Consider the following 51,239-nt stretch of genomic DNA (forward strand, 5'->3'; position numbering starts at 1 on the left):
AGACGATCCCGAAGCGCTTCTCGTAGCCCCAGGCCCACTCGAAGTTGTCGAGCAGTGACCAGACGAAGTAGCCCCGCACGTCGACCCCTTCTCCGATGGCATCGGCCACGGCACCGAGGTGCGCGTCGATGTAGTGCCAACGGTCGACGTCGTCGACCCTGCCGTCGACGAGCTCGTCGTCGAACGCGGCCCCGTTCTCGGTGATGTAGAGCGGCGGCAGGTCGGGGTACTGCGCGGTGATTCGGAGCAGCAACGTCCGCAACCCGTCGGGGTTGATCTCCCACCCCATCCCGGTTCGGGGAGCCCCGGGACGGGAGGAGACGAACTCGGAACCGACGAACCAGGAACGGTTCCGCTTGGGCGTCGGCACGAGGGCGGGGGATCGGTGGTGGGCGCCGGGTGAGCGCTGAAGCAGTCGTCGTGGTAGTGGTTGACGCCCAGGAAGTCGATCGGCTGGTGGATGAGGGCCAGGTCACCCTCCCGGACCACCTCGTCGAAGCCGAGGCCGGCGATGTCAACCAGGACGTCGTCGGGGTAGCTGCCGAGCAGCACCGGGTCGAGGTACATCCTGTTCCACAGGCCGTCGAGACGGCGGGCGGCGTCGAGGTCATCCGCGTCGGTGGGATCGTGCGGCACGGCGTTGGTGAGGTTCAACGTGATGCCGATGTCGAGGCGCTCGCCGCCCAGCTCCCGGAGCCTCCGGGTGGCCATGCCATGGGCGAGGTGCTGGTGGTGCAGGGCCGCGAGCCCGCACGCGGGTCGTTCAGGCCGGGAGCGTGCTCGCCGCCCGTGTAACCGATGAGCGACGAGCACAGCGGCTCGTTGAAGGTTGTCCAGTGCGTGACCCGGTCACCGAGCGCGCCGAACACGGCCTCGGCGTAGGTGACGAAGCGGTGCGCCGTGTCCCGGTCGGCCCACCCTCCGCGCTCCTGCAGCGCCTGCGGCAGGTCCCAGTGGTACAGGGTCAGCCAGGGAAGGATGCCTGCGCCGAGCAGCTCGTCGACCAGCCGGTCGTAGAAGTCGAGGCCCTTGGCGTTGGTGTGGCGGTCGCCGGGACGCACCCGCGCCCAGCTCGTCGAGAACCGGTAGGACTGGAGCCCCAGCCGCTTCATCAGGGCGACATCCGCGGGCATCCGGTGGTAGTGGTCCGCGGCCACCTCCGGGGTGTCACCGTTGGCGACCGCGAGCGGCTGCCTGGCGAAGGCATCCCAGATGGAGTCCTCCCTGCCGTCGAGATGTGCCGCGCCCTCCACCTGGGCGGCCGCCGTGGCGGCGCCCCAGAGGAAGCCTTCGGGAATTGCCTGGTCATCAGCCCTTCACCGCCCTGCCATGATTCCTTGAACGAGTTGCTTGCCCGCGATGATGAAGAGGACCAGCAGCGGCAGGGTCGCGAGCACCGCGCCGTTGAGGACGACCGAGTAGTCGACGTACTTGGCCGACTGCAGCTGGCTGAGCGCAACCTGCAGCGTCGGGTTCTGCGGCACCACGAGCAGCGGCCACAGGTAGTCGGTCCATGCCGTCATGAAGGTGAACATCGCGAGGATGCCCATCGCGGGACGGGCCGCGGGAGGCCGACGTTGAAGAACGTGCCGATCATGCTGGCGCCGTCCACGCGGGCGGCCTCGATCAGCTCATCGGGGATGACGTCGACCAGGTACTGGCGCATGAAGAACACGCCGAACGCGGTGACGAGGGTCGGCACTATGACGGCGCCGAGCGACCCGGTCCAGCCGAACTGCTTCATCAGCATGAACAGGGGATGATGCCGAGCTGCGTCGGCACCGCCATGGTTGCGATGACGGCGACCAGCAGGCCCTCGCGGCCGCGGAACCGCAGCTTGGCGAACGCGTAGCCGGCCAGCGTGGAGAAGAACACCACGGAGATGGTGATGACGCCCGCCACGATCACGGAGTTGAGCAGCGCCTTCCAGAAGTCGATGGTGTCGAACACCTGGGCGGCGTTGACCCAGAACTGGCCGCCGGGCAGCAGCGGGGGAAGGTCGACGTCAGGGCGCTCTTGTCGCTGGAGCCGACGACGAACGACCAGTAGAGGGGGTAGGCGCCGCCGAGCACGAATGCGAGCAGGATGCCGTAGACCCACCAGCGGGGTTGGCGTTGATGCCCATGCCGCGGCCACGATTGCGGTTCATCGGTTGTCCTCACCGGTCGCGGCGGAGGCGCGTCGCCTGCGCCGTGCCTTGTCGACCTTGGTCTCGGTGCCGGAGATCATCCGGGAGAGCAGGAAGTTCACGATGCCGATCGCGACGATCAGCAGGAACAGGAGCCAGGCGACCGCGGCGGCGCGGCCGAACTGTTGCCGGTTGAAGGCCAGGTCCCAGAGGTACAGCACCGTCGTCTGGTACTGGCGTTGCGGGCCGCCGGGCACCGAGCTCGCGGCGTTGAACAGCTTCGGCTCGGTGAAGATCTGGAGGCCACCGATGGTGGCGGTGATGATGACGAAGATGATCGCCGGCCGGATGCTGGGACGGTGATCGAGAAGAAGCGCCGCACGGGGCTCGCGCCGTCGATGGCGGCCGACTCGTAGATGTCGCGCGGCACGGCCTGCATGGCTGCGAGCAGGATCAGGGCGTTGTAGCCCGTCCAGCGCCAGTTGACCATCGTGGCGAGCGCGATGTGGCTCGGGAGGGTCTCGGTCTTCCACATGATCGGATCGAGGTTGATCGCCGTCAGCACGTTGTTGATGAGGCCGTACTTCTCGCCGAAGATGTTGGAGAAGATCAGGGAGACGGCCACCGGCGTGACGACGTAGGGGAGCAGCACCGAGAGGCGCCAGAACGTCTTCGCCCGCAGGTTCTGGTCGAGCACCGCCGCGATGGCGATCGCGGTGATGACCTGCGGCACCGAGGAGAGAAGGAAGATGCTGAAGGTGTTGAACAGCGAGTTCCAGAACAGGGGGTCGGTCAGTTCGCGGGCGTAGTTGGCCAGCCCCACCCATTCACCGGGCCGGTGAGGAGGTTCCAGTTGTTGAGAGACACGACGAACGTGTAGACCAGCGGGAACAGGCCGACGAGGCCGAACAGCAGGAAGAACGGGCCACGTATCCGTAGGGGAGTATTTGAAGTCCCAGGTGTTGAGCCTGGACTTCCAGGGGAGGCGACCGCGGGTCGTCGCCTCCTTGGTGCTGTGTGGAGCGTGCATGGTGGTTTCCTCGTCGGTGACGCGCGGCGGCGGGGCCCGGGCTTCCAGGGCCCCGCCTTCGCTTGTTGAGGGATGGTGAGGGTCAGCTCGCCACGACGGTGTCGAGGAGCGACATGGCGTTGTCCCATGCGGTGGCGCCGTCGGCCTTGCCGGAGTCGATCTCCTGGATGGAGGGGCCGAACACCTGCTCCTGGATGACGGAGTCGTCCGGGCCCTTGAACTGGGCCTTGACGCCGTCCGCGCGCTTGGCGAGGATCTCGCCGACAGGGGCGTCGTTGAAGAACTTCGTCAGGTCGCTCGGGCCGGTCACGCCGGCATCCTTCTGGGCCTCGAGCACGCTCGGGAAGGCGCCCGCCGCCTGGAACGAGGCGACCTGCTGCTGGGTGTCGGTCAGCCAGGCTGCGAGTTCCGCCGCCTCCTCGGGGTGCTTCGAGGTGGTCGGGACGGTGAGGAACGTGCCGCCCAGTTGGCAGCGCCGCCGGGGTAGACGTCGGCGAAGTCCCAGCCGCTGGTGGCGTCGCCGCCGCCGGCCTCAACCTGGCCCTTCACGACGCCGAGCATCCAGCCGGGGCAGACGAACGTCGCGAACGAGCCGTCGACGAAGGCCTTGCCGCCGCCCCAGTCCCACTGGGTCTGGCCGCTGGAGAGGCCGGCGGCCGCCGCGTCGGACAGCAACGTCCAGCGGGCCTTGAGCTCGGCGTTGTCCTTGACGTTGAGCTTGCCGTCCGAGGTGTAGTAACCCTCATCGAGCTGGTTGACCATCGAGTTCCAGACGAAGCCGGACTGGTCGTACCAAGCCTTGCCGGTCTTGGCCTTGTACTCCTTGCCCACCTCGAAGAACTTCTCCCACGACGCGTCGGCGCCGCCAGGAGCTGGGCGAATCCCTCACGGTCGCCGGGCATCCCCGCCGCCTCGAGGAGGGTGCCGTTGAAGCAGATGCCCTGCGGGCCGATGTCGGTGCCGTAGCCGATGATCCGGCCCTGCTGATCGGTGGCCTGGGCGACCTTCCAGTCGACCCAGCGCGACGAGATGTCGTCGGCGCCGTACTCGCGCAGGTCGGTGAACGAGTCGGACACCGACATCACCTTGCTGAGCCAGCCCTCCTCCACCGACTGGACGTCGGGGAGGCCGGCGCCTGCCGCCTGCTTCGTCTGCCAGTCGACGAGCGCGTTACCGCCGGTGTCGATGTTTGTGGCCTTGATCTTGATGGTGGGGTGGTCGGCCTCGTACTGCGCGTAGAGGCCGTCGAGGCCCATCGTGCCGAACGTGGTGACCGTCAGCTCGATCTGCTCGGCCGCCGGGGTCTCGCCCGGTGCGGAGGTCTTGGTGGGGTCGGCGGTGGGGTCGGCGGTTGTGTTGGCGCAAGCGGTGGTCAGTAGGGCCATCGAGACGATGGCCGCACCGACAACGCGGCGGCGGGTTGTTTTCACGTTCACTCCTTTGTGTGGGGCCCCACCCTCGGAGAGAGCGCTCTCTGAGGGTGGAACGCCTGCGTTCCTCAGGCTTGATGGAATCATCCACGGGGGAGGGGTGTCTGTCAAGAGAGCGCTCTCTCATTGTTATCAAACCGAGATGATCGCCGGTGGATAGGCTTGTCGGCATGGGTTCGAGGATGTTCGCGGCGGTCCTCCCGCCGGAGGGTGTCGTGGCGGAGCTGGACGGTCTCCTTGAGCCACGCAGGGCCGCAGATCCTGCCGTCCGCTGGACGCGGCCCTCCGGGTGGCACCTGACCGCCTCCTTCATGGCCGACGTCGACCCGGCGCCGTGGAAGGGCTGGGCGAGTTGCTGGCCGGAGTGGCCGCGAAGGTGGCGCCGTTCCGCGTCCGCGTCGCGGGCGGGCTCGCGTTCCCCGACGTGTCCCGCGCGAGGATCCTCGCGCTCGGCGTTCCGGAGGGTGCCGAGGAGTTGGGTCGCATCTCCGCGTGCGCGCGGCGAGCGGCGTCCCGCTGCGGGGTCCGGGTGGACGGTTCGAGGTTCGTCCCGCATCTCACCCTCGCGCGGGCGAAGAGGCTCAATGCCGCCCGCTGGATGGAGATCCTCGGGTCGTTCCCGGGGTGGGGTGGGACGTCGAGGAGTTCTGTCTGGTCGAGTCGCACGAGATGGGCCGTCGCTACGAGGTCGTCGAGAGGTTCCCGCTCGGGCGAACAACGGCGGAATCAAGCGCGTCAACGCCCTGATCGAGCTTCCCGCCGGTATCGCCGAGGGCTCCGCGGCCTGCCCCGCGCTCAGGTACGAAGGGCAGTCAACCGCAGGAAAAGGACCGGCCCGCATCCGTCTATCGCGGATTCGGGCCGACTCCGAGGTCGTGCGACATCACGGGTCGCGAAGAAGGGGTTTGGTCCCTCATGTCCGTGGGCACACGAATCTGCATTCTGTGCGTCTGTCAATCCGTCGCGCCGAAGCCGGACGTAGAGCGTAACCCAGGGCGGTTCCGCCTGAACCGCAGCCACTGCTGCAGCCATTGGCACGCACCGGTCAAGGCGCGCTCTTCAAGGGTCCTGGTGAAGCTTCCGCCTGAATTGCGGCATCGTGTGATCAGTTCTTGGTCACAGTCCAACCCAGCGAGCCGATGAGGAACGCCGGGCCGGTGTTGAGCGTCCACACCGCCTGATATCCCCACAGTTGAGTCCGCCAGTTTCCGGCCCGATGTCCTTCACTGCAACCGGGTGGCAGTGAGTCCCACTCAGGCAGCCGGGCAGGCTGTCTCCCGGTTGTCGCCGGAGGTGGTCCATGCTCCAAGGGTGAGATAGGCCGCTGACAAATTCAGGTGACGATGCCCGGCTGTTCTCCACGCATCCCAGTCGCGCGGCTCCTTGTCTCACGAGGGGAAAAGGATTTGAAGCGGCCTGCCCGCACCTTGGTCATTTCTCCATCTGCGTGCAGCACCACGCCCGCTACAATCGCCGACATGTTCTACCCGATCATTCATGGACTTAACGGCGAGTATGACTATCTGGCCGAGAGTGACAATTGGACGTGGGTGCAGCTCTGGCTCGAACCGGATCCCTTTGCGGACAACTTTGACACGTTGGGACTTCTGCTCAGGGCCAGTGACAGATATAGCAATGGCAGGTTTGACCCGGCTGTCTCCGATGGGCTGGAGATTAGGCCTGCAAGGGTTCATCTCGGCTTGGGTGCGATCTACATGTATCGATCCATCGGCTCTGCGTTCGCCGAGTTTCTTCTTGCCGAGAAGTGGTTGATGCGGGGAATCAACAAGCCCTTCTTGCGTCCCGACATCGAGAGGATGTTCCTGAGGGGCTCCTCGCAACCTGGCACAACATGGCAGTGGTGGCAAAGGTCCTCGGATACCACAAGGCGGACATAGACTCCGTCATCCAGAAGGCCTGGAAGGAATCGTCCGGGCTGTCGGGGCCATCGCGGTACTGGAAGGAAGACGATGAATTTCTGCTCCGGGCTGTGAGGTCGCTGGAATACCTCCATGAGGCCAAGTTCGGCTACCGTCCACAACCCATGGAACATCGCTGATGCGTCATGTGAGTCCGATCCACGTCCCGTGCCTCGTGCGACGGATCCTCACCGTTGACCCATCCGGTGACCACCCGGCCGTCCTCGACGCGCACCACCCGACCCTGCCGCTGATCTGACCCCTGCCCGGCTTCCGTCCTTGCCGGGGAGCTGTCGACCGCGACGGATCCCGGTATGCCCGAGCAGACGCATCGCCTTGTCGGCAAGGTGAATGGTGACCTCGAGGCCATCAGGCAAACGCAGGAGAAGGACCGGCTCGAACCCGCGTATCGCGCGTTCAGGCCGGTTCCGATGTCGTGCGACATCACGGGTGCCGAAGAAGGGACTTGAACCCTCACGCCCGAAGGCACAGGAACCTAAATCCTGCGTGTCTACCAATTCCACCACTTCGGCATGCCCCGATCGGGCGTGGGTCAGTCTAGGGCAGATCGGGCGGTCGCCTCGCCGCGGTCCGCGCTCCCGTGGTGTCGCCCGGAACGTGTTCAACCGAATGGTTGACAAAGGCGGGCGGAGGGCGCAGGCTTGTTGTCAACCAGTTGGTTGAACAGGAGATTGATATGACCGATGACCTCTCCGGGGTGTTCGCGGCACTCGCCGATCCGACCCGACGCGACATCGTCGCGCGGCTCGCCGTCGGGACGCGACCGTGGGGGAGCTTGCGGCCCCGTACGACGTCAGCATGCAGGCCGTCTCCAAGCACCTGAAGGTGCTCGAGGGGCAGGGCTCGTCACCCGCGGACGCGATGCGCAGCGTCGCCCGGTGCACCTTGAGGCCAACGTGTTCGACCTCTTGACCGGGTGGATCGAGCGTTACCGCAGGCAGGCCGAGGCCCGCTATGCCCGACTTGACGACGTCCTCGACGAACTGAACCACAACCCTCAGACGGGGAGCTCCAGGAAGGAGCGGTGTCATGAGCACCACAACCACAACCCGCTACCGGCAGGCCGCCATTGAGGCGGTGGAGGACCGGCCCATCATCCGGATCACCCGCGACTTCCGCGCGACGCCGGCCCAGCTGCTGAAGGCCCACATCGACCCGCAGATCTTCGCCAGGTGGAACGGCCCGGACGATCTCACCAACGAGATCATCGAGTGGGACGCGCGTGACGGCGGGAGCTGGCGCTACACCCACCGCCGTGGCGACGACGCCTACTCGTTCCGCGGCTGCTTCCACACCGTGCGCGAGGACCGGATCGTCCAGACCTTCACCTGGGAGGGCATGCCCGACGAGGTCTCCCTCGAGACGATCCGCTTCGAGGACCTCGGCGGAGGCATCACCCGGCTGATCGGGGAGTCCCTCTGCGACACCTTCGAGGGCCGCGACGCCTGGCTGGCCTCCGGGATGGAGACCGGCGTGCAGCAGGGCTACGACAAGCTCGAGGCGCTGTTGCCCGAGGTCGACGCGTAGTCGGTCCACCGCTCGTCGACGGGGACGGCCTCCAGGCTCCCCGCCGACAGCGTCGCCAGCGCCACCGTCAGCTCGTCGACCGCGGTGGACGGAACGGCCACCCGGATGTGGGCCCGGTCGGTCCAGTCGACGCCGTCGACGACCACCGGCACCCCGGACGGTAGCGTGAGCCCCCGCAACTGGTCCTCCATCGAACCCGCCGATGCGAAGTCGACGTCGATCCTGAGGATCCGGCTGAGCACCACCCGGCGGGTGCCCGCAGCCTCCATCGCCTGGGCGACGGCGTCGGTGTAGGCCCGCACCAGGCCGCCCGCCCGAGCTTGATGCCGCCGAAGTAGCGGGTGACGACGGCGACGACGTCGCTCAGCCCGACGCGCTGCAGCGCGGTCAGCATGGGAATACCTGCGGTGCCCGCCGGTTCGCCGTCGTCCGAGCTGCGGGCGGTTCGCCCGTCGGGGCCGAGGATGAAGGCGGAACAGTGGTGCCGGGCATCGAAGTGCTCCGAGCGGCGCCCTCGATGACGGAGCGGGCCTGCTCCTCTGTGGTGACGCGGCGGATCCTGGTGAGGAACCGCGAGCGCCTGATCTCCAACTCGACGTCCGCCCCTCACCGGGGCGGCGTCAATGGTGAGGAACGATTCAGACACCGAGCTCGCGGCGGAGCTTCGCCACGTGGCCCGTCGCCTTGACGTTGTACTGCGCCACCCGGACGACGCCCTTGCCGTCGGCGTCGACGTCGATCACGAAGGTGGAGCGGAGCACGCCGACGATCTCCTTGCCGTACAGCTTGCGGGGCCGTAGGCGCCGTAAGCGTTGAGGACGTTCTTGTCGGGGTCCGCGAGCAGTGTGAAGCCGATGTTGGACTGCGAGGTGAAGCGGGCCAGCTTCTCGACCGTGTCAGGCGAGCAGCCCAGCACCGTGTAGCCGCCACCGGTGAAGGAATCCAGCGCCGCGGAGAAGTCGACCGCCTGCGTGGTGCAGCCGGGTGTCATGGCGGCGGGGTAGAAGTACAGGACGACGGTGCGGCCGGCGAAGTCGGATAGTGATACGTCCGTGCCGTTCTGGTCCGGCAGGGTGAAGTCGGGCGCGGGCGTGCCGGTCGTCAGTCGTGCAGTCATGGGGGCCAGTGTAACGGGGGCCGTGGAGGCCATCGCGCGGGGTTTTGTGGCGTGAAATGGTGGGGTGAATAGGGTGGGGCACAAGCGCTGTTAGGAGATTGACATGGGCAACCGTTCCGTCGAACAGATTCGGGCCGATCTGGCGGCCAACCGTGGGCAGTTCGTGGAGATCACCGCCGACACCGTCGAGTCGCTCAAGCCGCAGAACATCGCGCGCGCGAGCGCCGAGCAGGTGAAGCAGTTCGCCCGGGCGGAGTTCGAGTCCGTGTCCGCGCCGCTGCGCGACGAGCGTGGCGGATGGAAGCTCGACAAGCTGCTGATCGCGGGCGGTGCGGTGCTCGGCGTGATCGTCTTCGCCGTCACTCTCAACTCGGTGGCCCAGCGACGGGTGCTCGCCACGGCCCAGCGTCGGGCGATCGAGAAGTGAGCGACGCCGCAGGCCTTCCCATCCGCATGCTGCACGACCGGGTGCTCGTCGACGTCGACGCGGCGGCCGGGGAACGACGCAGCACCAGCGGCATCCTCATTCCCGCAACGGTCCAGATGGGCCGACGGCTCACCTGGGCGAAGGTGGTCGCGGTCGGACCGAGCGTGCGCTCCGTCGAGACCGGCGACCGGGTGCTGTTCGATCCCGAGGAACGCGCCGAGGTCGAGCTCCAGGCCAAGACATACGTGCTCCTGAGGGAGCGAGACATCCACGCCGCCGCATCCGACAATGTCGCGGACACCGGCACCGGTCTGTACCTGTAGGAGGAACAAGTGGGCGACGTCGTCGTCGTAGGGTCCCTGAACGTCGATCTGCACCTGTTGCTGCAGCGGCACATCCGCCCGGGGAGACGCTCCTCGCGGGCGGAGGCACGTTCTCGCCCGGTGGGAAGGGCGCCAACCAGGCGTGCGCCGCCGCGCTGGCCGGTGCCGGAACCGTGATGCTCGGCGCGCTGGGCGACGACGCCGCGAGCGCGGTGGCGACCAGCCGGCTCGAGGAGGCGGGTGTCGACCTGTCGGGTGTCCGGCGGATCCCCGGGCCTTCCGGGCTGGCCGTGGTGAGCGTCGACGCGCAGGGCGAGAACACCGTCGTGGTGGTGCCCGGCGCAAATGCGGGCGTCACCCCGGAGATGGTCAACGAGTGGAGCGGGCGGATCGCCGCGGCAGGGGTGGTCGTGCTGCAGGGGGAGATCTCCGCAGAGAGCAGCCTCGCCGCCGCGCGCGCGGTGCGGGGAGGCTGGTGGTCAACCTGGCACCCGTCATCGAGGTCGCTCCCGAGCTGCTGCTCGCGGCCGACCCGCTCGTCGTCAACGAGCACGAGGGGGCTGCCGCGCTCACCCAGCTTGGCGGGCCCGAACTCGAGGACCCCGGGGCGATCGTGCGCGGCCTGCGCGCGGCTGGTGTCGCGACGGTTGTGATGACGGTCGGGTCTGCCGGGTCCCTGGTGGCCGACGGCGACGGGGTCGTTGCCGTGTCGTCCCCGAAGGTGAGGGCGGTCGACACCGTCGGCGCCGGAGACGCGTTCTGTGGCGCGCTCGCTGCGCGGCTGGCAGACGGGGCGACGCTGCTCGATGCCGCCGCGTACGCGAGCCGGTTCGCGGCCTACACCGTCCAGTTCGAGGGCGCGCAGGCGTCCTACCCGGCCCCGGGCGGTGCTGCCCGAGGCCTGAGCGTCGTGCGGCATCGTCGCGTCGTCGCCGCACCGGAGGCAGGTCGCGAGCACCGCGATCAGGGCAACGCCCCACAGGGTCTGGGCGTTGCCCAGGATGTGCTGCCACCACGTCCAGCGCCGCTCGGCACCGCCCTCGGCCGGCATGCTCCAGATGAGACGGCTGGCGAAGATGACGAGGCCGGCGACGGCCGTGACAAGGAACCGGGTCGCTCCGGTTGCCCGCCACCGCTCGACGAGCACCACGAGGGCCGGGGCAGCCCACACCCAGTGGTGCGACCAGGACACGGGCGAGGCGAGCAGTACATAGGTGGCCATCGTGATCAGCGCAGACGTCACCAGGCCCGCGCGCAGCTGCAGGTGGATGAGGAACAGACAGGTCAGGCCAGCGGCGGCGCACAGCAGGAACCAGAGGAGTCCTCCGCCGTCGCCGTCGGTCAGGCGCACTAGCGCGCCGTTGAATGACTGGTTCGACACGTAGGCCAGGCCGCCGATGCGGGAGGGATCAAACAGGACGCTCGTCCAGTAGTTGACGGAGTCCCGCGGAGCCGCCGCGAGGCCGATACCGGTCCAGACCACGGCCGAGACGACTGCCTGACCCAGCGCCCGCCAGTCGCGGCGCACCAGGAAGTAGGCGAGGAACACGGCGGGCGTGAGCTTGATCGCCATGGCGAGGCCCACGAGCCAGCCGCGCCACGGCCGGCCCCTGCCCGCGAGCACGTCGACGGCGATGAGCGCCATCAGTAGGGCGTTGACCTGGCCGAATGACACCGTCTCCCGCAGGGGGCCGAGTGTGAGGGCCAGCACGAAGGCGGGCAGCACCAGGGCCGTCGGCCACCCGGACCCGCGCACCACGAGACGCTGGACGAGCCAGGTCGAGGCGAGGGTGGCGGTCGTCAGCAGCAGGTTCGCCGCCCACATGGGCAGCAGCGCGAGCGGGACGAACAGGATCGCCGCGAACGGTGGGTACGTGAAGGGCAGGCCGAGCCCTGCCTGGGTCTCCGGAAGCGGCCCGTAGAGGTCGCCGCCCGCAGCAGCACCTCGGCGCCCAGCCGGTAGACGTCGAGGTCGATCCGGTAGGGGAGGAAGCCGCCGCCCGGTACGCCGAACAGGAGCAGCCAGCAGCCCACCACCGCCGCGACCGTGAGGAGGCGGCGTGCCCATGGGCTCTGGAGCCGGGCAGAGGCCTTCTCCCAGGTGGCCTGGGCCTGAGCCGTGCGGGCTCGACTGATCATGATCTCCCTACTCCGCCGACGTGCGCCTGCATGCAGCCCGCGTCCAGAGGGTCTCATCCGGTGGCTCCCGCCCGGGTGGGCGCAGCTGACTGCCGGATCAGGGTATCAGCGTCGGCTCCGGAGGTCGTGAGCCCATCAGCGCTCCGTCGCGTCGGGGGCGCCGCCGTGACGCCCGGGGCCCGGCCATCCCGACCAGGTTCGAGGAGGTGGGGCAGCCGGAGCGTCCACGGCTCAACCACTACCCTCGGACGAGATGTCCTGGCTCCAGAGGATCGTGCCGTCGGGGTTGTGGTACGTGTAGCGGAGCCGCTGGGTGGGTACCACCCCGTAGAGCTCCATCGTGGGGAAGATCTGTCCATGGGCCACCGACTCCAGGTCGTCGAGCAGCGCGTCGAACGCGGCGGCGGCCGCCACCGGGTCGCGTGGTTCGGTGAAGGTGTAGGTGAACCGGATCAGATCCGGGTGCTCGCCGGTGATCTGGATGTCGGAGTACAGGTCGTCGAACTGCTCGAGGAGCTTGGGGATCTGGGATGCCTCGAGTGCCACGTAGTCATCGAGTGCCGCGCTCTGCGCCTCGACCTCGACCGCGCCGGCCGGCTCCTCCCCGGGCTCCTGGCCGGGCTCCTGGCTCGGCTCCGGCACCACGGCGGAGACCGGTGTCTCGACGGTGACGCGGTCGGGGTCGGTGGGGTCGCTGCTGATGCTGACGGCGCACCCGGAGAGGATCGCCGCGAGCGCGGCGAGGATCGCGATGGTGAAGGTCCTGCCCAGGCTCACGGTCGTGGCCCTTCCGGTTCGGGTGCGTTTACCGCCAGAGCATAGGCGAGGGTGGGGCCGACCGTCCGGTGCCCGCGACGGTGGCTCCCGCGCGAAAGTGGCGGGCCACGCCGTCTAGGGTGGGATGAGTGGCGCCGCTGCCGCGACCGCGGGCGCCGTCGCCTGAATCAAGGAGGGAACCAAGTGAAGAGCATCACCATGAAGGGCGCGGGCATCGAGGCCCGGCCATCGTCACCGGCGTCATGCGCATCCAGGAGAAGTCCGACGCGGAGGTGCGTGCCCTGTTCGACGCCTCGCTCGAGGCCGGCATCGACTTCTTCGATCACGCAGACATCTACGGCGACGGCCCGGCCCACGGCTGTGAGGCGCGCTTCGCGGAGGCGTTGAAGCTGACCCCGGCCGATCGCGCAGACATCACGCTCCAGACAAAGGCCGGCATCGTCAAGGACGGCCCGTACTTCGACTTCTCCTACGGCCACATCATCGAGGCGGTGGAGGGATCGCTGCGGGCGCTGCGCACCGACTACATCGACATCCTGCTGCTGCACCGTCCGGACGCGCTGGTTGAGCCCGAGGAGGTCGCCCGCGCGTTCGACGAGCTCGAGGCCGCAGGGAAGGTGCGGGCGTTCGGCGTCTCGAACCACACCCCCATGCAGATCGAACTGCTGAAGCGTCACGTCAAGCAGCCGCTGGTGGCCAACCAGGTGCAGCTGTCGATCACGCACGCGCCGATCATCGCGCAGGGCCTTGCCATGAACATGGCGGGCCAGACGCAGTCGGTCAGCCGCGATCTGGGCATCGTCGACTACTGCCGCCTGCACGACATCACCCTCCAGGCGTGGTCGCCGTTCCAGGCGGCGTTCTTCAACGGGGTGTTCCTCGGCAACCCCGACTACCCCGAGCTGAACGCCGTGATCGACCGGCTCGCCGTCGAGTACTCCGTGCCCGCGGAGGCGATCGCGACGGCGTGGATCGTGCGCCATCCGGCGAACATCCAGGTCGTTCTCGGCACGACGTCGCCCGACCGGGTCCGTGCCGCGGCGCTGGGCGCGGACATCGAGCTGACGCGGCCGCAGTGGTACGAGCTGTACCGGGCCGCGGGGTACCTCGTCCCCTGAGGGCCTCGGACGAGGGGTGGCCCGGCTGATCTGTCGGGCCACCGGCCCACGAACCGAGGGCGTAGCGGGCCTACCCGGTCGCTTCCCGGCTGCGACCCGGCCCGCGGAGCCGCGTGAGGATGCGGCGCAGCTTCCTGCGCACCCGGACCGTCGGCTTCCGGGCGATGCGCTGCTTCTCCCAACGCTTCTCTGCGGCGGCCACAGCGCGGTTCACCGCTGCGGTGATCTCCTTCTTCTGCTGCCGCCTGGCGGCGGCCTGCGCCTCATCCTCGAGCGCGTTCCTCTCCTCGACGCTCCGCAGCCTCTCGGCCTCGCGCTCACGTTGGTCGGCGAGTGCGCGCGCCAACTGCCCGGGATCGAGCGGCTCGGGTCGCTCCACCGGCGCATGGCTGGGCAGGCTCGACTCGTCCGTGGTGGCCCAGTTCTGTTCGCTCTTCTCCCCTGGGGCGGGAAGCACGTCGCCCTGCGCGCGATTGAGCATCATCGGGCGTTCCCAGGCGATGTCGCGGCGCACGACGCGGGCCGGTGCGCCGACCGCGATCGCGTTGTTCGCCACATCGGAGGTCACGATGCTGCGGTAGCCGATGACCGATCCGGAACCGATGCGGACGCCGCCCATGATGGCCACGTGTTTTGCAATCCACACGTGGTTGCCGATGACGATGGACTGGGCCATGTTGACGCGCTCACCGGTCTTCACGCTGTAGATCGGGTGGGCGTCATCGGAGCGGATCTCGATGCCCGTGGCCAGCATGCAGTCATCGCCGATCGTCACGTCGGCGCCCTCGATCGCTGTGATCATCGTCCGGCCCTGGCTGCCGACGTTCTCACCGATACGGACGCCCGAGTCGCGGCCCAGCCTCATCCCGAAACGCAGGCCCGTGCGGGGCTGGGTCGTGGGAAGGATCTCGACGACGGAATCATCCCCGCCGAACTCGACCCGAGCTCGACGACCTTGGCATTCGGGCGACGCTCAGCACGTTGTTGCGTCCACGGAACTTGATGTCGATGCGCTGGGTGATGGGTTCACCCTCGTAGAGGATCCGGTTTCCGTCTTCGTCAACGTATGGTTCAAGGACCTTGACGATTCTCATTCTGCTTCCCTCGTCGTCGCTGTGCCATCGGCCGGGAGGCGGTGGATGGCAACTCTGCCCGTGTCATGGCGAAGGCCCAGCCATCGGCTGGGGCCTTCTGTCGTACACCACCAGGGACTCGAACCCTGAACCCATTGATTAAGAGTCAATTGCTCTGCCAGTTGAGCTAGTGGTGCTCGGCGAGAGATAACTCTAGAGTGCGCGCATCGCAGTTGTCCAATCGGCGCCTCCCGGCTCTCCGGATGCCGCGTATCCAGGGCCCTCAGGTGGCCCTCGACCGCCGACGCCGTGAGGTGGGCCGGCAATCCGCAACACTTGGGCCATGAGCCAGGGCGATGATGACTTCGAACTCCTCAACTCGAGACCCTTCTTCGGGTGGGAGGAGGCCAAGCGGGACGAGGTGATGGGCCGGGCCGTCTACCAGCAGGCCGCGAACCTCCGGGCCATCAAGGCCACCCAGGCAGCCGACGCGGCGAGGATGCGCGCCGAGTTGTCGCAGCTCAGCGGCTCCGTCGAGAACCGGCTCGCCGCCCTGACCCGCTCGTTCGGCGCTTTCGTCGAGCTGGACGCCGCGCGGCAGCAGTTGGCCGCCTTCCCTGAACACGTCAGGGCCCGCCGGCTGGCCCTCAACGACCTGATGGCCCTACGCGCCGGTCAGGCCCCGCCGGAGAGGCCCGACATCGAGGGCTACTGGCTGCCGCCGGCCGTGGCGGCGCTCCAACCGGGCGGGGGATCGACCAGGCCAAGGCGGCGGTCGCCCTCCAGCGGGACCCGCGGCAGCACTCTTCCTGCTTGTCGCGCGGGCAGTGCTCGGCGCAGGCCCGCAGGTTGCCGCCGATGTGGTGCGCCTTCTTGCGTCGACGGCCGGTGAGTGGGACGAGACGCAGCAGCGGCTGTGGCGGGTCGTGGTCGCCGGCGGCTTCGGCCCCACGCGCTCGGCTCCCTGATGTCCGGCCTGCAGGCGACGATCGGAGCCGAACAGGGCTGGGACGAGTGGCTCGGGAGCCTCGCGCGGCCCGGCGGCCGGAGCCTTGAGCAGGTGAATGTCCAACTCGGGAAGGTCCTGGGGTGGAGCCCCACCCGGGACGGTGGGCCCGGAACTCACCGCCACGGAGGAGGCGGCGGGGCGGCGCCACCGCAGCGGGACGTCGACGTCGCGGCAGACCGGGCCGGGGCGCAACCGCGTCCGGGCGCCGAGATACCGCTCCTCGAGTTGGCCACGCAACTGATCGAGGAGGGCGACGGCGGGGAACGCGCCCTGCTCGAGCGCGTCGAACTGCTCCGCCTGCAGATCGCCAACCCGGGGGAGGACATCGCGGACCTGTCCGTGGAAACACCGCCGCGGCGCGTCGTCGACCTCGTCCGTGAGCTCGCCGTCGATGAGGCGGCCGACGGGGCCGCCCGGCGGCAGGCCTGGCGGGCGCTGCTCGAACCCATCGATCGGTGGGTCGCCGGGGCCGGTGAGCCGAGCCCGCCTCCCGGCCGGAGGTGAAGGTCATCGGCCAGAGCTTCATGGCCCGCCCGGACGGTGTCGACCCGGGTGAGCTGAGGCGCGCCGAGAGGGCGATCGCCAAGGAGGGCGAGCCGTCGGTGTGGAACCGGCGTGCCCCCTGCTCCTCTGGGGAGGCGTGAGCGTGGCGGTGTTGGGCGTGGTCCTGATCGCCCTCACCGGTCAGTGGGGGTTCTTCCTGCTCGTCGTGCTCGGCGGGATCGGGGTCGGGCTGGGGTTCCGGTTGGGCCAGGACGGCACGGAACGTGTCGAGCGCGCGGAGGGCCTCCGGCGGTCGCTGGCCCGGGAGGTGGAGGGCGCGACGAGGCGGGCCGCTTCCGAGTATGACGCCGCGCAGGCCGGGTATGCCGCCCGGGTGGAGGATCTGGAGAGCTACCGCGCGCTGCGCCGTCAGGTCGGGTGATCCGGAAAACGCGTCGGGCGACGACAGGGGCGTGCCTGCGTCGGCGTTCGGTGCCCGGCGGGTCGGTTCGGGGAACCGGTGGCGGACGCCCCGGGGTCGGGCAGCATGAGCCCCATGGCCACGCACTACTACACCGCCTCCAGCCTCGACGGGTTCATCGCCACCCTGAGAACTCGCTCGACTGGCTGCTCAGCCAGAAGATCGACCAGGACGGCCCGATGGCCTACAAGGCGTTCGAGCGGACCATCGGGGCACTCGCCATGGGGCCACCACCTACGAGTGGGTGCTGCGCAACGATCCGGGACCCTGGGGCTACGGGCAGCCCACCTGGGTATTCACGCACCGGCAACTCCCCATCCCCGAGGGGGCCGACATCCGCCTCACCAGCGCCGACGTGCGGGAGGTCCACGCCGAGATGGTCGTGGCCGCAGAGGGTCGGGACCTCTGGGTGGTCGGAGGCGGTGACCTCGCGGGGCAGTTCGCCGACGCCGGGCTGCTGGACGAGGTGTGGGTGCAGTTCGCGCCGGTGACGCTGGGGGCCGGTGCGCCGCTGCTGCCGCGGGTACTCGACCTGGAACTCCTCGAGATGGCCCGCAACGAGAACTTCCTGTGCGGGCGCTACCGCGTCGCACGGCCCGCGGGGACGCGGACTCTTCCACGGGAAGGTGACCCACGCACGATGCGGAGGCGGCTGACCCGCGCACGATGCGCAGGCGGCTGACCCGCTCACGATGCGCGGTCGGGTCGGTGCTCAGCTGCGTGGCGCAGGGGTGGGGAGCTACCAGTCGGCGTCGAGGATGCGCGCCAACTCCCCGGAGGCATCCGGGCTCCCAGCGTCGGCGAGCCGCTGCAACTCCACCAGGTCCCGTCGGGCGACCGCGCGGCGTGTCAGCAGCAGGCCGGCGTGCTCACAGCCCTCGTCAAGCAGTTCCGAGAGGCCCTCCAGGTCGCCACGCGCGTCGAGCAGATCAGCGAGCCGGTCCTGTGCAGCCTCGTTGCCCTCGTCTGCGAGCGCCCGGAGGATGTCCTCGTCGAACTCGTGGGCGTCATAGCTCCTCATGCACCCAGGATGCACCCGGCCGAGGCGACGTCGGGATGTGCCTGCCCTGACGGGCGAGCAGCCCGCGTGTCGGGGGTGACCAGAGCGCGTGCCCGGGGCGCCCCACCCGGCCAGCAGGCAGTTGGCCGCGTCCCACCCGGTGGTGGCGGCCCGTTCCATCAGCGCGACCGGGAGGTCAGAGCGCACCAGGTCGCCGGCGAGGACGATGCGGGGATCGGTGGTGGCCACCGTCGGTCTGTCCGCCCACGGCGAGGTGTCGACGAGCGGGCAGTCGCGCTCGACCAGCCACTCCTCCGCCACGACCGGGGCGTCGATGAGGGAGGGATGCACGCGCTCGGCCTCGGCCCACAGCCGCGGCCTGATGCCCACCGGGGAGGGGAGCGCATACCCGTGCACCTCGATCACCGCCCGCGGTGGCGCCTCGCCCACGCGGCAGCGCCGTCCTCGAACGCGTCGAGGCGTGAGACGTTGTCGAGCGGGCCGTACCCACTGGTGCCGAGGAAGGCGGGCAGATCGGGCTGCGGCCGGGCGAGCCAGCGACGCCCCACCGCGAACGCCGGAGCGACCCGGAGCCGCGAGATCCCAGCGCGCCACCCGGGTGAGCCGATCCGGTCGGAGGCGCCCACAACCGACTGCAGCGCGGAGGTGTCGAGCGCGAGCACGACGGCATCGGCACATTGGTCGCCGTCGCCGGTCACGACGCGCACCCCGTCGCCGTCCGGCTCGAGGGCCTGTGCCCTCACCCCGCACCGGATCTCGACGCCCAACCCCGTCAGGTACCGGCCGAGCGGCGCCCAGAGCGTGGTGTCGTAGTCGTCGCGTGGGACGTCGAACAGGAGCCCTCCGCGCTGCCGAGGAAGTACGTGTGGAACATGGCGAGCAACTCGCCCCGGAGAACTCCCGCGGGTCGGCGAAGAAGCTCCGCGCGAACACCTCCAACGCCAGGTGGCGCGCCTGGTGGGGGAACCGGAGCCGATCGAGCACGTCGGCCGCGCTCACGCCGTCCAACTCCCGGAAGGTGCCGGGGAAGTCGACGCGCAGCAGATCGAGCGCACCCTTCACGTCCACGGCTGCGAGGTCGCGGAGGCGGAACGTGGGGCTCAGGGCGACGAAACCGAGCACGCTCCACGGTGGGGTGCGGGGCACCCGGGCGAAGGAGTCGGTGGGCCCTCCCGCCAATGTCAACGGGTAGTCGGACACGGCCCTGAGGCCCGCGAGCCCGGGGTCGGCCCGCCGCAGCAGGGCACGCAGGTTGTAGTACTGCCGGAAGAACGCGTGGAAGCCGCGGCTCATCGTCCGGCCGGCGCCGAGCGGCCATGCGCGGACCCGACCACCGAGCTGGGTTGCGCCTCCACCACGGTGACGGCCACACCGCGTTCGGCGAGGCCGGTGGCCGCAGCGAGGCCGGCGATGCCACCGCCACCACCGTGACGCGTGGCCGCTCAGGCCCCGTCCCGAGGGCGTCGGAGGAGCGACCCGGACGGCGCGCGGGTCGCGGCCCGGCCGCCACCGCCTCACGACTCGCGCCTCCGGCCGCGGCGGCCGAGGGCCTCCCAGGCGATCAGGCAGGCTGTGATCAGCGCGAACCCGAACCCGAAATCCTCGATCGGGATGTCCCACGGGAACCTGATCCCGGAGAACTGCCCGGGTGGTAGCTGACGATCGGCGCGGAGAGCTTCGTGAGCCACCCGTCCACCAACACCTGGAAGGCGAACATGATGGCCAGCGCCAGCCAGTACTGCGCCGTCCGGAAGATGCCCGTTCGCGCCAGCAACAGTTCGACGAGCACCACGACTGCCATCGCGAGCAGCGTCGCGGCTGTGTACTCAGGCATCGGGCCGCTCCGACCTGGCGCGCCATGGTCTCAACACGGTGCCGACGGCCTCGTAGGTGAGCAGCGCGCAGATGGGAATGACGACGAAGAACGCGATCTCCTCCAATGGAATCCCTCCGGGCAGGACGATGCCGGTGGTGTAGTCGGGGGAGAACCTCCAGTGCTCCCGCCGGATGGCAAGGAGATCCCAGACGACGAACAACGCCGCCACCGGCACCACCGCGAGCAGCATCCGGCCCGGACGGCGGTAGACGCGCGCCGCGAGCAGGAACTCGAGCGGCAGCGTCAGGATCAGGCAGGCCGCCATCAGGGCCAGGTAGTGGAACCGTTCCATGTCAGAGTCCCGCCCGCAGCGCGGTGGCCGCCTTGGTGAGGAGCGGGACGCGGGCCCGCCCCGTGAACACGTCGAAGTCGCGCTCCTCGATGCGGCGGAGGATCGCCGAGTAGAGCTGCAGTGCCGTGCCGACGCAGCGCGCGGAGGCCGGCGGCAGCAGGGGGACTCCGGCCTCCGCCTCCCGGTACAGCCGCCTGGCCCGTTCGATCTCGAAGCTCATCAGCGACCGCCACGCGTCGTCGACGGTGCGGGCGGCCGGATCGGCGCCGAAGCGACGGAGGTCGGCCTGCGGGAGGTAGACCCGGCCCGCCCGAGGTCCTCGCCGACGTCGCGCAGGAAATTGGTCAGTTGGAACGCCAGGCCGAGCGCCCGCGCCGGGCCGATCGCGGCGGGGAGAGCGGCTCGAGCACCGGCAGCATCATCTCGCCGATCACAGCCGCCGATCCCTCCATGTAGCCGCAGAGGTCGTCGAAGGTCTCGTAGCGTGTCACATCGAGATCCATGGCCATGGCGTCGAAGAACCGGTCGAAGCAGTCGTGGGCGATGCCGCAGGTGCTGACGGTGTGGGCGACCGCGGCGAGCACATCGTCACCCGGCAGGGGGTCCCGGCGAGGACGGCTTCGAACCTGGCCCGGAAGTCGGTGAGCGCGGCCCGCGTCGCGGCGGTGTCGCCGAGGGTGGCGCCCGGGGCGTCGACGATATCGTCGGCCAGTCGGCACAGGGCGTAGACGGCGTGGACGTGGCGCCGTCGGGGACGGGGGAGCAGCACGGCGCCCCAGAAGTAGGTCGTGCCGTGGGCGCGGGTGAGCCTCGCGCACTGCGCGTAGCCGCGCTCGAGCGCGGTGCTCACCGGGTCGCTCCCAGATAGTGGCGCACGCGTCGCGCGGCCAGCTCGCCGCTGATCAGCACCATCGGGATGCCGACTCCGGGTGTTGTGCCCGTGCCCGCCAGGAACACCCTGGGCGTCGCCGCTCCACGTTGGAGGGTCGGAACGGGCCCGTCTGGCCGAAGGTGTGCGCCAGGCTGAACGGCGTCCCTGCGGCCATGCCCTGCGCGGCCCAGTCCGCTGGCGTGACGAGGGTCTCGGCGACGATGTCGGTGGGGTAGCCGTGGTGCCGCAGGAATTCCAGCAGCCGCTCCCGCAGCCTCGGCCCTCGGCGGCCCAGTCCTGGCCACCCTCCAGGTTCGGCACCGGTTCGAGCACGTACAAGACGCTGTGGCCCGGGGCGCCATCGTGGGGGCATCCACGGTCGGGACGGTGACCATCCGCGATGGGTCGCTCATCAGCTCGCGACGCCCGATCAGCTCTGAGAACGCGCTGTGCCAGGCACGCCCGAAGTGGATGTTGTGGTGCGCCGTCACCTCCGGAGGTGTGCCCCGCACCCCGAGGTGCCACACGGCGGCCGACGGTGAGTAGCGGCCTCCGCGTGCCGCGCGGGGTGGCCGCAGGTCGGGAAGCAGCGTCCGGTAGGCCGTCGGCAGGTCCGCGGTGACGACGACTGCATCGGCCATCAGGGCCTCGCTTCCGGCGCTCACCCCGCCACCTTGCCGAGGGAGTCGGTGAGGATCGCGTCGACCGTGGTGTCGTAGAGGATCGTGGCCCCGGCCGAGGTGAGCGAGTCGGCCAGGAGCCGTGGGACGGCGTGCATGCCGTCAGCTGGGAAGAAGACGCCGCCGATCGAGTCCATGTAGGTGATCACCGCATAGAGCGCGAGGGCATCGTCGGGGGCCAGCCCCGCGTACATGGCCTGGAAGGTGAACAGCCTCACCAGCCGCTCGTCGCGGAACCGGCGCCGGATGGCCGGCCCGAGGCGGGCGAACCCGCCCAGACGGATGAGCCGAGCCGCCGCGCGTGGGCGGCTGAGCAGGTCGAGCGGGGAGTCGAAGTTCCGGGCGATGAAGTTGGGCACCTCGACGTCGTGGAGGTCCTCGAGCCAGGTGACGAACTCGCCGAAGGCGTCCGCGTCGGCAGCGGAGCAGCGCTCGGCGATCTCCCGCGTCATGGCGGGCACCGAGTCGCGCACGTCGAGGATGGATCCATCGGCGAAGTGCCCGCGGTAGCCGGGGTCGAGACGTTTCAGCCGCAGGCTGTCGAGGCTCGCGCCGATCCGCTCGAGGGGAGCGGCGAGGAGCCCGGGCATGGTGAGCACCGTCGGGCCGGTGTCGAAGGTGAAGCCCTCGGTACGCAGCACGCCGTTGCGCCCGCCGGGTGTCGACTCCCGCTCGAAGACCGTCACCTCATGGCCGTCGGCGACCAGGTGGCAGGCGGCGCTCAGCCCCGAGAGGCCGGCGCCGACCACGACAACGCGGCTCATGCAGTCCTCCAGGCCAGGCGACGCGCGAGGCCGCGGAGCCCCTCCGCTGCGACGGGGTCGATCGGGGCGTCGGTGAGGGTGCGCTCGGCGGCCCGCACGGACGCGTCGATCATGCGCTCGACCTCGTCGATCACGCCGGAGCGCACCAGCGCCGCGCACAGCTCCTCCACCTCCCCTGGCTGACGGCCTCGCGGCCGATCCGACGCAGCCGCCCGCGCCAGTAGGTGTCGAACCGCTGCTCGGCGAGCGCGAGGAGCACCGTCGGCTTGCCCGAGAGGAGGTCGTCGCCGACCGGCTTGCCCGTGCGGGCCGGGTCGCCGAGCACACCCAGGATGTCGTCGCGAAGGGCGAATGCCTGCCCCGCGTGCAGCCCGTACCCCGCGAGCGCCTCGAGCAGTTCGGGGAGCCGCCTGCCGCCAGCGCCCCAGCTGGAGGGGGCGTCCAACGGTGTACGCGCCGGACTTGGTGCGGGCGACCTCCTGAGCGTGCTGCAGGTCGCGACGCCCGTTCGCGGCCCCGACCAGGTCACGTCCCTGCCCCAGCATCAACTCGATCGTCATCGTCCGCCATGCGGCCCTCAGCGGGAGCGGAAGGCCACCGATCAGCTGGTCGGCCTCGCTGTGCAGGAGGTCGCCGACGAGGATGGCGATGTTCTCGCCGTAGCGCACCGGGTCGCCGAGACCGTGGTGCTCGCGATGCTGCGCGAGCGCGAAGGCGTGGATGGACGGTCGTCCCCTCCGGGTCTGGGACGAGTCCATGACGTCGTCGTGGATGAGGGCGAAGCAGTGCAACAGCTCGAGCGCGGCTCCGACCCTGACCGCCTGCGCCCTGCTGCCGGGCTGCCCGACACCGCCGGCGGCCACCCAGCCCAGTGCACCATCCGGGGCGGAAGAGCTTGCCGGGAGCCGATGCGAACTCGCGAACCAGGTCGAGGATCGAGTCGGTGTGCAGTACGCCGGGTCGCGGGTGCACGGCGCTGGCCAGCTCGCGCCATTGACAGGCCAGGCTGTCGAGGGTTCCCGCGATCAGGTCGAGCACGCCCGTCAGGGTCTCAGTCTCGCCCGTTCCGGCTGGCCCAGGGACTGACGCCCGGTGGCGCCCCCGTTGATGCCGAGCAGGGCCAGGTCCTCACGCACGGCCCACCTCCACCGGCCGGGCCGACGTGGGTTCCCGGGTCACACCCTGCCGCAGCCCGGCCCTCACCAGAGCCGTCACCGCGAGGATCGCGACCCCTGCCGCGATGGCGCCCACGGCGACAGGCATCGAGTGCGGCCCGGTGGTCAGCCGTCCGACCGCGATCCACGCCAGCGCCCAGGCCATCGCGGCCGAGACGCTCCAGCGCCCGCCGAACCGGCCGGCAAAGAGCGCTCCCAGCACAGCCGCCACCGCGAGAACCAGGATGGCGAGCACTGTGGCCAGGGGGTCGCCCGGGCCACGCCGCTTGCGACCAGGACGGTGGTGACGTTGGCGACGCTCGCCACGGCGACCCAACCGAGGTAGACGCCGAAGGTGCCGTCGACCACGACCGCCTCGACCCGGGAGCCCGCGGGCGTCTCCCCGAGACGGTGGAGGAGAATGCCGAGGACGATGGCGAGGGTGAGGATCACCACGACGCTCGGCCACAGCCACCCCACCTGCGTGACCCCGAGCCACAGGGCGTTGAGGATCATCGAGACGGCGGCCAGCCACGCGATGCGGGCGGCGCGCGCGGAGGAGCGCGCCCGCCACTGCCAGATCACATAGGCCGCCAGGCCCAGATATATGAGCGACCAGATCGAGAAGGCCGGGCCGGCGGGAGTCACGAGCGTCGCGTCGGCAGAGAACGCGCCACCGGAGGAGTCCTCCACCCTGGTGCCGAGCAGGCCGAAACCGGCCAGGGTACCCACCGCCATGACCGCCGCGGAGACCGAGACCATGACCGGGCGCCAGATGGTTGTCGATGTCAAAGCTTCCTCCTGAGAACCGTCGCAACGTTGTACAGCGATCCTGCCGCATCACAGAACATTAGACAAGAGCAGAAAGAAACCTTAGACAAATCTGGTCGGGATCTCGCGTCCCGGTGTCGCGGCCGGTAGACTCCGGGCGATGGTCACGATCGGACAGGCGGCCCGGTTGACGGGCGTAGCCGAACACACGTTGAGGGCATGGGAGCGCCGCTACGGCGTCTTCCAGCCCGTGCGCACGGGCGGTGGCTACCGGGTCTACGGGAGGACGCGCTGCACCGGATCCAGGCCATGCGCGACCTGGTCGCTGACGGGATGTCTCCCAGCGAGGCGTCGGAGCGCGTGCGGGAACTCGTGGCGCCGGCGCCGTCGGCCGACCCGGAGATCACCGAGGAGTTGATCGCGTCCCTCGCCCGTCTGGATGCGACGGCGGCCACCCGCATCGTGAACCAGGAGTTCGCCGCACGCAGCTACGAGTCGGCGGTGGATGACTGGCTGCTGCCCGCGATGGTGCGGGTCGGGTCTGCCTGGGCCACGGGTGAGATCACCGAGGCGGGCGAGCACCTCGTCGCAAGCATCGTGATGCGGAGGCTCGCGGCGGCCTTCGAGGCTGTCGGGACCAACCCGCGGTGCCGCCCGCGATCGTCGGCGCCCGTCCGGGTCACCCATGAGCTCGGGCTGCTGGCCTTCGCCGTGGCGCTCAGGCGGGCCGGCGTCGCGACCGTCTATCTCGGTGCGGATGTGCCCTCGTCAGCGTGGTCCGACGCGGTGGCTGCGACGGGCGCCGCCATCAGCATCACGGCTGTTCCGCGGCGCGCGGACGCGCGGCGGGTCGCTCTGCTCACCGAACGGCTCCGGGCGACCATCCCGGCGTGCCGGTCGCCGTGGGTGGGCGCTTCCAACACCTTGCTCCGGCCGGGTGCCAGAGGTTGGGGCACCGGGTGGGCCCCGCCGCGCGCGACGTCGCCCTCGGCCTGGCGGCGGGATGAACCCGACGGCGGGGTGGGCTGCCGGAAGGCCGTCCCGCCGGATGAGGCGTCGGCTCCCGCGTGGAGCCGGGGGAGGGCTGTGGCGGATCCGGTCGTTCGCGGTGGCCCGGCAGATCCTGCGGGCCCGGCATGCGACGACCCAGGCCGGGTTCACGGCCGAGGCGATCCCGAAGGGGATACTCCGACATCACCCCATCCTCGTCTCCGACGGCCCGCTGCACGACGAGCAGCGCGCCAAGGTGGCCCGGTTCTTCGCCCCGGCGGTCGTCGGGAGCGCTACGCCGGACCGATGGCGGCCTGCGCCGCGCGCCTCCTGGACGATGCGGTGCGCGAGGGTGCATGTCGGTTGGAGGAGTTGGCGCTGTGGTTCACCGTCGAGGTGACCGCCGAGGTGGTGGGGCTGACCAACTCCCCGGTGCCGCGGATGGCGCGCCGCCTCGTCAGCTTCCTCAATCAGCCGCCGGTCGACGTCACGCGCCCCGATCTCGGCCGCACCCGCGCGATGTGGGCGAGGGCTGCCCGCGACGCGCTGCTGCCCATCGGCCGGTTCTACCTCGCCGACGTGCGCCCCGCCATCCGGGAGCGGAGGCGGCACCGTCGCGACGATGTGATCAGCCACCTGCTCGACGAAGGCTACGGGACGCCGACATCCTTGTGGAGTGCGTGACCTACGGCACGGCCGGGATGGTCACGACGCGCGAGTTCATCGTGATGTGCGCGTGGCACCTGCTCGGGGACCCGGTGCTCGCCGAGCGCTACCTCGCGTCGGGGCGGTCGGAGCGCTTTGCGATCCTGAATGAGATCGCCCGGTTGGAACCGGTGGTCGGTCACCTGTACCGGCGCACCACGGAGCCCTCGACGTGGTGGAGGGGAGGAACGCTGGAGGGTTCCGGCCGGGGCGTTGGTCGACCTGTGCATCCGCTCCACCAACGCCGATGAGGAGGCTGTCCGGCAGGAACCGTTCGCGCTGTGCCCGGGCGGGAGCTCGCCCGGGGGTGAATGCGGCGGCGCTGACATTCGGCGACGGGGCCCACCGCTGCCCGGGTCAGCCGCTCGCGCTGTGGGAGACGGATGCGCTCCTGACGCGGCTGCTTGCGTTGCGGCCCCGGCTCGCGGAGGAGCCGACGCTCGGGTGGGTCGACCTGATCGAGGGCTACCGGTTGCGGGGCCTGGTTCTGGAGTTTGACGGGTCCTGATGCCCGGGGAACTTCAGGGCAGGTCTTGGGGTACCTACTCAGGAAGTCCTCGAAGCTCCGGCTCTCCGCGCGGAGGTAGACGGCCGCAAGGTCGAGCAGGAAGAGCAGATGCCCGGGCTCGTCGGAGTCGATCGGCGCCACCGTCACGTGCTCCCCGTCCTGGGAGCCGAGGGCCTCGCGCCCGGCGACCTGGCCTCGCTCCGCGAAGTGGGTCTGCGCCTCCTCGAACAGCAACTCCCTGGCCCGGACGTGAGCGGGGACGTCAGCCATGTCGAAGGAGTAACCGTTGAGCGGGAGGTTCCCCGCGGCGTAGCTGCCGGCGGTGGGAGGGTGCTCGTCGAAGATCTGCACCTCGTTCCAGACCACGTGGATGACGCCGTCGGACGGGTAGGTGGAGAAGGAGGCCCGGCACAGGGGAAAAACCCAGCCGGCGTGGTCGATCTCGGTCAGCTCCGGAATCTCCGTCGGCTCAAGCCGATACAAGCCGGGATGATCTGCGTTCTCATGGAGCCCGGGGAACCGCAGCACCATGCTCAGTGCGTCGGCCTGGCTCCCGAACACGCCGACCGTGACTCGTTGATCGGCCTGGAGCAGTTCCAGCAGGTATGCCATGGCGCCTCCGTGATCGCAGCAACAGGCACAACCATGGCAGAGATCGGAGGGGCTCGTGTCCAGTCATCAGCACTGCGAGTGTTGGGCCACACCGCTTGCCGTGCGATTGGTGATTGCGGGCTGTAACTCCGCCGCCATCTAGCTAGGCTGAATGACCCGGAAAGGACCGCCAGGGAGCCGGCTTGTGAGAGATCGTGACATTTTCATCGCCCACTGGAATCGGTTGTGGCTGCTGCACTGCGACAATGCCCCTGGGTGCACCTCGAGGAGGGCTGGATCGACGAGACCGCCGAGGTGGTTCAGATCGTCTATCGCACGGACGGCGTGCCCGGCCGCCACGGCCTGCGACGGCAGCACCCGCTCCCCGACCCGACCGAGGACGCGGAGTCATTCTGGAGGGACAGGCCTACCAGGACGTCTGGGACATACTCGAGCCCCACGACATCGACGACACCATCACCAGCGGCGGCATCCGCTGGTATGGCCACGTCACCAAGGATGACGACCTGGATGCGCGCGGGAGGCCGTTCCCGGTGGCTCTTTCTCCAGGAAGCTCCGTCTAGCTGACACCTGTCGACACGCTTTCAGACTGCTTCTCCGATGGACTGACGCCCACCCACCAGCCGTGGGAGCTTTAGGCTCCCGAGGCGGGGTCTGTTCTTGTTCAACCGATTGCGACCACTGCTTGAACAGCTTGTCGAGCGTGTTGCCGCACACCACCGCCCGTGGCCTTGGCGTCGCACCTACGTCACCCGGTCGCTGACAGGTCGTCATGAAGTATCGGAATCACCATCGCGCCCCAATCCCACGCGGCCGCGGACCTCTCCGGCACCGGTTCCAGCACGGCGGCCACCATCGCGTACCATGCCGGGAACACCCTCTGACCAGGGCAGACGCTGAAAGGAAACCGGCCTCAGCATCGAAATGCTGAGGCCGGACTCGGGGTGCCTGAGTAGCACGTTTGGCAACTCTACCCCAAGACGAAAACCCTCGTCAACCGCCTGAACCGTGGGGTCTACGCGGTCTCGCGACGGCCCGAGAGTGCTGCTCCGAGGGACGATCGCGGCCCTGTTGTGAGGACTGTCGAGACGGCTCAAACTTTTCTCACCGCCGCCGAGGTGGACGCGCTCGTCGGCGACTACCTGGCCGGGATGGGCGTGAAGGCTCTCGCTGAGAGGTACGGCATCCACCGCGCCACGGTGTTCTCCCACCTTCGCCGCCGTAACGTCCCAAGCCGCCGACCGGGGCTGGGTATCGACGAGAAGGTAGAGGCTGTGCGCCTGGCGCGAGCGGGCGTCTCGATGCGGGCGATCGGGCGCCGGATGGGTGTGGACCGCAAGGCCGTGCGGTCGGCGCTGGTCGACGCCGGCGTCATCATGGACGTCGGGCCGAGAACTACTGATCGGTGACACGCAGGACATGGGGACCCAGGGGTCAGGACAACTCGGGAATGCTTCGTACTTGTGTCGCCGGTTGTCGAATGCCGGCTTGGTTCCTTCAAGGACGTTGAGAGCGAACTTCGCAACGTCGAGTTCAGCGATGCTTCCACTGTTTACGGTGAAGCGTCGATCGTTCATTTGGCAGTGCACGATCTGGTCGGCATCGCCGACGACGGCGAGGTTGGCGTTGTGAGTGACGACGATCGTCTGTCGGCGTCCTGCGGCTTCATGAATCGCTGGCACGAGCTTGGATGCGATGGTCTCGTTGTCCAGGTTCTCTTCGGGTTGGTCCAGCAGCAACGGAGTGGTTCTCCGGTCCACGACAAGGTAGAACAGCGCGAGCACAAGGCCACGCTGTCCGGGTGACAGCTGAGAGAGCGGAAGCCCATCACCGGTGAGACCGAACCGGACCTCCAGCCAGGACAGGTCGAACATGCTCATGAGGAAGTCGTCGATGGTTGTGTTGTTGCGAAGTGCGGTTGCTGGGTTCCGGTACTCGCCGCCGGCCTCTCCTCGTTCATGCTCCAGACGGTCGAATGCCTCTCGAAGTTGGGTCGCGAGCTGATCCCAGCTCGTGTCCTCGACACGCTGTGGCAACTCTATGAGCCAGTCGGAGAACTCCCCATTCTTGCGGCCGTCTAGGCCGGCTGCGACACTCCTCCATGCTGGGAGGATGCGTAGTTCAGCGTTGAACTCAAGTCCCGCGTTCTTGACTACATCAGACTGTGCGATGAATGTGGATGCCGGAGCGTACAGACTCTCAACCGCGTGTAATTGCGCTTCTAGAGCCTCGTGGACTCGACGTGAGCAAAGCATGATCTCGTCACGAAGCTCAGACATCTTGGTTGGCGCTTCATCGATACGCCGCAGCAAGGATGAGAGTCCAGCATGAGACTCTTCATCATCCTCGTCTCCGACGAGCGCCGTCACCCGTTCCTCTGATTGGAGGACGCGTTGTCGAGCGCGTTCACGTGCGCTGTCGGCTGCAGCGAGTGCATCTGCGTTCTCGCGCCTTGCCTTCTCCTGAACTTCGAGGTCTTGATCAACCTGATCGCGCTCGCGCTTCAGGGCGGCCAGTGACTCTTCCTCCTTTGTGAGCCATGCCTGATATCTCCCGGCGTTGACTGTCAGTTGGAGGTAGGGGCTCCCGGTCCCTCCATCGTCGAGAAGTGCCTCGGCCTCGCTGTTCAGCGTGGCAACGTCGGCCTGAATCGCTTCGGCCCGGTGTGCGATCGCTTCCATCCCGCCCAGCCGTTGGCGGGACTTGGCCTGTTGCTGTTCGTTGGCACTTCGGCGGGTCGTCAGTTCTGACCGCGAGGTCTCGATCTCCTCGGAGCGCTGCATCAGCGCAGTGAGGTGCCCGTCATCCTTGCTTGCAGTGTCGATCTCAGCGAGCGCAGCTCTCGCCGTTTCGAGATCCCTCTTCGCCGCGTCGATATCAGCCTGCTTGAGGTCCAGACGACTCTGGACTTCGGATGCTTGATTGCTTGCTCGGAAGGCAGCGATTGCAACATAGCCACGCACCGCAGTCCGTAGTTCTGCGCGGAGTCTCGTCAGGTCGTCTTGGGAGGTTCGAGTCTTCTGAGTCAGGAGTGCGTCGAAGGTCTTCTCGCCAGCGCGTTCATCCTCGGGATGTGAGTGAAGAGAACCGTACGAAGCTCGCGTTCAAACTCGTCGGCGTCGTCTGCCGCCGGGTCAAGGTTGCACACTCGCTCGACGAACATCTGTGGCAGGTATTCGACCAGGACGGGAGCCGCATTGTCGTGTGGTTGATTCAGTTGGGCCTGCCGTGCAGTGCCCGTGGCCCAAATGATCTCCGCGCGATACTCCCTGGCGACCTTCTGATTCTGTGCGCTGAGGAACCGAGTGGGGCTTAGGAAGGCGAACTCGCTACTGCGTGATGAGTTTCCGCCCAGGGCGATGCAGTCGAGGAGTGCGGACTTACCTTGGCCCTTGTTCCCGACTACTGCCACGAATCCTGAGTTGAGCGGGAGGTCGTGGCTGAAGAGGTCGCGATCCTCATTTTCGGAGCCGACTCGGATTCTCTCGATGAACCGCTCCGGATTCTTCCGCATTCTTGCGAGCGCGGGCGGTTCTAGTCCAACGAAGACCCGGCGATCAAACTCTTCAATCGCGTAGGCAAGGCCGGCAAGGGTTGGAGTCGTGTTGAGCCAGGTCTGGCAGGCTCCGAGGCGCATGTGTTGATCGGAGCCTGAGAAGTGATGCGCGTCGCTACAGTCCAAGAGTTGGTGGGTGACGTTGCTGTTGCGGAGGTCTTCCACGTCTGCCTGCCACCGGGTCGTGTCCTCGTACGCGGTGAAGATGAACTGAGCCGAGTTGATGACGTTCTTCTTTGCGGCAATTGATTGGTCATTCCACTTGATATCGCGCCACTCGGTCTTGCCGATCCCGATGAGCGCACGACCTTTGAAGTACGAGCCGGCGAGTATCGCCTGAACGTCATCAAGCCCGACATTCAGGTTGTTGAACCCCTCTCGGAGGTCCGAATCGTAGTTCGACAGGTGCTCGGCCGGGACAGATTCCTTGATTCTGTGGCCGAGGTCGGTCAGAGAGTCTCGCGTGATTACGCCCTGCCAGTTGAGGGAGGCGTGGCTCGGCGCGAGCTTCATCTTTGGCTGGAGTGCGTTGATGAACTGCGCTTGAATCACTTCCGGGGCAAGGTCTGGATCAAAAATGACATGCAGGTTGACCCTCGCCAGGTTTCCGTCGGTGCCACCGAAGTGATCCAGCCTCAGTTCTATCACTGGGAAGATCGCTTCGAGGTTTTGGAGGCGTCCGCTCTCTCGGGCCTCGACTACGCGCTTGTACCCGTCGAGGAACCAGTAGTCATTGATCCCGATGACGGTCATGTCCTCCGGCAGAGCCTCAAGTTCATCGATGAACTGAGCCCAGGTGTCGTCTGTGTCGGCACCGTAGTGTTGGACGATCGAGGCGGGCGTGTGTACGTGAAGGTCCCAGATTCGCCACGCCGTGCCGCGCGCACGTTCCAGGCCAGCTGTCACCACTTGTCATCCTTCCGACCGACTCGAACGTCGGCCGACCCAGGAGGACCGCCGCTACGTATTCACACGACAAGAGTATCGGGCACCGCCGACACTGTGCTGCGGCCGCGCCGGTCTCCAGAGGTCTTCGGCGGCCACTCTCCCTGTGTCTGTCGGCGCACCTCGTCGGTAACGAGCGCCGAGGGGTGATGATGATGGCAAGGCTGAGCGATGTTGCGAGCGACGACCGAACCGCGCGGATGGTGCTGTCCATGCTCGTCGAGCCCAACGATCCGGTGACTGGCCGAGTCCTGACTGGGCTCGGAGCGATGGAGACGCTCCGGCTTGCTGAGCGCGACGGCGCGGTGGTGGGTCTGAGCGCCGTCGGCGCGCAGGTCTGGCGCGACCACTTCGACGCACCTGTGGCGAAGGACATAGCCGCCCGTCTCGAACAGGCTCAGCAGTCAGGCATCCAGGTTCTCGTCCCAGGCGACGCCGACTGGCCCGTCGCCCTCAACGACCTTGGAGATCGCGCTTCCTACGTGTTGTGGACGCGCGGTGCCTCGTCGTTCCTCGCCCGCCCGTTGCAGGACTTCGTCACGATCACCGGGTCACGCGCATCCACTTCCTACGGCGACCATGTTGCCCGCGAACTCGCCGCTTCGACGGCCGCGGATGAACGAGTGGTCGTCGCTGGCGGCGCCTACGGGATCGAAGGTGCTGCGCACCAAGCCGCCCTCGCGGCAGGTGGCGACACCATCGCGATCCTCGCCAACGGCGTCGACCGGCCTTACCCTGCTGGCCACCGCGACCTACTCGAACGCGTGGCCGATGTCGGGCTTCTCGTCAGCGAGGTGCCGCCTGGCACAGTTCCGACACGGCATCGGTTCATCGCTCGCGGGCGACTAATGGCGGCGCTCGCGTCTACGACGGTGATCGTCGAGGCGGCAGGTCGGTCAGGCTCGTTGGAGGTGGCGCAGCACGCTTTCGATCTGGGCCGAAAGGTGGGAGCGGTGCCCGGCCCGGTGACGAGTGCCGCGAGCGTCGGGCCGCACCGCCTACTACGGGAAGGCACAGCGTCACTGGTCGCCGACAGCGCCGATCTTGCGCGCCCGGTGGAACGCGGCACCGTTCACCAGGTCTCCGCGCCGAGTAAGCAACTTAGTGCGGATCGAGTCCGTCCGGCTACGCCTGAACCGACACGGTCGTTGTAGCAACGCTGCGACGGCGGAATGGGCGGAAGTGTGTTCAGCGGCTGCTGCTCGTGAGTTCACGCGTAGACACTTCAGCGTCTACCTCGCGCTCGGCACGCTTCCGGGCCTGGCGTTCCCTGGCGCGTGCCCTCACGAGCAGCGCCACGCTCACCGGGCCGATGATGACCATCTTGAGAGCGTTCCAGATACAGACCAGGACCACGAGGTGGAGCCATCCGGGGCCGCCGGACTCGATGAGAGTAGTGCACCAGGCAGCGACGCCCAGGTACGGAGCGGCCAGCAGCATCGCTGGCACGCCCCACTTCAGCCCGTTCCTCGTTCGGATCAGGTCGAGAAGGATGTTGCTCGGCATGTGACGACGCAGGAAGTAGCGGACCTCCGTACTGGCTGTCCACAGTAGGCGGATCATGATGGGCTCCTCTCAACACGCACGTACGCTGTCGAGACGGTGCGTGGAGAGTGACCCGAAGGTCTGCCGCGAACGGCCCAAAGGTAAGGAGAAATCCGCCTCACCTTCAAGGCTACGTCGAGGCGTGGACATTTGGAAGGGTCAGATGCTGCGTTCTGTCTGGGCCGGCCCCGCCTGATGACGTTGAGCTCAGCCTCTGGCGGAGCGCTCTGGGCGGCGATAAGGCGCATCCTGTCGAGTGCTGCTCGCGCCCTCGCGGCGTCGATCTTCTGCGCTGCTGATTCGGCCGGGGCGCCGAGGAGTGTGTCGTCGGTGATGCGGTATCGGTCTCGGTAGGCGGCGACCACTTGTGCGGCCTTGCGCCACGCCGTGGCTGGCCGCAGGTGGCTAGGTGGCGTTCCGAGGGCCTCTGCCCACGGTGCAGTCTCGGTGAGTGCAGTATCGAGTACGGCGTCGGCGCGGGCTTCGATCAGTGCTTCCCGTTCATCGAGGGCTGCCCGCATCTCGGCATCCGCTACGCCGTTGGCTTGTGGGATGAGGCCGGCGATGAGTCGTGGTTGCCTCCGGGTTCGTCCTGCCCCAGCGAGCCGAGCGGTCGCTCGTTCGACGCGGTAGTGGAGGACGGCCGCGATGTCGTCGGCGTCGCCGAACCCTCGCGCTGCGACCAGACGCGGCAGCAGCGCGTCGACATCGTGGTGGTTGGCCTCAGCGCGGCGGAGTTCGGCCGTGAGCGGTCCGAATGCCTCGGATTCGATGGCACTGTCGGCCTGGTCGTCGGCGAGTCCGGAGCCGCGGACGAGTGTGACCCAGCGGTCGCGTTGGGCTGCGGCGGCGATGGTCTCGTACTCTGCGGCGAGCTGGGCGATCGATCCCCACTGCTCCTGTTCAGCGACGATCGTTTCGTGCGCCGAGAGTTCAGCTCCACTGTGCTGGAGAACACCGTAAAGCACGCCTCGCGCAGTCGCGTTAGGATCGTCGCCGGGTGCGGCTCCGCATGGTCGTCGGGGCGGTCAAGGGCGACGTAGGCGCGATTGGAATGTCGCCCTCGGGTCATCGCGACGTAGAAGGTTTCTCTGGTCGAGGTCGGTTCGACCAGCACATGCGCGGTATCAGTCGTGACACCTTGCGCACGGAACGCGGTGACTGCGTAGCCGAGATCAACGCTCTCGGAGACATACGAGGCTGGCAGGATGATGCTGCTACCGAACCTCCGCCCACGCTTCCGCACCGCGATCGTCCCGTCCTCGCGGACCGTGGTGCCGGTCCCGTAGTCGCGCGCGATGGTGAGCGTCCCGTCGTCGCCGACGGCCGTGATCGTCCAGACATCGCCGTTGCGCACCCAGTCCCGTCCGGTCACCGTGCGGAGCCGTCGGTTGTTGAGCCGAGTGATGATCGTGTCACCGACCCCGGCGGCGGTGCCGTCGCGCAGTTCGACCTCGCGGTCGGGGTTCAGCGTCTTGTTGTGGATCAGGTCGGCGCGGGCGCGTCGGTTGAGCTCTGTCACGTCTTCGTGGGTCTCAGCGATCAGCACCGACACGAGCCCCTTGTCGCGGTCGGCGCGCCATGCGTTGTAGGCGGCATCGGTCATGGTCTCGGCGTCGCCGCCGGTGATGCGCTGATGGGCGAGGTAGGAGTCGATGGCCTGGGTGCGTCCGTGGCGCAGCTCGAGTGAGGCGGTCTTCTCCCACGCATGGGTGAAGCGGTGAACGTCGACCAGTTCCGGGGTGTCGTCCCGGTCGTTGGCGATCATCGCGAACGCACCGCCGGCGTCCACGGATTGCAGCTGGGCATAGTCACCGACCAGCAGCACCTTCGCGCCAGCCTCCTGGGCAAGGTAGGTGATGCGATCCAGCGACAGGGTGCCCGCCAAAGAGGCTTCGTCGATGATGACGAGCTGACCCGTCTCGAACGTGGTGCCGCGCAGGAGATGGTTCTGCCACCACTTCGCCGTGTTCTCGGTCGCGATCCCCAGATCGTCGGCGAGCACCTGCGCGGCCACCGCCGACGGCGCGAGGCCTACGACGGAACCAGGACCGTGCTCGGCCTCCCACGCACGACGGAGTGCGTTCATGGCGGTGGTCTTCCCCGCCCCGGCAGGGCCGACGAGGACATCGAGCATCCGTCCCGACACCGCGATTCGGATCAGAGCGTCGGCTTGGTCGTCACCGAGCAGCCGCCCATCAGGGTCAGCGCTACGCGTGATCTTCTCGACCGTCGCGAGCGCCACCGTCGGTCCGGCCAGGTTGCTGGCGCGTTCGAGCAGCCTGTCCTCGGCCGCAAGCTGAGTCTCCGAGGTGAACACAGTCGAACTCTTCGGTCGGAACACCGACGTGCCGTCCTCTCGGCGGAACACGACCGGTGACGTAGCGAGCTCAGGTGGCGTCAGCCGGAGTGATACCTGCTCGGCTGCGTCGGCGACCATCGCGACGATGGCTTCCCGATCTTGCATCGTCGTGAACCGCCAGCCCATCGTCTGCCTCGATGCCTCAGCGATGAGATTCCACCGTCGCCAGGTGGATCGCTTCTCACCGACCACCTCGACCACCGAGCGCCCGATCTCGCCGATCACATCGAGTGGCACGTCGTCGGCGCGAAGCAGCAGCAGCTTGTTGTTGTCGGTCACCTCGCGCGCCCACATCGTCGCGTCCCGGCCCAGCGTCTTCGTGGCGCGGTCGCGCCACTCGGCGGTGAGATCGGCCAAGGACCGGACTTGCTTCTCGGGACGGGTGGTCAGAGTTGCTTGGGCTCGGAGCTTCATGATGACCGCAGGTGTCGGGCGCCGCCCGTGTGCCGCGACATATTCGGCGATGAGTCGGTCGGTCTCGATGTCGATGTGGCGGGCGCGGGTGGAGAACTCGGCGATCAGTTCCTCCGGGACTCCGTTGATCGCCCAGGCCGGGTTGTGGTCGCGGCCCATGTCTCGGGCTTCCCAGGAGACCCCGAAGGTTCGGGTGATGTGGTCGGCAAACACGGCTTCGTGGAGCTCGGAGAGGGCGACGACGGCGGCGTGCATCGGTCGGCCGTCGAGTGAGCGCCACTTGCCGTCGAAGGCGGTCTTGGCCTTGTTGCTGATGACCACATGCGTATGGAGGTGCGGGTCGCCGGCGCGGGAGTCGAAGTGATCGAACGCGGTCGCGACGAGGCCGGTGACATCGACCTGCGCAACCGCACCGTCACCGGCGGTTGCGCCGGTGCGGGTGGCTGCAACCTCGCGCTCCATGAACGCAATCACCTCCGCAACCGCTCGATGATGCGCCTCACCGATCAGTGCCTGCACCCCGGCGTCAGCGACGGCCCACAGTGCGCTCGCGGACTTCGGAATCGAGAAAGTGAAGTCGAAGCCCGCCACGGCTCGTCGGGTTCCCGCGCGGTCTCCTCGGCCACGATCTGGGCGACGGCCTCACCCTTGGAGCCCGGGTCAACGACGGATCGAGCGCGGCGATTCGGGATTCGATCCGTTCCGGCGGGGTCTTGTAGTTCGGGAACGCCAAGCCGAGTGGGTTGCCAGTGATGGGTCTCGCCCATGCCGATCAGGAGGTGGAGCTGTGCTTCTGAGACGCGGTCTCCGACCGAGAGCTCGCCCTTGCCGAGCGCGAGGACTCCAGCGCCGAGCCAGCGTCCGGGAGGGGTGCCGGCCTCCGCGTAGTAGCGGGTCAAGGGTGTTGACAGCGACCTGTCGCCGTCGGCGGCCGCGATCGTCTTGAGCAGGTACTTGTAGCCGTCGCCCGCCGACATCACGCGCATCGAAACAGTCACGTTCACCTCCGGTCTTGCCGAGCAGGTGAGCACCCGCGCCCGGTGACTTCTACGGCGACGAAGCCCGCTTGCCCCTCGACCTGCAAGAGGCGTGTCAGCTCAGAAAAGGCAGGGTGTGGCGGAGCTTCCTGAGTGCGGGCTGTCGTGAATGGACGTTGCTGGTCGATGGACTGGATGGCACTGGGCCGGCGACCGCGAGGACAGGTCAGCACGACGTAGTGGTGCACCTGACAGGTGACCAGCCCGGCGACACGACTCACGCGAGTTCTGGCCGGGGATCATCCCGTCAGCCGGAGCATTCATGCACGACACACCGACCGATCCCGCGAGTCCGCTGAGGATCGGTTCGCTCTTCTCGGGATACGGCGGCCTCGACCTCGCTGTCGAACATGTCTTCGGCGGAGAGACCGTCTGGTTCTCTGAGATCAATGAGCCCGTGGCCAGGGTCTTCGCCCACCACTGGCCCGACGCCCCGAATCTGGGCGACATCACAAGGATCAGCTGGTCGCAGGTCGAGCCCGTTGACATTCTGATCGGCGGCTTCCCCTGCCAAGACGTGTCCACCGTCGGCAAGCGCGCCGGTCTCGCACCCGGAACCCGCTCAGGTCTATGGGCGCACATGGGCACAGCCATCGAAGTGCTGCAACCCCAATGGGTCGTCATCGAAAACGTCCGCGGTCTGCTCTCGTCCCCAGCCATCCGACCGATCACCGAAGGAGACGACAATGCCCCGCGCAACCCTGCGCAGCAACCCCGACGATACAGCCCTTCGCGCTCTGGAGCCCGACCCGTGGCATCTGGGAGACAGCGCAACTCGACCTCTACGAGCAGCCGGCGCCGTACTCGGCGATTTGGCCGACCTGCGGATGGATGCACGATGGGTCGGTCTACCTGCTTCCCTTGTCGGCGCTCCTCACCCCCGGTTCCGCATCTTCCTCCTGGCCCAGCGTCAAGACGCTGTTCCGAACCCCGCTCGCGTCGGACTCGCTTCGAGGTGGAGAGACCCTGGACAAGGTGAAGGCGAGACGGGGCACGATCGCACTCTCGCACCAGATCATCGACCTCGCGCTCCACGGACCGGATGGCTCGCTCAGCAGGCACAGCGACTCGGCGACGTTGTGGTCGCTGACCGAGGACATCTTCACCGCTGGGGACGCTATGCCCACGCCGTGGCTCGTTGGGAGCACATCACCGGACGAGTCGCACCAGCGCCCGCACTCCTGAGGAACGAGAATGGCCCGCGTCCAGCACCGGAGTTCGTGGAGTGGCTCATGGGACTCCCTACCGCCTGGCTCTCCGATCCACGACATGGCCTTCCGCCGAACCAGCAACTGATGGCGCTTGGCAATGGGTCCTGCCTCTACAAGCGGCGATCGCACTGACTGCCGTGTCAGCGTTCTCGCCGCTTGGGTAGCGGAGGCTACGCGACCGCCGGCCGCGATCACTCCGCTGGGTGAGCGGCGGGGTGTCCCGATGCGGTGATCCTGCGTTCGTAGGTCGGCCAGGCAGCGAGCAGTAGGAGCCCGTTGGCGCTCGGCGTGCTGGGGTCCGCGGTGTGGGTGGTGATTGAGAGGTGTGGGGTAGCGCGCTTTGTTGCCTGTTTGGGAGTCGTTGACAGGGGTTGGGCCTATGACGCGTCCGCGTTATCCATCCTCGTGGGTAGCCGGTGTAGTCGTATGACGAGTGTCGCCGCCGTGGCGAAGGCGGCGAAGATGGTGATGTTTGTGAGGGCGTCGGTCCATGAGATCGCCTGCGTTGCCCGGAGTTGCGCGATGCTGGAGGTCATTGCGGCGATGGAGTAGGCGCCGACATTGTTGATGATGTGAGCCGCGATGCCTGCTTCGAGACCGCCGGTGAGGATCACGAGGGTCGAGGCGAGCAGCCCGAAAGCGAGTCTGTCTACGAACAGTGCGGCGTTCTGGACGCCATGGAGTGAGGCAAACACGAGTGACGATGCGGCGGCCCCGATCCAGGGTTGGCGGTGAGTCTGGTCATCGACTGTAGTAGGTAGCCGCGGAAGAGGTACTCTTCGGCTGCGGCCTGCCACGGGGTGACGATTGCCACGACGACAAGGAAGCTCCACCACTGCGGCTGCGGCGCGAACTGGAAGGGCTGGCTTTGGAGGTAGCCGACCAGCAAGCTCCCGCCAAGGATGAGGATGGTCGCTATCCCGAGACATATCCCGAGATAGCCGCGGCGCAGACGTTGTTCCACCGAGGAGAGTTGTCCAAGCGGGGCACGGTGGAGTCGGGTCATCAGGAGCCAGCAGCACAGGAGCAGCCCGGCGATGGCGATGCCGTTCGCCGCGAGTCCGGTGGGTATCTGGTAGCTGGCGGCATAACTCTGAAAGTCGGTGAAAGGCACGTCGGGTGCTGTCACGTAGTGGGAGACGGCGGTGATCGCCAGCGAGATCCATGGCGTGAGAGTGAAGTAGAACGCGAACGCGATGAGGATGCCGAGCAGCGCTGCGGGTCGTCCTGCTTGGCAGCTGAGCTGCTCAGCGTAGGTGACCGGCGGCGCGGGCGAGGTCTTGTCCGTCCTGCTGTCTGGGTCCGGCTGATTGCTGGATAAGCCATGTGCAGTGCTCTCTGTGTGCTCCCGTGAGCCCCGGCTGAGCGCTGTCCATGCCGAGGCCCTTCATTGGCGGAACCTAGGCGGGACCAGGGGTGTGTGCTTCTGGGTCTGTTCGGGGGCTGACGCGTACTGCAATGGCGGCCGGGAGGCCGAGGTCGATCGTAGTGTCGTCGACGGTGACCCGGACGGCCGCAGCCGCGGGGCTGACGTCGGTGACGGTAAGTCTGGTACCGACCGAGATTCCGTGTCCGGTGAGGTAGCGGAGGATGTCGGGCGAGCGATCCGAGACGCGCAGCACTTGCACGGAGGTGCCGGGTTCGGCCTCGTTGAGAGCTTGGCTGTGATCGGGCGGGATCCGTCCGTCAGGGTCGGGGATCGGGGCTCCGTGGGGGTCGTGGGTGGGGTGCCCGAGTGCGGCGTCCATGCGGTCCAGTACGAGGTCGGAAACGGCGTGCTCCAGGTGGTTCGCCTCGTCGTGGACCTGGTCCCAGGACAGCTCTAGATGCTCGACGAGATAGGTCTCCACGATTCGGTGTCGTCGAACGATGTCTATCGCGATTGCGCGCCCGTCGTCGGTCAACTCGATTGGGCCGTAAGGCTCGTAGGAGATGAGTCCGTCGCGGGCGAGTCGTTTTAGGTTGGCCGAGACGGTCGAGGGAGTCACGCCGAGTTGGGCGGCTAGGTCTGTTGTAGAGGGCTCCCGCCAGGCCATTCGTGGGCTTTCCAGATCAGCGTTACATAGTCCTCGACCATGCGGGTGGCAGGAGAGCGCTTCATCGGGTCATCCTAGGCGTGGGTGTCCATAACGGTCTTCGGCTCGTCTTGATCGACTGCGGGCTGCTCGTGGAAGGGCGCGACGAGTGTGGGGAGGATGCTGTGTCGATGAGCGACGAGGAAGCCGATGGTGAGGGCGAGGTGGATGGCGCTCAGCACGTACCGTCCGGTGGTGTCAGTGATGAGGAACTGGACGCCGAAGAGCGCGGCGAGCCCGATCGCGGACCACCAGTGGAACCGCAGCGCGAGGATGATTGCCACCCCGAGCAGCGTCTGGGTGGCCGTCAAGGTGAACTCCTCGACTTGGCGGCTGTCTAGAGCCAGCGAACTGGGTCCACCGCCCAGGAAGTGCGCCACGGGCAGTGAGCCGACCAGCAGGCTCCACTGGTTGACCTTGGATGCGATCAGCGTGCCGATGGCAGCCACACCTTTGCCGCGGGCGGCGAACATCACCGCGATGATGAACTCCGGGCCTCCGAGGCTAGCGGGGCGAGCCACTGAACCAGAAAGTAGCTGTCGATGCCGAGCGCCGAGCCTGAGGCGACTAGTGCATCGGCGAACGGTTCGGCTGAGATCAGGATCACCGCCCCGGAGACGAGGAACATCGCCACGACGAGAATGCGCCTCGGTCGGGCGTCAAGCCCGGCAATCAGCGCTGCCGCGCCTACGAACTCCTCCTGGTCAGCGTCGTAGGTCTGCGCGGCTCGCCATAGATGGAGGCCGAACACGACGATGAGACCGACCCCGAACCACAGCGGGATGCTCCCGATGAGCGGGATCACGAACGCGACGAGCCCGAGGATAGCGAGGAAGCCGACGTCTCGTCGGCTGGCAACAGGCAGCTCCAGCGCATTGGGGTGGGTGCATCGTCCCGGCGTGCCTGGCGGCGCGCGACGACGAGTGCGACGACCACGACGAGGGCCAGCCGAAGCCGAGTAGCAGCCGGTTCGAGCCGGTCATGTTCGCGGCCGCGAAGTGGAGGTAGGACGGATCGGAACCGGAGCGGTAGGCGTAGTACAGGTCTACGGCATACTCCGGGAGAACTGCGATCAGTGCCAGCAAGGCAATGGCGAGGGCGCCCGAGATGTCCTTCTGGGCGGCTTCGGCGGCCCAGGCGAGAAGGAACGCTGCTGCCACCACAGCCGCGCCGAAGACGACTACCTCAGCCACTGCTGAGAACTCAACTCCCAACACACGGATGGCGACGGCTGGGCCTGCAACGAGTAGACACAGCAGGACGCGGCGGATCAGGGCAGCAGGCATTGGGCACTCCAGGTCAAGGCCGTGGCCGAAGGTCTCGTTCGCCTCGCAAAATGAGGTGCTACGCCGGGCGGATCAAGATGACCGCCAGCATGTCGACGCACCGCGTCCGAACCGAGGGCCTGGACGGAACTACTCCCTTCGAGTTCCACCCTCTCCGACGGCTCCCTGGTGTGTCTATGCACAACTTGGTGTTGGAGGAGTCACACAACTCTCCCGTCTTGTTCCGTGGCGTTTGTGCAAGCCAGACGCCGGTTTCGTCTTCATCCAGACCCCGCGTTCCACATTCCGTCCCGGCCTCGATGAGCTGGCCGATGATTTGGCTCGGGTCGTCATGATTGGTGGCATGACCTATCCGAACCACCCGCGTCCATACGATCCCTATCCGGGCAGGAACCCCGCGGGCGGCGATTGTGTGCCCGAAGTGTCACGGCGCGATGCGAACTTATGAGCGCAACGGAATCCAGCTGGAGCAGTGCGGAAGTTGTCGAGGGCTCTTCCTCGACTTCGGTGAACTTGAGCACCTCACGCAGATGGAGGGCCGGTTCGTCAGCCAGGCACCGCCACCGCCCGGCTATGGCCCCGCTTGGGCAAGCACGGTGATCGTCGGTATCGCAAAGGCGGCCTGGCGGGGTTGTTCTTTTCCAGCTAGTCTCGCGGACCTGCGTTCATCGACTGGTGGCGACGCGGGCGGTGCTCGCCAACCACGAGGACAGCCTCGGTCGCGGGCCGTCCGGCCCGCTCGCCGTTGTGGCTTGTGCGGATGCACCCGGGCGTCGGAGTGAGGCGGGTCGCTGACGCTGACTCGGATGTCGGCGTCGCACGGTGAACCGCCGGCACCTGTGGTTTCTGCTGGGGCTGTCAACTGTCCTGCATCCGGCGGCACGCCTGTAGCAGTGCGCGGGTCGTGGCTGGGGACTCGCCGGAGCGGAGAGAGCGAGCGGCCGCGATCAGGGTCGCGGCGCGAGCCGGTGGGTCGAGGTCGGTCCAGGGGTCGCCGGCTGGCGGCACGGCGGGACCGCCAGCGGCTCGATAGGCATTGAGGAGGATCGTCCAGGGCTCGTCAGGGAGCAACCCTGCCGCCCAGAACGCGGCTGGGCGCGCAAGGTCCCAGGCCGGGTCGCCGACGCCCGTGTCGTCGGGGTCGAGCAGGTACCAGTCGCCCGCCGGCGAGGGGCGGCCCAGTTGACCCAGGTGGAGGTCGCCGTGGATCATCGCGGTGCGTTGTGGCCGGCGTAGCCGGCTGGCAAGGTTCTCGCCGAGTTCGACCAGCCAGATCAGGTCGTCGTAGGGACGGCGGCGCAGATAGTCAATCGCCCGGCCAAGCCGGGCAAGCACGCCCGCCTGCGGGAATGACGACCCAGCGGGACGGGTGCGATGCAGCTCAGCAAGCAGGGTTCCCAACTGCGTCCACGGTGGCCGGTGGTCGGGAGCCAGCACGGCTACTCGTGGCCAGATCGTGGTGAGTTGTCCGTCGGGCGCGAGTATCGGAATGCCGTGCAGTGGCTGAACCCAGAAGCGGCTTGCTCCGGGTTGGGTGATGACCTGCAGCCGGCGTCGTAGGAGTGCTGTATCGGCCCCAAAGGGGTGTATCTTCACGACAACTCCGGCGCAGGCGTAGAGCCGTGCGCGCGCCCGATCGGGCTGCGGTCGGCGCTGGCCCTGGTGGGCCAACTCAGAGACGACAGTGTGCGAGGCCGCTTCACCGCCATGGTCACTCGCCACTGTTCGCACGAAGTCGGCTATCCCTCTCGGGATCACTGCCTGGATCTCGCTCACCTGGAGTGAACTGCCGAGATCGTTGAATGTGCCGGCGTCGGTACCGGACGGGTCAACTGGAGTCCGAGGTAGACCCACAGAGCGATGAATGCGACCCCGATGAGGAGCATCACGATCGTCCTGGTCCTCAGCCTGATGGGGCTCGCGGCGCCGCTCGGGCGTCACCAGCGCTTGGGTGAGTCGATTGATCCTTGCTCATGTCAGTCTCCTGATGACTGCGTAGCGATGGTGACGGCTCCCGCGATTTGCAGCGGACGGTGAACTGCGGAGCGGGCCGAAGGACACCATCGAGTCCGTCGTGTGCGAACCTGGGTTGCCCGCTGAGTTCGCCATCGGGATGGCTCGTTCGTCACGCCCACGGCGTCGGAGGCATGAACCGCGTGCGGAAGCGGTGCCGCGATCCGGCTGGGCGCGGCGAACGAAGAGGGCTAGTCAGCAGAACGAAACTGGTGGCCCGCGACGTTGCGATGGCTGATAGTGCTCGAAAGAGTGGAAAGGCCGCGGGGTGGCGGCCGCAAGTACAGGCTTGGCCACGACTGGCCTGGTGAATGACGGCGTCGGGAACCTTCGGTGCAGCCAGTCGCGCGCCGACCGCAGGGTGCGGCGTACCCATAGTCCTGCGCCCAGCGCCAGCAGCACGCCGACGATGCCGGCGGCCAGGGTTGAGGTCGAGACCAGCACCCACAGCCGTACCGTGGTGTCGAAGTTGCTGCCGGGGAGATAGCTGTGTTCGGGGCAGCTTCGAGCCTGTGCGAACAGGTCCAGGTGGACGCCCACGGAGGCGAGTAGCGGAAGCTGCGGGGAACAGGTCTTGTCGCTCACGTCCAGACTGCCGGCCGCGCTAGCCAGGCCGATCCCGCCCAGCACCGTCATCAGCGCAGCGCTCCAGAGGCTGTGGTGACGGTTCCTCATCAGCGCTCCTCGTCCGGACACGCCCAGTGTAGTTGGGCGACACGGCCTGGCGGAGGCAATCGGCGAGCGGGTCAGCGGCCCTTGTAGCGCATGGTGAGCATCATGCCGGCTTTGGTGTGGTACTCGTTTTGGCAGTGGAGTGCCCATGTTCCCGGGTTGGTGGCATCCAGGTGCACGGCGGTGGTGCTGGATGGGGGAACCAGGAGGGTGTCTTTCCTCAGTCCGTTGTCCAGCGCGAAGGTGTGGCCATGCAGGTGCACCGGGTGTGCGCGTGTGGTGGTGTTGACGACCTCGAGCAGGAGGCGGTCGTTGTCGACCACTTCAAGGGGTTGATTCTGGCCGAAGGGCGCACCGTTGATGACCCACCGGTAGGGGTTGGCCTGCCCGCCCAGCTCGATGGTCGCGCGCGCATCGATCGGCCGGGTCGGGAGCAACGACGACTCCTCCGGGTACAGGTCGAGCCCTGAGTGAGTTGGCCTGTGAACTCGGCCAGCTGGACCGGTGGTTCCGGTGGGCTCCCGGACCCGGTGCGTACCAGCGCGAGGCCGTGGCCGGGCTTGTTCCATGGCTTGGCCACGAGAGGGAAGACGCCGTCACCGAGGGTGACCAGGAGGTCGTATCGTTCGCCCATGCCGAGATAGAGCGCGGAGGTGGTGTGCGGCTTGACCGGGTGGCCGTCGGTGTGGGTGACGGTCAGGCGATGTCCGCCGAGGGCGAGGGCGAAGATCGTGTCCGAGGCGGCGTTGATCACGCGGAGCCGGACACGGTCGCCGGGGCGGCCCTGGTGGGTTACGGGCGCTGTCGGTACTGCTCCATTGATCAGGTAGAGCGGATAGGGGATGTCGCCAGCGTCGCCGAAGAACGGCTCGTTGCGGGAGGACAGCTGAACGGCCTGGGTGCCGGTGGTCGAGGGCGGCGGGCGTTCAGGCGCCGGAACATGTCCTCGGGGTTTGACCGTCGACGACCAGCCAGTCATCCAGGACTACGGTCCATTCGGCGTCGTAACGGCCCGGCTCTGCGGGATCATCGACGATCAGTGGCCCGTAGAGGCCGCGGTCCAGTTGGACTCCGACGTGCGAGTGGAAGAAGTAAGTGCCGGGCTGGGGTGCGGTGAACTCGTAGAGATGCTGTTGCCCTGGCTGGATCGGGTTCTGCGTGAGTCCCGGGACGCCATCGACGTCGTTCGGAATGGGCATTCCGTGCCAGTGGATCGTGGTGGGGCTGGGGAGTTGGTTGTCCAGGTTGAGGCGCAGCAGATCGCCCGGGTTGGCTCGAAGGTCGATCCGGGAAGGGTGTCGTTGTAGGCCCAGGCCTCGGCCAGCGTGCCGCCGAGGTCGATGATCGAAGGCGCTGCCCGCAGCGTCTTCTGGACGATGGGTTGATCGGTGAGCGATCCACGTGGCCACCGCGAGCCACCGGGAATCGCAGGGTCGCTCGCCGCGGGTACGCATCCGGTGAGAAGCCAGCTACCGGCGAGTGCGAATCCACCGCCCAGCAGTGCTCGACGTGAGGTTCCGGTGTCGCGGGGTGGTTGGATGCCGGCACTGGTGGTCGGAGAAGTCCGAGCTTGGGAGATGGCCACCGCTCAGTCCTTCACGAGGTAGGGCACAGGGTCGGCACCCTTGCCGTTCTCGTAGAGGGCTAGGTGGAGGTGGCAGGCGGTGGACAGCCCGGTGGTTCCGACGTAGCCGATCACGTCGCCCTTGGTGACACTCTGGCCTGCGCTGACGGCGTACTTGCTCATGTGGAGGTAGGAGGTCTCGACGTTCTTGCCCTTGATACGACCGTGGTCGATCCGGACGTTGTTGCCGGCGCTGCGGCTGAAGTTGGCCCTGGTCACGGTTCCGGACTGAGTGGCGTAGATGGGGTTCCCGCACGCGCCTCCGATATCCGCGCCGTTGTGCAGGCGCATGGAGCCGAGGATGGGTGCTTGCGCATCCCGAATCCCGAGGCCACGCCACCCTTGGTGGGCCAGGTGAACCTGCTGAGGTCCTTCAACCGGGTGAGTTCTGCCTCGATGTCGGAGGCGACTTTGCGCTCGCGTTTCTCGTGTTTGGCGAGGAGAGACTGGAACCGCACCTGGTCGACCTGAGCGGCGGTTGCCTGGAGTTGTTTGCTGCGGTTCTCCAGCAGGTCCTCGAAGGTGGGCGCCCGCTCAGCGGCGACGGCTGCCGCCGAGGCGGGGGCAACGGCGCATCAGCGGCATGAGCCGTGTGTCCCTGGTCCAGCGACCCGCTGGCGCCGATGAGGACGGCAGCTGCCAGAGCGATAATCCTTGCCGTTCCCGGCAATCGCTTCGCGCGAACCTCGCTGGCAGCCACCCCGTCCCCTCTCGACGGCGGTAAGACTAGCCTAAGAGTTTCTCAGATTCCATTCAGGGTTCTAGTCGTGACTGGCATGGTTCAGGATCTGTTCGACCATCGCTCGAACGTGGTCGTCCTGCAGGCGATAGAGGACGTTGCGTCCCTGCCGGTCGCCGGCGGCGAGGTTCAGGTGGCGCAGGATGCGCAGGTGGTTGGAGACCGAGGCTTGCGACATCGCCAGTTCTGTGACGAGCTCACTGACGGTGGCCGGGGAGTCCAACAGGCGAGCGAGGATCAGGACGCGCGCCGGCGTCGCCAGGCCGCCCATCACCTCCGCGATGCGCTCGGCTTCGCTGGCATTCAACCTCATGAACCACCACCCCTCTTCCGGAACGCGGCCTGGATTGATCCAACCAGATTCCGAGCGATCTGTGGCAATGCATCATTACATCATGATATGTTTAGATCATGAGTGCTGCGCATGAAGATCACGAAGACGACTCCCACGGACAGGGCAGGTGGGAGCTGTACTTCGCTATCGCCTCCGGCGTGACCTACATCGCGGGCTGATCGCTGAGTTCGGCTTTGGTGCCCCGGAACCGCTGGTGCTGGGCCTGTATCTTGCGACCTACTTCTGTGGGGCTTCTTCACCGTGCGGGGGGCGTGGGGCTCGATCCGCCGGGGCCGGTTCGAAGTGGACTTCCTGATGATCGTGGCCGCCGCCGGTGCAGCAGCGGTCGGCAGGCTCTCCGAGGGTGCCGTGCTGTTGTTCCTGTTCAGCCTCGGACACGCCCTGGAGGAGTACGCGATGGCCCGCGCGACTCGCTCGATCAAGGCGCTGGGCGAGCTCGCACCCCGCACGGCCACGCTCCGCGTCGGCCCGGACGAGCTTGTTGAGCGTCCGGTGGAAGAGCTTCAGGTGGGCGATGTCGCGGTCGTGCGACCGAACTCGCGGGTACCTGCGGATGGTTTCGTCAGCGTCGGCAGCACGGCGATCGACCAGTCCGCGGTGACCGGGGAGTCGATCCCGGTGGAGAAGGCTGCAGTGCCCGACGTCGCCAAGGCCCTGGCCAATCCCGACGCGATCTCCAGTGGCTCGCGGGTCTTCGCCGGGACGGTGAACGGCCCCGGCGCGTTCGACATGGTGGTGACCGCAGCGGCCGCCGACACCACATTGGCGCGGGTGGTGAAGCTCGTCACCGAGGCTGACACAGCCCAATCGCCCACCCAGCAGTTCATCGACCGGTTCCAGCGGTTCTATGTGCCCGCGGTCATCCTGGCCGTGGTCGTGGTGTTGGCGGTCGGGATGATCTGGTTTGCCGAGCCGTTCGGTGACAGCTTCTACCGGGCGATGCTGGTCCTGGTCGCGGCCAGCCCCTGCGCCTTGGCGATCGCAACCCCAGCAGCTGTGCTGGCGGGGATCGCTCGGGCTGGCCGCGCCGGCGTCCTGGTCAAGGGCGGTGCCCCGCTGGAGACTCTCGGCAAGGTCGACGCCATGGCCTTCGACAAGACCGGCACCCTCACCTGGGGACACCCACGGTAACCGACACCATCCCAGCACCAGGCGTCCTCGTCGATGAACTCAATGCGATCGCCCTGGCTACCGAGACGTTGAGCGACCACCCGTTGGCGACTGCCATCGTCCGCGATCTCACCGAACTGGTCGGAGCGAACGCGCGCCGCGTGGCGACCGACCTCGAGGCCGTCACGGGCCGTGGCATCCGCGCGACGGTGGATGGTGAGATCGTCCTGGTGGGCAGCGTCCGGATGATGGCCGAGGCCGATCACGAGCTGCCGGTCGAGGTCAAGGCCTCGGTCGATCAACTCCAGGACGAAGGCCGCACCACCATGGTGGTCACCCATGGCGCCCGCGTGCTCGGCGTGATCGGTGTGATGGACGCGCCCAAAGCCGAAGCCCGCCAGACGCTCGACGTCCTGCGCGAGTCCGGCATCGGGGAACTGGTCCTTATCTCGGGGGACAACCAGGCGGTCGCCGACGCCGTGGGCCGCTCGGTCGGGATCGACCGGGCCATGGGTGAGTTGTTGCCCGAGGACAAGGTGGTCGCGATCCGCAACCTCACCGAAGGTGGTCGCACCACGGCGATGGTGGGCGACGGTGTGAACGATGCCCCGCGATGGCCAGCGCGAGCCTGGGCATCGCGATGGGCGCTGCCGGGTCGGCGGTCGCCCTGGAGACCGCCGACATCGCTCTGATGGCCGACGACCTCGGACGGGTACCGTTCATGGTGCGACTCAGCCGAGCAACCTCCCGGCTCATCCGGCAGAACCTCATCGCAGCCCTCGCCATCGTCGCGTTCCTCGTGCCGGCCAGCCTGCTCGGGCTAGCGATGGGTCCGATCGTGTTCATCCACGAAGGCTCGACCATCCTCGTCGTCCTCAACGCCCTGCGACTGCTGCGGTTCGACCACAACCGCGACCACCACGGCATCACCCACGAAGACCGTCCGGCCGGACGTGCAGGATCGGCTGCTCCACGGCAGGAACTCGCCGGCCGCACCCAGACCGAGTTGGACGGGCGAGTGGAGTGACGGCCCTGAACGGCTGGATCGCGCTGGCCTTGTACCTGATCGGTCTCGGTCTGGCGTTCGGCTTTCGAGCGGTGGGTCACCTGCGCCGCAACGGAGATACGGGGTTCCGACTCAAAGCAGGTGCGGCGGGCTCCGCCCAATGGTGGGGAAGCTGCTGTTCGCGGTCGCGCTACTGCTCGGACTGGCAGGCCCGGTGACGCAGATCGTCGGCATCGGACGCCTGACCATCCCGGCGGCACGATCGTGGAAGGGATCGGGCTGGTCCTTGCACTGCTCGGGATGAGGACGTTGCTGCGGGCGCAGCGGGAGATGGGCGCTTCCTGGCGGGTTGGCGTCGACCCGGAGGAGCACACCGAGATGGTGACCGATGGGACCTTCGCGATGGTGCGCAACCCGGTGTTCTCCGGGATGGCTGTGTCAAGCGTCGGGTTGTTCCTGCTGGCCCGACGATCGCCTCGTTGACGGCGACGGTCGTGCTGCTCGTCGCCATCCAGGTGCAAGTCCGGGCGGTCGAGGAGCCCTACCTGCGCGCCGCCCACGGCGACGCCTACCGCGACTACGCCGCTAGGGTCGGCAGGTTCGTCCCAAGAATGGGGCGAACCTTTCGCCAGCCCCTCGGTAGCCGGAATCGGCCGGGTCGAGGACATGGGACGCGCGTGGCAGCTTTTAGCGCCGAACTGCGAACCCGAGCAGCAGGAGGCCGAGCAGGCTGGTCGCGGCCAGAAGGCCGGCGGTCCATGTGCCGAGAGTGACAGCCGGGGTCAGTCCGGTGCGTAGTGGGATGGTGGTGACGCGGGCGCCGGCGGTGTCGGCGGGAAGGTCGTCGAGGAGGGTGCCGTCGGGGCGAAGGCTTGGCTGGTGCCGGTCGTGGAGACGTTGACGACGCTTCGGCCGGTTTCGATTGCTCGCATCCGGGCGAAGGCGGCCTGTTGCAGGTTCTCGTCGGTGCCGCGGAAGTCGCCGTTGTTGGATTGGAGCAGGTATAGCTGAGCCCCGTCTTGGGCGCCCTGCCAGATGACGTCATCAAAGATGACGTCGAAGCAGATCGCCAATCCCACCCCGACGCCGTTCAGGTTGATGTGCGGGGAGTTGGTGCCGGGGTGTACTCGCGTCCGATCAGGCCGATCAGGTCGGGTGCGATTCGCTGGTAGAGCCAGCGGTCGGGCACATACTCGCCGAAGGGTACGGGGTTGGCCTTGTCGAACAGCTGGACTTCGCCGTCGGTGGCCGGCCAGAGCAGGGAGGTGTTGTAGGTGTTCTCCCCGCGGCGGGTTGCAGCGTTCACCAGCAAGGGCGCCGAAACCCGGTGGGACAGCTCATCGAGCGCGGTAAAGGGCCTCCTGCAAGCGTCTTCGTGGTCAGGTGGTCAAACTCCATCAGGCACGTGATCTCGCGTCAACCCTCAATCGCTGCGAGTAGTGCCGTCGTCGGACAGAGCGCAGCGGCACGCTTCGGCCACGAGCTAGACTCGTCGACAACCCGAGGAGCGAGCATGAGATCACAACGCCGTGGCGCCGCAGGCGCCGCCGCGTTGATGCTCATCGGTGCGAGCAATCTCGCTGCTGGTGTCAGGTCGGTGAACATCGCCGATACAGCCTGCATGCCCCAGGTGCCCCTGATCGCGCCGTTCGGCGTCCACCTCGATCTGTTGGTCGAGTCCGAGCTGTGCCCAGAGCACAGCTACCTGCCAGGGCTGAACTTCGGACGCTTCGCGCAGTCCTTTGTGGTGCTCTCGGCAACCACCTTGATCGCCGGCCTGGTCAGTCTGCTGCTCGGGCTCGGCGTGGGACTCTACGCCCGCCAGGCAGCAAAGACGGCCCGCGACTGGCTCCGGACACGCCTAAGTGATGCCAGGCCGGCCACCCTCCACGTACCTGCCCACGTTGCCATCATGGCACTCGTGGTTGCCGCCCCGGACGGCGCCCCTATCACCCGCTTCAACGCCGAGGCCCACCCGCCCTGTCCTGCTGACCGACTCAATTCGCACCCAGTGCACAGACGAGCGCCCTTTCGGTGAACGCC

The 51,239-nt window shown here is 67.7% G+C and carries 72 protein-coding genes, 2 tRNA genes and 10 pseudogenes (1 of these 84 cut by a window edge); 29 read left to right on the forward strand and 55 right to left on the reverse strand.

All coding sequences use genetic code 11. The annotated features are described in order from the left end of the window. The 12 genes and pseudogenes from G7085_RS31085 to G7085_RS18325 form a co-directional block, all read right to left on the reverse strand. Positions 1-370 carry the 5' portion of a family 1 glycosylhydrolase gene (locus G7085_RS31085; RefSeq protein WP_331716026.1) on the reverse strand. It extends 62 nt beyond the left edge of the window, so only the first 370 of its 432 coding nucleotides appear in the window; the start codon lies at positions 368-370; its stop codon lies off the left edge, out of view. Between the two features lie 68 nt (positions 371-438). Beyond that, positions 439-711: pseudogene (locus G7085_RS31090) on the reverse strand (family 1 glycosylhydrolase); the annotation flags it as partial. Beyond that, positions 651-1,253 carry a glycoside hydrolase family 1 protein gene (locus G7085_RS27555; protein WP_408647136.1) on the reverse strand — a complete coding sequence of 201 codons (603 nt, stop codon included), beginning with the start codon at positions 1,251-1,253 and terminating at the stop codon, positions 651-653. The pseudogene G7085_RS31090 and the gene G7085_RS27555, both read right to left, overlap by 61 nt. Before the next feature lie 63 nt (positions 1,254-1,316). After that, entirely contained in the window at positions 1,317-1,550 is a 234-nt protein-coding gene (locus tag G7085_RS27560; RefSeq protein WP_231979682.1) for an ABC transporter permease family protein, read from the reverse strand. Next, a complete protein-coding gene (locus G7085_RS27565) occupies positions 1,520-1,750 on the reverse strand; it encodes an ABC transporter permease subunit (RefSeq protein WP_231979683.1) in 231 nt (76 codons plus the stop codon). The genes G7085_RS27560 and G7085_RS27565 overlap by 31 nt, the downstream gene beginning before the upstream one ends. After that, positions 1,744-1,950, reverse strand: a complete 207-nt coding sequence (locus G7085_RS27570) for an ABC transporter permease family protein (protein ID WP_231979684.1) — start codon at positions 1,948-1,950, stop codon at positions 1,744-1,746. Before G7085_RS27570 ends, G7085_RS27565 begins: the two co-directional genes overlap by 7 nt. After that, positions 1,905-2,072, reverse strand: a complete 168-nt coding sequence (locus tag G7085_RS27575; protein WP_231979685.1) for a hypothetical protein — start codon at positions 2,070-2,072, stop codon at positions 1,905-1,907. Before G7085_RS27575 ends, G7085_RS27570 begins: the two co-directional genes overlap by 46 nt. Before the next feature lie 195 nt (positions 2,073-2,267). Further along, positions 2,268-2,951, reverse strand: coding sequence for a carbohydrate ABC transporter permease (locus G7085_RS18305; RefSeq protein WP_197512009.1), 684 nt, complete (start codon positions 2,949-2,951; stop codon positions 2,268-2,270). Further along, the gene (locus G7085_RS18310; protein ID WP_197512010.1) at positions 2,921-3,286 is read right to left on the reverse strand and encodes a sugar ABC transporter permease; all 366 of its coding nucleotides are present in this window, start codon (positions 3,284-3,286) and stop codon (positions 2,921-2,923) included. Before G7085_RS18310 ends, G7085_RS18305 begins: the two co-directional genes overlap by 31 nt. Further along, entirely contained in the window at positions 3,241-3,624 is a 384-nt protein-coding gene (locus G7085_RS18315) for a hypothetical protein (RefSeq protein ID WP_408647226.1), read from the reverse strand. Before G7085_RS18315 ends, G7085_RS18310 begins: the two co-directional genes overlap by 46 nt. After that, a complete protein-coding gene (locus G7085_RS18320; protein WP_197512012.1) occupies positions 3,549-3,719 on the reverse strand; it encodes a hypothetical protein in 171 nt (56 codons plus the stop codon). The genes G7085_RS18315 and G7085_RS18320 overlap by 76 nt, the downstream gene beginning before the upstream one ends. Next, the gene (locus tag G7085_RS18325) at positions 3,704-4,588 is read right to left on the reverse strand and encodes an extracellular solute-binding protein (protein ID WP_197512013.1); all 885 of its coding nucleotides are present in this window, start codon (positions 4,586-4,588) and stop codon (positions 3,704-3,706) included. The genes G7085_RS18320 and G7085_RS18325 overlap by 16 nt, the downstream gene beginning before the upstream one ends. Before the next feature lie 334 nt (positions 4,589-4,922). Between G7085_RS18325 and G7085_RS35510 the strand changes: the two are divergent. The 4 genes and pseudogenes from G7085_RS35510 to G7085_RS18340 all read left to right on the forward strand — a co-directional run. After that, a pseudogene (locus G7085_RS35510) lies at positions 4,923-5,171 on the forward strand (2'-5' RNA ligase family protein); the annotation flags it as partial. Positions 5,172-5,212: 41 nt separating this feature from the next. Continuing rightward, positions 5,213-5,335 (forward strand): hypothetical protein, encoded by a 123-nt coding sequence (locus G7085_RS31095; RefSeq protein ID WP_269451912.1) that lies wholly within the window; start codon positions 5,213-5,215, stop codon positions 5,333-5,335. Positions 5,336-6,066: 731 nt separating this feature from the next. Beyond that, positions 6,067-6,486 carry a hypothetical protein gene (locus tag G7085_RS18335; protein WP_197512015.1) on the forward strand — a complete coding sequence of 140 codons (420 nt, stop codon included), beginning with the start codon at positions 6,067-6,069 and terminating at the stop codon, positions 6,484-6,486. A 335-nt stretch (positions 6,487-6,821) separates the two neighbouring features. After that, positions 6,822-6,977, forward strand: coding sequence for a hypothetical protein (locus G7085_RS18340; protein ID WP_197512016.1), 156 nt, complete (start codon positions 6,822-6,824; stop codon positions 6,975-6,977). Here G7085_RS18340 and G7085_RS18345 read toward each other — a convergent pair. Beyond that, positions 6,959-7,040: transfer RNA gene (locus tag G7085_RS18345), tRNA-Leu, on the reverse strand. The genes G7085_RS18340 and G7085_RS18345 overlap by 19 nt on opposite strands. A 253-nt stretch (positions 7,041-7,293) precedes the next feature. Here G7085_RS18345 and G7085_RS33140 point away from each other — a divergent pair. Then, positions 7,294-7,440: a hypothetical protein gene (locus tag G7085_RS33140; protein ID WP_331715775.1), complete on the forward strand. Its 147-nt coding sequence runs from the start codon at positions 7,294-7,296 to the stop codon at positions 7,438-7,440. A gap of 117 nt (positions 7,441-7,557) precedes the next feature. After that, positions 7,558-8,055, forward strand: coding sequence for an SRPBCC domain-containing protein (locus G7085_RS18355; protein ID WP_197512017.1), 498 nt, complete (start codon positions 7,558-7,560; stop codon positions 8,053-8,055). 67 nt (positions 8,056-8,122) lie between these two features. Here G7085_RS18355 and G7085_RS27580 read toward each other — a convergent pair whose 3' ends face one another. From G7085_RS27580 to G7085_RS18365, 3 genes and pseudogenes are all read right to left on the reverse strand, one after another. Then, entirely contained in the window at positions 8,123-8,521 is a 399-nt protein-coding gene (locus G7085_RS27580) for a YigZ family protein (RefSeq protein ID WP_331716028.1), read from the reverse strand. Further along, entirely contained in the window at positions 8,443-8,646 is a 204-nt protein-coding gene (locus G7085_RS27585) for a hypothetical protein (protein WP_231980830.1), read from the reverse strand. The genes G7085_RS27580 and G7085_RS27585 overlap by 79 nt, the downstream gene beginning before the upstream one ends. Positions 8,647-8,693: 47 nt before the next feature. Continuing rightward, positions 8,694-9,172: pseudogene (locus G7085_RS18365) on the reverse strand (peroxiredoxin). 103 nt (positions 9,173-9,275) lie between these two features. On the opposite strand from G7085_RS18365, the gene G7085_RS27590 reads away from it, so the two are divergent. The 4 genes and pseudogenes from G7085_RS27590 (at position 9,276) to G7085_RS27595 (ending at position 11,276) form a co-directional block, all read left to right on the forward strand. Next, complete coding sequence (locus tag G7085_RS27590) at positions 9,276-9,599, forward strand: hypothetical protein (RefSeq protein WP_231979686.1); 324 nt, start codon at positions 9,276-9,278, stop codon at positions 9,597-9,599. Further along, positions 9,596-9,922 carry a GroES family chaperonin gene (locus G7085_RS18370; protein ID WP_456300403.1) on the forward strand — a complete coding sequence of 109 codons (327 nt, stop codon included), beginning with the start codon at positions 9,596-9,598 and terminating at the stop codon, positions 9,920-9,922. Before G7085_RS27590 ends, G7085_RS18370 begins: the two co-directional genes overlap by 4 nt. Continuing rightward, a pseudogene (locus G7085_RS33145) lies at positions 9,880-10,320 on the forward strand (PfkB family carbohydrate kinase); the annotation flags it as partial. The gene G7085_RS18370 and the pseudogene G7085_RS33145, both read left to right, overlap by 43 nt. Positions 10,321-10,397: 77 nt before the next feature. Next, positions 10,398-11,276, forward strand: a complete 879-nt coding sequence (locus tag G7085_RS27595) for a PfkB family carbohydrate kinase (RefSeq protein ID WP_331715776.1) — start codon at positions 10,398-10,400, stop codon at positions 11,274-11,276. On the opposite strand, the pseudogene G7085_RS35515 reads toward G7085_RS27595, so the two are convergent. The 3 genes and pseudogenes from G7085_RS35515 to G7085_RS18385 form a co-directional block, all read right to left on the reverse strand. Then, positions 11,175-11,747 (reverse strand): annotated as a pseudogene (locus G7085_RS35515) (glycosyltransferase 87 family protein); the annotation flags it as partial. The gene G7085_RS27595 and the pseudogene G7085_RS35515 sit on opposite strands and share 102 nt — an antisense overlap. Next, a complete protein-coding gene (locus G7085_RS27600; protein ID WP_231979687.1) occupies positions 11,723-12,061 on the reverse strand; it encodes a hypothetical protein in 339 nt (112 codons plus the stop codon). The gene G7085_RS27600 and the pseudogene G7085_RS35515, both read right to left, overlap by 25 nt. 231 nt (positions 12,062-12,292) lie before the next feature. Then, on the reverse strand, positions 12,293-12,838 hold the full coding sequence (locus G7085_RS18385; RefSeq protein ID WP_197512019.1) for a hypothetical protein: 546 nt from the start codon (positions 12,836-12,838) through the stop codon (positions 12,293-12,295). A gap of 128 nt (positions 12,839-12,966) precedes the next feature. On the opposite strand from G7085_RS18385, the gene G7085_RS18390 reads away from it, so the two are divergent. After that, positions 12,967-13,956: an aldo/keto reductase gene (locus G7085_RS18390; RefSeq protein WP_331715777.1), complete on the forward strand. Its 990-nt coding sequence runs from the start codon at positions 12,967-12,969 to the stop codon at positions 13,954-13,956. Between the two features lie 70 nt (positions 13,957-14,026). Here G7085_RS18390 and G7085_RS18395 read toward each other — a convergent pair whose 3' ends face one another. The 3 genes from G7085_RS18395 to G7085_RS18400 all read right to left on the reverse strand — a co-directional run bounded on the left by G7085_RS18395 (position 14,027) and on the right by G7085_RS18400 (position 15,226). After that, positions 14,027-14,758, reverse strand: coding sequence for an acyltransferase (locus tag G7085_RS18395; protein WP_197512021.1), 732 nt, complete (start codon positions 14,756-14,758; stop codon positions 14,027-14,029). Between the two features lie 118 nt (positions 14,759-14,876). Continuing rightward, positions 14,877-15,050 (reverse strand): hypothetical protein, encoded by a 174-nt coding sequence (locus tag G7085_RS27605; RefSeq protein WP_231979688.1) that lies wholly within the window; start codon positions 15,048-15,050, stop codon positions 14,877-14,879. Positions 15,051-15,153: 103 nt separating this feature from the next. Next, positions 15,154-15,226: transfer RNA gene (locus tag G7085_RS18400), tRNA-Lys, on the reverse strand. A 146-nt stretch (positions 15,227-15,372) separates the two neighbouring features. Between G7085_RS18400 and G7085_RS18405 the strand changes: the two genes are divergently transcribed. From G7085_RS18405 to G7085_RS18425, 5 genes are all read left to right on the forward strand, one after another. Next, entirely contained in the window at positions 15,373-15,921 is a 549-nt protein-coding gene (locus tag G7085_RS18405; RefSeq protein ID WP_197512022.1) for a hypothetical protein, read from the forward strand. Between the two features lie 75 nt (positions 15,922-15,996). Beyond that, positions 15,997-16,542 carry a hypothetical protein gene (locus G7085_RS18410; RefSeq protein ID WP_197512023.1) on the forward strand — a complete coding sequence of 182 codons (546 nt, stop codon included), beginning with the start codon at positions 15,997-15,999 and terminating at the stop codon, positions 16,540-16,542. Next, on the forward strand, positions 16,539-16,682 hold the full coding sequence (locus G7085_RS18415; protein ID WP_197512024.1) for a hypothetical protein: 144 nt from the start codon (positions 16,539-16,541) through the stop codon (positions 16,680-16,682). The genes G7085_RS18410 and G7085_RS18415 overlap by 4 nt, the downstream gene beginning before the upstream one ends. A gap of 8 nt (positions 16,683-16,690) precedes the next feature. After that, positions 16,691-16,963, forward strand: a complete 273-nt coding sequence (locus G7085_RS18420) for a hypothetical protein (RefSeq protein WP_197512025.1) — start codon at positions 16,691-16,693, stop codon at positions 16,961-16,963. Between the two features lie 283 nt (positions 16,964-17,246). Beyond that, positions 17,247-17,684, forward strand: a complete 438-nt coding sequence (locus tag G7085_RS18425; protein ID WP_331715778.1) for a dihydrofolate reductase family protein — start codon at positions 17,247-17,249, stop codon at positions 17,682-17,684. Positions 17,685-17,741: 57 nt separating this feature from the next. Here the strand turns inward: G7085_RS18425 and G7085_RS27610 are convergent, their stop codons facing one another. After that, a complete protein-coding gene (locus G7085_RS27610) occupies positions 17,742-18,452 on the reverse strand; it encodes a hypothetical protein (RefSeq protein WP_231979689.1) in 711 nt (236 codons plus the stop codon). Further along, positions 18,425-18,766, reverse strand: a complete 342-nt coding sequence (locus G7085_RS18435; protein ID WP_231979690.1) for a hypothetical protein — start codon at positions 18,764-18,766, stop codon at positions 18,425-18,427. The genes G7085_RS27610 and G7085_RS18435 overlap by 28 nt, the downstream gene beginning before the upstream one ends. A 122-nt stretch (positions 18,767-18,888) precedes the next feature. Here G7085_RS18435 and G7085_RS18440 point away from each other — a divergent pair, with 122 nt between their 5' ends. Continuing rightward, the gene (locus G7085_RS18440; RefSeq protein ID WP_197512027.1) at positions 18,889-19,215 is read left to right on the forward strand and encodes a hypothetical protein; all 327 of its coding nucleotides are present in this window, start codon (positions 18,889-18,891) and stop codon (positions 19,213-19,215) included. A gap of 97 nt (positions 19,216-19,312) precedes the next feature. Here the strand turns inward: G7085_RS18440 and G7085_RS35520 are convergent, their stop codons facing one another. The 9 genes and pseudogenes from G7085_RS35520 to G7085_RS35530 form a co-directional block, all read right to left on the reverse strand. Next, the gene (locus G7085_RS35520) at positions 19,313-19,435 is read right to left on the reverse strand and encodes an FAD-dependent oxidoreductase (protein ID WP_197512965.1); all 123 of its coding nucleotides are present in this window, start codon (positions 19,433-19,435) and stop codon (positions 19,313-19,315) included. A 164-nt stretch (positions 19,436-19,599) separates the two neighbouring features. Continuing rightward, on the reverse strand, positions 19,600-19,857 hold the full coding sequence (locus G7085_RS18450; protein ID WP_269451913.1) for a hypothetical protein: 258 nt from the start codon (positions 19,855-19,857) through the stop codon (positions 19,600-19,602). Next, positions 19,850-20,191, reverse strand: coding sequence for a lycopene cyclase domain-containing protein (locus G7085_RS18455; protein ID WP_197512028.1), 342 nt, complete (start codon positions 20,189-20,191; stop codon positions 19,850-19,852). The genes G7085_RS18450 and G7085_RS18455 overlap by 8 nt, the downstream gene beginning before the upstream one ends. 1 nt (position 20,192) lies before the next feature. Then, positions 20,193-21,041: pseudogene (locus tag G7085_RS35525) on the reverse strand (phytoene/squalene synthase family protein). Further along, positions 21,038-21,727, reverse strand: coding sequence for a hypothetical protein (locus G7085_RS33155; RefSeq protein ID WP_197512030.1), 690 nt, complete (start codon positions 21,725-21,727; stop codon positions 21,038-21,040). Before G7085_RS33155 ends, G7085_RS35525 begins: the two are co-directional and overlap by 4 nt. Then, positions 21,724-22,506: a phytoene desaturase family protein gene (locus G7085_RS18480; protein WP_197512031.1), complete on the reverse strand. Its 783-nt coding sequence runs from the start codon at positions 22,504-22,506 to the stop codon at positions 21,724-21,726. The genes G7085_RS33155 and G7085_RS18480 overlap by 4 nt, the downstream gene beginning before the upstream one ends. Next, positions 22,503-22,676 carry a hypothetical protein gene (locus G7085_RS18485; RefSeq protein ID WP_197513112.1) on the reverse strand — a complete coding sequence of 58 codons (174 nt, stop codon included), beginning with the start codon at positions 22,674-22,676 and terminating at the stop codon, positions 22,503-22,505. Before G7085_RS18485 ends, G7085_RS18480 begins: the two co-directional genes overlap by 4 nt. Continuing rightward, positions 22,637-23,035, reverse strand: coding sequence for a polyprenyl synthetase family protein (locus G7085_RS18490; protein ID WP_197512967.1), 399 nt, complete (start codon positions 23,033-23,035; stop codon positions 22,637-22,639). Before G7085_RS18490 ends, G7085_RS18485 begins: the two co-directional genes overlap by 40 nt. After that, positions 22,986-23,297, reverse strand: a pseudogene (locus G7085_RS35530) (polyprenyl synthetase family protein); the annotation flags it as partial. The pseudogene G7085_RS35530 and the gene G7085_RS18490, both read right to left, overlap by 50 nt. On the opposite strand from G7085_RS35530, the gene G7085_RS27630 reads away from it, so the two are divergent. Next, a complete protein-coding gene (locus G7085_RS27630) occupies positions 23,227-23,592 on the forward strand; it encodes a hypothetical protein (RefSeq protein WP_231979693.1) in 366 nt (121 codons plus the stop codon). The pseudogene G7085_RS35530 and the gene G7085_RS27630 overlap by 71 nt on opposite strands. A gap of 194 nt (positions 23,593-23,786) precedes the next feature. Here G7085_RS27630 and G7085_RS18495 read toward each other — a convergent pair whose 3' ends face one another. Further along, on the reverse strand, positions 23,787-24,392 hold the full coding sequence (locus G7085_RS18495) for a TspO/MBR family protein (protein WP_197512032.1): 606 nt from the start codon (positions 24,390-24,392) through the stop codon (positions 23,787-23,789). A 199-nt stretch (positions 24,393-24,591) separates the two neighbouring features. Between G7085_RS18495 and G7085_RS35535 the strand changes: the two genes are divergently transcribed. Further along, complete coding sequence (locus G7085_RS35535; protein WP_197512033.1) at positions 24,592-24,849, forward strand: MerR family DNA-binding transcriptional regulator; 258 nt, start codon at positions 24,592-24,594, stop codon at positions 24,847-24,849. Further along, positions 24,741-26,105 (forward strand): B12-binding domain-containing protein, encoded by a 1,365-nt coding sequence (locus tag G7085_RS18505; protein WP_231979694.1) that lies wholly within the window; start codon positions 24,741-24,743, stop codon positions 26,103-26,105. Before G7085_RS35535 ends, G7085_RS18505 begins: the two co-directional genes overlap by 109 nt. Before the next feature lie 160 nt (positions 26,106-26,265). On the opposite strand, the gene G7085_RS18510 is transcribed toward G7085_RS18505, so the two are convergent. The 3 genes from G7085_RS18510 to G7085_RS36480 all read right to left on the reverse strand — a co-directional run bounded on the left by G7085_RS18510 (position 26,266) and on the right by G7085_RS36480 (position 31,708). Then, entirely contained in the window at positions 26,266-27,246 is a 981-nt protein-coding gene (locus G7085_RS18510) for a hypothetical protein (RefSeq protein WP_197512035.1), read from the reverse strand. Positions 27,247-28,016: 770 nt separating this feature from the next. Then, positions 28,017-30,209: an SMC family protein gene (locus G7085_RS36475; protein WP_197512036.1), complete on the reverse strand. Its 2,193-nt coding sequence runs from the start codon at positions 30,207-30,209 to the stop codon at positions 28,017-28,019. Between the two features lie 62 nt (positions 30,210-30,271). Continuing rightward, positions 30,272-31,708: an ATP-binding protein gene (locus G7085_RS36480; protein ID WP_197512037.1), complete on the reverse strand. Its 1,437-nt coding sequence runs from the start codon at positions 31,706-31,708 to the stop codon at positions 30,272-30,274. 239 nt (positions 31,709-31,947) lie between these two features. Between G7085_RS36480 and G7085_RS18525 the strand changes: the two genes are divergently transcribed. Then, complete coding sequence (locus G7085_RS18525) at positions 31,948-32,901, forward strand: DNA-processing protein DprA (protein WP_197512038.1); 954 nt, start codon at positions 31,948-31,950, stop codon at positions 32,899-32,901. Between the two features lie 34 nt (positions 32,902-32,935). Here the strand turns inward: G7085_RS18525 and G7085_RS18530 are convergent, their stop codons facing one another. The 3 genes from G7085_RS18530 to G7085_RS31110 all read right to left on the reverse strand — a co-directional run bounded on the left by G7085_RS18530 (position 32,936) and on the right by G7085_RS31110 (position 37,066). Further along, positions 32,936-33,310, reverse strand: coding sequence for a sulfate permease (locus G7085_RS18530; RefSeq protein ID WP_197512039.1), 375 nt, complete (start codon positions 33,308-33,310; stop codon positions 32,936-32,938). A gap of 514 nt (positions 33,311-33,824) precedes the next feature. Next, on the reverse strand, positions 33,825-36,659 hold the full coding sequence (gene mobF / locus G7085_RS33160; RefSeq protein WP_197512040.1) for a MobF family relaxase: 2,835 nt from the start codon (positions 36,657-36,659) through the stop codon (positions 33,825-33,827). Further along, the gene (locus G7085_RS31110) at positions 36,575-37,066 is read right to left on the reverse strand and encodes a relaxase domain-containing protein (protein WP_197512041.1); all 492 of its coding nucleotides are present in this window, start codon (positions 37,064-37,066) and stop codon (positions 36,575-36,577) included. Before G7085_RS31110 ends, mobF begins: the two co-directional genes overlap by 85 nt. 301 nt (positions 37,067-37,367) lie before the next feature. Between G7085_RS31110 and G7085_RS35545 the strand changes: the two are divergent. Continuing rightward, positions 37,368-37,745 (forward strand): annotated as a pseudogene (locus G7085_RS35545) (DNA cytosine methyltransferase); the annotation flags it as partial. A gap of 191 nt (positions 37,746-37,936) precedes the next feature. Further along, on the forward strand, positions 37,937-38,290 hold the full coding sequence (locus G7085_RS27645; protein ID WP_231979695.1) for a hypothetical protein: 354 nt from the start codon (positions 37,937-37,939) through the stop codon (positions 38,288-38,290). 403 nt (positions 38,291-38,693) lie between these two features. Here the strand turns inward: G7085_RS27645 and G7085_RS18555 are convergent, their stop codons facing one another. From G7085_RS18555 to G7085_RS27655, 6 genes and pseudogenes are all read right to left on the reverse strand, one after another. Continuing rightward, a complete protein-coding gene (locus tag G7085_RS18555) occupies positions 38,694-39,011 on the reverse strand; it encodes a CPBP family intramembrane glutamic endopeptidase (protein ID WP_197512044.1) in 318 nt (105 codons plus the stop codon). After that, entirely contained in the window at positions 38,966-39,445 is a 480-nt protein-coding gene (locus G7085_RS18560) for a hypothetical protein (RefSeq protein ID WP_231979697.1), read from the reverse strand. Before G7085_RS18560 ends, G7085_RS18555 begins: the two co-directional genes overlap by 46 nt. 271 nt (positions 39,446-39,716) lie before the next feature. Then, a complete protein-coding gene (locus G7085_RS18565; protein WP_197512046.1) occupies positions 39,717-40,220 on the reverse strand; it encodes a metal-dependent transcriptional regulator in 504 nt (167 codons plus the stop codon). Positions 40,221-40,268: 48 nt separating this feature from the next. Then, positions 40,269-40,352 (reverse strand): annotated as a pseudogene (locus G7085_RS35550) (hypothetical protein); the annotation flags it as partial. A gap of 74 nt (positions 40,353-40,426) precedes the next feature. Beyond that, entirely contained in the window at positions 40,427-40,864 is a 438-nt protein-coding gene (locus tag G7085_RS27650; protein ID WP_231979698.1) for a hypothetical protein, read from the reverse strand. Next, a complete protein-coding gene (locus tag G7085_RS27655) occupies positions 40,864-41,196 on the reverse strand; it encodes a hypothetical protein (protein WP_231980831.1) in 333 nt (110 codons plus the stop codon). The genes G7085_RS27650 and G7085_RS27655 overlap by 1 nt, the downstream gene beginning before the upstream one ends. A 915-nt stretch (positions 41,197-42,111) precedes the next feature. On the opposite strand from G7085_RS27655, the gene G7085_RS18575 reads away from it, so the two are divergent. Further along, complete coding sequence (locus tag G7085_RS18575; RefSeq protein WP_197512047.1) at positions 42,112-42,459, forward strand: TFIIB-type zinc ribbon-containing protein; 348 nt, start codon at positions 42,112-42,114, stop codon at positions 42,457-42,459. 76 nt (positions 42,460-42,535) lie between these two features. On the opposite strand, the gene G7085_RS33165 is transcribed toward G7085_RS18575, so the two are convergent. The 7 genes and pseudogenes from G7085_RS33165 to G7085_RS18605 form a co-directional block, all read right to left on the reverse strand. After that, positions 42,536-43,453, reverse strand: a complete 918-nt coding sequence (locus G7085_RS33165; protein ID WP_073186133.1) for a phosphotransferase family protein — start codon at positions 43,451-43,453, stop codon at positions 42,536-42,538. Between the two features lie 432 nt (positions 43,454-43,885). Further along, positions 43,886-44,275: a hypothetical protein gene (locus G7085_RS18585; RefSeq protein WP_197512048.1), complete on the reverse strand. Its 390-nt coding sequence runs from the start codon at positions 44,273-44,275 to the stop codon at positions 43,886-43,888. Positions 44,276-44,436: 161 nt separating this feature from the next. Beyond that, positions 44,437-44,931 carry a multicopper oxidase domain-containing protein gene (locus tag G7085_RS27670; protein WP_231980677.1) on the reverse strand — a complete coding sequence of 165 codons (495 nt, stop codon included), beginning with the start codon at positions 44,929-44,931 and terminating at the stop codon, positions 44,437-44,439. A gap of 65 nt (positions 44,932-44,996) precedes the next feature. Further along, a pseudogene (locus G7085_RS27675) lies at positions 44,997-45,341 on the reverse strand (hypothetical protein); the annotation flags it as partial. After that, positions 45,289-45,771 carry a multicopper oxidase domain-containing protein gene (locus tag G7085_RS18595; RefSeq protein WP_197512050.1) on the reverse strand — a complete coding sequence of 161 codons (483 nt, stop codon included), beginning with the start codon at positions 45,769-45,771 and terminating at the stop codon, positions 45,289-45,291. The gene G7085_RS18595 and the pseudogene G7085_RS27675, both read right to left, overlap by 53 nt. Positions 45,772-45,950: 179 nt before the next feature. Next, entirely contained in the window at positions 45,951-46,277 is a 327-nt protein-coding gene (locus tag G7085_RS18600; protein WP_197512051.1) for a M23 family metallopeptidase, read from the reverse strand. Positions 46,278-46,747: 470 nt separating this feature from the next. After that, positions 46,748-47,038: an ArsR/SmtB family transcription factor gene (locus G7085_RS18605; protein WP_026926296.1), complete on the reverse strand. Its 291-nt coding sequence runs from the start codon at positions 47,036-47,038 to the stop codon at positions 46,748-46,750. Between the two features lie 336 nt (positions 47,039-47,374). Between G7085_RS18605 and G7085_RS31115 the strand changes: the two genes are divergently transcribed. The 4 genes from G7085_RS31115 (at position 47,375) to G7085_RS18625 (ending at position 49,679) form a co-directional block, all read left to right on the forward strand. Next, the gene (locus G7085_RS31115; RefSeq protein WP_269451914.1) at positions 47,375-48,211 is read left to right on the forward strand and encodes an HAD-IC family P-type ATPase; all 837 of its coding nucleotides are present in this window, start codon (positions 47,375-47,377) and stop codon (positions 48,209-48,211) included. 47 nt (positions 48,212-48,258) lie between these two features. Beyond that, entirely contained in the window at positions 48,259-48,882 is a 624-nt protein-coding gene (locus G7085_RS31120) for an HAD-IC family P-type ATPase (RefSeq protein ID WP_331716029.1), read from the forward strand. Continuing rightward, entirely contained in the window at positions 48,882-49,217 is a 336-nt protein-coding gene (locus G7085_RS18620) for a hypothetical protein (RefSeq protein ID WP_197512054.1), read from the forward strand. The genes G7085_RS31120 and G7085_RS18620 overlap by 1 nt, the downstream gene beginning before the upstream one ends. 243 nt (positions 49,218-49,460) lie before the next feature. Next, complete coding sequence (locus G7085_RS18625; protein WP_197512055.1) at positions 49,461-49,679, forward strand: methyltransferase family protein; 219 nt, start codon at positions 49,461-49,463, stop codon at positions 49,677-49,679. A 299-nt stretch (positions 49,680-49,978) separates the two neighbouring features. On the opposite strand, the gene G7085_RS18630 is transcribed toward G7085_RS18625, so the two are convergent. Together G7085_RS18630 and G7085_RS27685 are read right to left on the reverse strand one after the other, a co-directional pair. Further along, a complete protein-coding gene (locus G7085_RS18630) occupies positions 49,979-50,374 on the reverse strand; it encodes a nitrilase-related carbon-nitrogen hydrolase (protein WP_331716030.1) in 396 nt (131 codons plus the stop codon). After that, positions 50,287-50,502, reverse strand: a complete 216-nt coding sequence (locus G7085_RS27685) for a hypothetical protein (RefSeq protein WP_231979701.1) — start codon at positions 50,500-50,502, stop codon at positions 50,287-50,289. The genes G7085_RS18630 and G7085_RS27685 overlap by 88 nt, the downstream gene beginning before the upstream one ends. A 207-nt stretch (positions 50,503-50,709) precedes the next feature. On the opposite strand from G7085_RS27685, the gene G7085_RS18635 reads away from it, so the two are divergent. Then, positions 50,710-51,234: a hypothetical protein gene (locus G7085_RS18635; protein ID WP_197512056.1), complete on the forward strand. Its 525-nt coding sequence runs from the start codon at positions 50,710-50,712 to the stop codon at positions 51,232-51,234. Positions 51,235-51,239 lie beyond the last annotated feature (5 nt).

The organism is Tessaracoccus coleopterorum, assembly GCF_011174705.1.
Classification (GTDB): domain Bacteria; phylum Actinomycetota; class Actinomycetes; order Propionibacteriales; family Propionibacteriaceae; genus Arachnia; species Arachnia coleopterorum.

What these genes read in the sequence shown, in the direction of transcription:
- G7085_RS18510 (WP_197512035.1), bottom strand. Translation starts at nt 27,246, where the DNA reads ATGGCATACCTGCTGGAACTGCTCCAGGCCGATCAACGAGTCACGGTC.
- G7085_RS27650 (WP_231979698.1), bottom strand. Translation starts at nt 40,864, where the DNA reads ATGTTCGCCGCCCGCGGCAAAGGTGTGGCTGCCATCGGCACGCTGATC.
- G7085_RS18340 (WP_197512016.1), top strand. Translation starts at nt 6,822, where the DNA reads ATGCCCGAGCAGACGCATCGCCTTGTCGGCAAGGTGAATGGTGACCTC.
- G7085_RS18505 (WP_231979694.1), top strand. Translation starts at nt 24,741, where the DNA reads ATGCGCGACCTGGTCGCTGACGGGATGTCTCCCAGCGAGGCGTCGGAG.
- G7085_RS27590 (WP_231979686.1), top strand. Translation starts at nt 9,276, where the DNA reads ATGGGCAACCGTTCCGTCGAACAGATTCGGGCCGATCTGGCGGCCAAC.
- G7085_RS35535 (WP_197512033.1), top strand. Translation starts at nt 24,592, where the DNA reads ATGGTCACGATCGGACAGGCGGCCCGGTTGACGGGCGTAGCCGAACAC.
- G7085_RS18450 (WP_269451913.1), bottom strand. Translation starts at nt 19,857, where the DNA reads ATGCCTGAGTACACAGCCGCGACGCTGCTCGCGATGGCAGTCGTGGTG.
- G7085_RS18635 (WP_197512056.1), top strand. Translation starts at nt 50,710, where the DNA reads ATGAGATCACAACGCCGTGGCGCCGCAGGCGCCGCCGCGTTGATGCTC.
- G7085_RS18335 (WP_197512015.1), top strand. Translation starts at nt 6,067, where the DNA reads ATGTTCTACCCGATCATTCATGGACTTAACGGCGAGTATGACTATCTG.
- G7085_RS18355 (WP_197512017.1), top strand. Translation starts at nt 7,558, where the DNA reads ATGAGCACCACAACCACAACCCGCTACCGGCAGGCCGCCATTGAGGCG.
- G7085_RS18525 (WP_197512038.1), top strand. Translation starts at nt 31,948, where the DNA reads ATGGTGCTGTCCATGCTCGTCGAGCCCAACGATCCGGTGACTGGCCGA.
- G7085_RS18530 (WP_197512039.1), bottom strand. Translation starts at nt 33,310, where the DNA reads ATGATCCGCCTACTGTGGACAGCCAGTACGGAGGTCCGCTACTTCCTG.
- G7085_RS18320 (WP_197512012.1), bottom strand. Translation starts at nt 3,719, where the DNA reads ATGCTCGGCGTCGTGAAGGGCCAGGTTGAGGCCGGCGGCGGCGACGCC.
- G7085_RS18605 (WP_026926296.1), bottom strand. Translation starts at nt 47,038, where the DNA reads ATGAGGTTGAATGCCAGCGAAGCCGAGCGCATCGCGGAGGTGATGGGC.
- G7085_RS18480 (WP_197512031.1), bottom strand. Translation starts at nt 22,506, where the DNA reads ATGAGCCGCGTTGTCGTGGTCGGCGCCGGCCTCTCGGGGCTGAGCGCC.
- G7085_RS18575 (WP_197512047.1), top strand. Translation starts at nt 42,112, where the DNA reads ATGCGAACTTATGAGCGCAACGGAATCCAGCTGGAGCAGTGCGGAAGT.
- G7085_RS27565 (WP_231979683.1), bottom strand. Translation starts at nt 1,750, where the DNA reads ATGCTGATGAAGCAGTTCGGCTGGACCGGGTCGCTCGGCGCCGTCATA.
- G7085_RS27645 (WP_231979695.1), top strand. Translation starts at nt 37,937, where the DNA reads ATGCACGATGGGTCGGTCTACCTGCTTCCCTTGTCGGCGCTCCTCACC.
- G7085_RS18410 (WP_197512023.1), top strand. Translation starts at nt 15,997, where the DNA reads ATGTCCGGCCTGCAGGCGACGATCGGAGCCGAACAGGGCTGGGACGAG.
- G7085_RS27600 (WP_231979687.1), bottom strand. Translation starts at nt 12,061, where the DNA reads ATGATCAGTCGAGCCCGCACGGCTCAGGCCCAGGCCACCTGGGAGAAG.
- G7085_RS18310 (WP_197512010.1), bottom strand. Translation starts at nt 3,286, where the DNA reads ATGGGACAACGCCATGTCGCTCCTCGACACCGTCGTGGCGAGCTGACC.
- G7085_RS27630 (WP_231979693.1), top strand. Translation starts at nt 23,227, where the DNA reads ATGGACGGTCGTCCCCTCCGGGTCTGGGACGAGTCCATGACGTCGTCG.
- G7085_RS27560 (WP_231979682.1), bottom strand. Translation starts at nt 1,550, where the DNA reads ATGGGCATCCTCGCGATGTTCACCTTCATGACGGCATGGACCGACTAC.
- G7085_RS31115 (WP_269451914.1), top strand. Translation starts at nt 47,375, where the DNA reads ATGATCGTGGCCGCCGCCGGTGCAGCAGCGGTCGGCAGGCTCTCCGAG.
- G7085_RS18455 (WP_197512028.1), bottom strand. Translation starts at nt 20,191, where the DNA reads ATGGAACGGTTCCACTACCTGGCCCTGATGGCGGCCTGCCTGATCCTG.
- G7085_RS18405 (WP_197512022.1), top strand. Translation starts at nt 15,373, where the DNA reads ATGAGCCAGGGCGATGATGACTTCGAACTCCTCAACTCGAGACCCTTC.
- G7085_RS18395 (WP_197512021.1), bottom strand. Translation starts at nt 14,758, where the DNA reads ATGATCACAGCGATCGAGGGCGCCGACGTGACGATCGGCGATGACTGC.
- G7085_RS27670 (WP_231980677.1), bottom strand. Translation starts at nt 44,931, where the DNA reads ATGGAACAAGCCCGGCCACGGCCTCGCGCTGGTACGCACCGGGTCCGG.
- G7085_RS18620 (WP_197512054.1), top strand. Translation starts at nt 48,882, where the DNA reads ATGGCCGACGACCTCGGACGGGTACCGTTCATGGTGCGACTCAGCCGA.
- G7085_RS27605 (WP_231979688.1), bottom strand. Translation starts at nt 15,050, where the DNA reads ATGAGAATCGTCAAGGTCCTTGAACCATACGTTGACGAAGACGGAAAC.
- G7085_RS18600 (WP_197512051.1), bottom strand. Translation starts at nt 46,277, where the DNA reads ATGCGCCTGCACAACGGCGCGGATATCGGAGGCGCGTGCGGGAACCCC.